This window comes from Bradyrhizobium prioriisuperbiae (genome assembly GCF_032397745.1).
GTDB lineage: Bacteria > Pseudomonadota > Alphaproteobacteria > Rhizobiales > Xanthobacteraceae > Bradyrhizobium_A > Bradyrhizobium_A prioriisuperbiae.
The window spans coordinates 5,107,670-5,164,139 of sequence record NZ_CP135921.1; the positions used below are offsets into that span (position 1 = coordinate 5,107,670).

Here is a 56,470-nt window from a genome sequence, read left to right on the forward strand (position 1 = left end):
AGCAGCGTCGTGGCCACCAGGAGGGAGCGGGGGAGCTTCGGTGTCGTCATGGCCATCCTTCTGATCGGGAGCAACTGCAGTTGGCCTGACGCTAATACGGAGCGTTTGGACGATAAACGGACGCCATATCCGTTGATAACGGAGTAAAACTCTCTAATCTGTCCACATGGACAGTCTCAGCGGCCTCATCGCCTTCGTACGCACGGCGGAAACCCTGAGCTTCGTGGCGGCCGGGCGCTTGCTCGGGGTGTCAGCATCCGCTGTCGGCAAGAACGTGGCCAGGCTCGAGCAAAGCGTTGGTGTCCGGCTGTTCCAGCGCAGCACCCGCCGCGTCAGTCTCACCAACGAGGGGGCGCTGTTTTACGAGCGCTGCCGCCGCGTGCTCGACGAGCTCAGGGATGCGGAGGCCATGCTGTCGCAGTCCGCGCTGGTGCCGCGCGGCAGGCTGCGCGTCAGTCTGCCGACCATCGGCTATCGCTTCCTGATGCCGATCCTGCCGGAATTTTCCGCGCGTTATCCCGAGGTCGAGCTCGATCTCGATTTCGACGACCGCATCCTGGACGTGATCGAGGAGGGGCTCGATGTCGTGGTGCGCAGCGGCGAACTCGCGGACTCCCGGCTGATGTCGCGGCGTCTCGGCGCATTCCGCTTTGTGCTGTGTGCATCGCCGGCCTATCTCGCCGCCCATGGCGAACCGCGGACGCCGGGCGATCTTGCGCAGCACAAATGCCTGCGCTTTCGTTTTCCGACCACCGGCAAATTGCAGGACTGGTCGCTGCGTCATGAGGCCGGTGCGGGCGAACCGCGGATTCCGGTGACGATGGTGTGCAACAACATCGAGGCGCTTCGTGCGGCCGCGATCGGTGGGATGGGCATCGTGCATATGCCGGATTTCCTGGTGCGCGACGCGATCGCGTTGGGCAGCTTGCGCACCGTGCTCGACGGCGACATGATCAATCCCGGCCAGTTCTGGGCCTTGTGGCCGTCAAGCCGGCAGTTGTCGCCCAGACTGCGGGTGTTCGTGGATTTTTTGAGCGAGAGGCTGTTCGTTAGCCAGCTAGTGCATGTAGCCGGTAACACCGTCCCACAGTAGCTTCAGCGCCGTCACCACCAACAGCCCGTAACAGGCCTTGTAGAGCTGTTGCTGGTCCAGCCGCTGGTGCAGCTTCCAGCCGATCCACACCCCGAGCGGGATCGCCGGCACGCACAGCGCCATCAGCATCCAGAGCGGCGTTGTCGGCTTCACCAGCAATAGCCAGGGTACGGCTTTCAGCGCGTTGCCCACGGTGAAGAACAGACTGGTCGTTCCGGCATAAAGCTCCTTGGTCATGCCCAACGGCAGCAGGTACATCGCCAGCGGCGGTCCGCCGGAATGGGCAACCATGGTGGTGACGCCCGAGGCGAGGCCGGCCGCGACCGCCTTGGGCGTGGAGCGGGGCCGCACCACCACCTGTCCGCCGCTGCGCAGCCACAGGGCCGCGAACAACAGCGTAATCAGGGCCATGACAATGGCCACCGCCCGATGATCCAGCAACCGGAGGCCGACATAGCCGAGACCGATGCCGATGACGAGCGTGGGCACCAGCACGGCAAGGTCGGGCCGCGACCAGGTCGAGGGCTTCCAGTAGCGCAGCGCGAACAGGTCCATCCCGATGAACAGCGGCGCCAGCAGCGCGCCGGCGGTCAAGGGATCCATCACCAGCGACAGCAGCGGAATGCCGATAATGGCAAAGCCGCCGCCGAACGCGCCCTTCATGAACGCGATGACGAACACACCAATGAAGGCAACAAGAAGGGTGATGGGCTCGATTGGCACGGGGGGCAGGCTCTGAGAATGAAGCCGCAGGATGCCACAAAAACCCGCGGAGCACAGCGGTTGCCACCCGTGCGGGGGTGCAAAGGGCCTGAGATTCGCGGAGATCGCGCCTTGTTCGGTTCGTCCGGCGTGCGGATCGCCTATGGCTGAGGGCATTTTCGGCGCCACGGGCCGGTCCGAATCGCCAAAAAGGCTATTTTTTCGGGTTTTTTGCTCAACAAAACTGTGCAGATCACGAAAAGGACGGTTTTCATAGCGGATTTGCAATATGGTGATTGCGTCCGAATCACTTTTTCCAAGGAGACACTATGGCCGCCCAACTGACGAAGTCGCAGCTGATCGAACAGATCTCGACCACCACCGAACTGGCTAAGAAGGACGTCAAAGGCGTTCTCGAGACGCTGGCCACGGTCGGCTACAAGGAGCTGAAGAAGAACGGCCTGTTCGTCGTTCCCGGCTTTGCCAAGTTCGTCGTCATCAAGAAGCCCGCCACCAAGGCGCGCAAGGGCACCAACCCGTTCACCGGCGAACCGATGACCTTCAAGGCCAAGCCGGCCCGCAAGATCGTCCGCGCCCGCCCGGTGAAGGCGGCGAAGGAAGCTGTGTAAACGCCCATTCGGCGTTGACCAGGAAAGGCCCCCTTTTGGGGGCCTTTTTTGTTGGGGTGAGTTTTTCGCCGGAGCTGCTCACGGCTCGACGATGGCGAAGACCGGGCTGAAGGTATCGAACAGCGACAGCAATTCGAGCAGCCGGCCGGCATTGCCCGCGAAGGTGATCTCGCCGCTGGCGGCGGCCTGCGGAAACGTCGTCTGCTGCAGCATGATTGCATTCAGTGTCTTGCGGGTCGGTGTGAGGGTGGCATCGGCGTGCGCGACCGGCTTCTTGGCGCGGTGGGCCAGCGCCGAGTTCTCCAGGTTCAGCACGATGGACTGATCGGTGTCGGTGAAAACCCAGTTCAGCACCATTCGCTTGCCGTTCGCCTTCGGCCCGTTGAGGCGCACCGCCAGCAGATCGAAGAACACATCCAGCGGCAGCGCCGCCAGTGCATCTGCGGGCACACCAGTGCGGCCTGCGAGTTTCGGCGGCCCATTGCGCAGTTCATGCGCTGCGAACAGCTAGGAGTTGCGCCATGTGGCGGCCTCCGAGAGGTAACCAAGCTGCTCGCAGGCATCGGCAGCGAGGTTGCGGGCGTCTGCGTTGGACGGATCCGCGGCTCGGGGGTGCGCGCCCGTTCAGCGTCCGTTAATGACGGGGCGCGCCCGATTCAATGACAGAGGTCTGCGTCTAGTGGGACACTATTCGTGTTGCGGCGCAAGGTATTCGAACCTATGAAGTGGCCGAACGGCGCCATCGTGGGCGTCGCGCATGATGCGCCTTATCATGTGTCTTGCCTGGGATATGCTGCGTGCTGATGCTTGCACGGATTGGTCGCCTGATCGACCATCTCGGCTCCAAGGGCGTGCTCTCCACGCTGCGGGCACTGCTGCGCGGCAACGAGTTCTTTCTGGTCCCGCTGGCATTGCTGGTCGGTGTGGTGGCCGGCGCGATTGTCACGCTGATGAGCGAGATCGCCCAGGTTGCGCATGTTCTGATCTTCGGCATTCCGATCGACGTGCGCCTCAGCGCCAACGAGATCGTCAATCCCTGGGCCGCGATGATCGCGCCGGCGGCGGGCGGCCTGCTGCTGGGCCTGATGGAATGGTCGCGCCGGCGCTGGAAGATCTCCAACGCGGTCGATCCGATTGAAGCCAATGCGCTGCGCGGTGGCCGCCTGTCGTTGCGCGACAGCGTCGTGGTCAGCAGTCAGACCCTGATCTCGAACGGCTGCGGCGCGTCGGTCGGGCTGGAAGCAGGCTATACCCAGATCGGGGCAGGGGCGGCATCGCTGCTCGGCCGCTTCTTCAACCTGCGGCGCAACGATTTGCGCCTGATCGTGGGCTGCGGTGCCGCCGGCGCCATCGCCGCCGCTTTCGGCGCGCCGATCACCGGTGCATTCTATGCTTGTGAATTGATCGTCGGCGTCTATTCGGTATCGAGCGCGGCGCCGATCCTCGCGGCGTCGCTGTCGGCGGCCCTTACCGCACGCTGGCTCGGCGGCGCGCCTTATTCCCTCAATGTGCCTCAGGTCGGCGCGGTCACCGGTGAGCAATATCTTGCCATCATCGTGCTGGCGCTGATCGTTGCGGCGGTCGGCATCGTGGTGATGCGAAGCTCGGCGCTGGTGGAGCGGGTCTTCAACCAGCCTTGGTTGCCGGTCTGGCTCAAGACCCCGATCGGCGGACTTTGCATCGGCGGGATGGCCATCTTGACGCCACAGGTGCTGGCGGCGGGACACGGCGCGATGGTGCTTGACCTGCATCGCAGCATGGCGATGGACGTCATTGCCATGATCATCGGCCTGAAGCTGTGCGCCTGCCTGATCTCGCTGGCCTCGGGCTTTCGCGGTGGTTTGTTTTTCGCATCGCTGTTCGTCGGCAGCCTGATCGGCAAGCTCTATGCCATGGTGCTGCAGCTTCCGATGTTCGGCATTCCGCTCGATCCGCTCGCCAGCATGCTCACCGGCATGGCGACACTCGGTGTCGCGATTGTCGGTGGTCCACTCACCATGTCGTTCCTGGTGCTGGAAATGACCCGCAGCGTCGACGTCACTGCCGCGGTGCTGGCGGCCTGCATCGTCACCAGCGTGTGCGTGCGGGCGCTGTTTGGCCATTCTTTCTCGACCTGGCGGCTGCATTTGCGCGGCGAAACCATTCGCAGCGCCAACGATGTCGGGTGGCTTCGCAATCTCACGGTGGAACGCATGATGCGCACCGATGTCGCGTCCATCCCCGCGACCGCAACGATTGCCCAGTGTCGCGGTGAATATCTGCTCGGGTCGCGCCAGGCGGTGATCGCCGTCGATGGCCTGAACAGGTATTGCGGCATCGTGCTGCTGCCGGAGCTTTTCTCCGGCGATCTCGACAGCATTGCCGACGAAATCCAGGTGATCGAGCTGATCAAGTTTCAGGACGTCACGCTGTTTCCGGCCATGAACGTCAAGTCGGCAATGAAGGTGTTCGACGATGCCGGGGCCGAGGTGCTTGCGGTGACGGAGGCCGGCGGCAGTCGCAAGGTGATCGGCTTTCTGACCGAATCCTATGCGCGGCGCCGCTATGCGGAAGAGCTCGACCAGGTGACGCGGGGGCTGCTGGGGCAGGTGTGACCGCTCGACCGGTGTTGCGCTCCGTCAGCGCGGAACGGTTGCATCCCACGTCACCAGCAAATTGAGCAGGCCGCGGAATGCCCAGCCGCCGATCCGCACCGGCTCGTCGTCACGCAATCGCAGATTTTTCAGCCGTGCAAAGATCGTTGGCAACGCTACGTCGGCGAGCATGGACCGTGACGCCCATGCGCCGGCACAGAAATGAGGACCGGCGCCGAATGCGATGCTCCGGGAGGCATCGCGTCGCACGTCGAACTGCTGGCCATTCACGAAGTGCTTTTCATCGCGGTTGGCCGAGCCGAACATGAAGAAGACGCGGTCATCAGGTTCGAAGGCGATGTCGCGGATGGTCCAGGGCTTGGCGATGCGGCGCGGCGACATACCGATTGGCGAGATCCAGCGCGCATATTCCTCGAACACCTGCAGCCACGATACTTCGTCGGCGCGCGCGAGCGTGAGCTGGTCGGGGTGGGTCAGCAGCGCCCACACCGTGCCGGCCACCGCGTCGCGCGGCTCGTTCTGGCCGCCGCTGATGGCGAGTTTGATGTTGGCGCGGATGCTGTCCATCGCCATGCCGGCGGCAAGCGTGACCCCGAGCAGGCTCTGATCCGGGGTCTTGCTCAGTGTCGGCAGCATATCGTCGATCGCGGCGTCGATGCCCGCGGTCGCCGCGTGGCAGCGCGCCTCCACCGCCGGGTCACCGGCATAATTGGCGATACCGTCGATCATCGCCTGCGACCAGGCGTTCATGTCCTCGAAACGCATGTTGGTGAGGCCGGTGATCGACTTCAGGCATTCGGCGGAAAACGGCAGGGCGAAGTCTTTGACAAAATCGACCCGCTTCCCTGGATCGAGCGTATCGATGATGCGGTCCGCATGGGCCTGGAACTGGGCGGTCCAGTGCGCCTTCACGGTTTTCGGCGAAATGGTTGGGAAGATCGCCTTGCGCTCCGCCATGTGCGCGTCGCCGTCCTTGCGCATCATGTTGTGGCCCATCAGCCTGTTCATCAGGCCTTCGGGCTGGTGCGAGCTGAACACGTCGATCTGCTTTTCCGAGACGAAGATGTCGTCGCGGCTGCTGAACAGCGTGCTGCCGAGCTGCGGTACGAACGCGATCGGCGCCTCCCTGCGCAGCCGCGCCAGCGCCGGATAGGGATCGCTCCAGAACGCGGCGAGGTCGATGTCGATGTGAGGTGCGGTGCTCAACGGAAGCCTCGGGGTGCGGATGTCCGATGCTGCTGAGGATAGGCCCGGACGGGCAGGGCGTCTGTCCCTATGGTTTGGGACGGGGTTTGCGTAGGCATAACATCCCCACTCCGTCATTGCCGGGCTTGATGTTTAGCCCGGACAGATCACTGACAGGTGTTCGGAGACATAGCTAACACGTCAAAATGGCTGGATTGGTCCTGTTTGGGAGGCCCTTTCCATGCCCTGGCGCGAGGTGTCGGCGATGGATCAACGACGAGAGTTTGTGCTGCTTGCACAGCAAGAGGGAGTGAACCGGCGAGAACTCTGCCGGCAGTTCGGCATCAGTCCATACATCGGCTACAAATGGCTGGCTCGCTGGCAAACGGGCGATCAAGAGCTGGCCGATCGTTCCCGCCGACCGCATGCGATGCCCAAGCGCAGCGACGCTGCAATCGAGGCGCAGGTACTGGCTGTTCGTGACAAGCATCCGGCCTGGGGAGCACGCAAGATTGCCCATTGCCTGAAGCGGGGTGGGCAGACGGTGCCTGTACCGTCCACGGTGCATCAGATCCTGTGTCGGAACGGCCGGATCAAGCCGAGCGAGCATGCGCCGCCAAACCCGGGCCATCGCTTTGAGAAGGAAGCTCCCAATCTGTTGTGGCAGATGGACTTCAAGGGCGACATCTTGCTCACCAGTGGGAGGGAATGCCATCCGCTGACCGTCGTCGATGATCATTCGCGCTATGCTCTGTGCTTGAAGGCTTGCGCCAACGAGCAGCGTCTGACCGTGCAGGAACATCTGACAGCCACCTTTCGCCGTTATGGCCTGCCAGAGGCCTTCTACACCGACAACGGCTCACCCTGGGGCGACACGTCCGGCGTTCATTGGACCGGACTGAAGGTATGGCTGCTCAAGCTCGGCGTCAGGGTGGTGCATGCCAGACCGCGCCATCCGCAGGCCCGCGGCAAGAACGAACGCTTCCATCGCACCCTGAAGGCGGAGGTGTTTGCCATGCGTCGCTTCCGCACCCTGCCGGAAGTCCAACGAGCCTTCGACGCCTGGCGGATGGTCTATAATCTGGAGCGTCCTCATCAGGGGCTCGGCATGAACGTCCCTGCCGATCGCTTCCGGCCCAGTTCCCGCGCCATGCCGCCTCGACTTCCCGAAGTCCAATACGACAGCGGCGACATCGTTCGTAAGGTCTCGTCGACGCGCAGCTACATCTCCTTCAAGGGGCGGATGTGGAAGGTTCCGCAGGCATTCTTTGGTGAGCGCCTCGCTATCAGGCCGCTGGACCGTGACGGGCACTATGGAATCTTCTTTGCCAGTTGGCAGGTCGCAACGTTTGACTTGACCAATGGCCAACCTGTTAGTGATGTGTCCGAACAGGTGTTAGCTATGTCTCCGGGCTAAACACTTGACCCGGCAATCCAGCTTTCTTCGAAATCACCATGCGAATTCAGCGCTTAAGCTGGATCCGCGGGTCAAGCCCGCGGATGACGCTGAGTTTGGAGAAGCACCTTCCACCAAACACACTCAATTCAACCCATGCACCGGCGTCTGCATCAACAGCTTCAGCACGATGCCGAACAGCTCGTTCTGCGATGAGATCCCGAGCTTCTCATAGGCACGCTTTCGATAGGTCAGCGTCGAGTGGATGCTGATGTCGAGGTCGGCCGAGATCGCTTCCGAACTCAGGCCCGAGAGAATGCGCTGGCAGACTTCTTTCTCCCGGCTTGTCAGGCAACTGAGCGCCTTATGGGTTGCGAACAGCGTGCCCAGGTTCTGACGCGGCGTATCTGGTGCGGCCGGCGCCTGCTCGAAATGGCGGGCCACCACGGCGCTGATCGCCGGCGCGATCCGCTTCAGCCGTTCGATCTGCGCCCGCTCGAAGCGCCCCTGGGCGGTGATCCGATAGAAGTTCACATAGAAGCAGGTGCCCTCGACCCAGATGGCGGTCGCGAACTTGTCGACGATGTCGGAATCCTCGAAAAACAGCTTGCGGTAGCTGTCGTTGTACATGCGCCGGGCGAAGGTCGGCAGCAGGATCGGCGCCGCGCTTGTCCGATGGCTGAAGATGGTGTCGCGGTTCGGGTCGGCCTGGTGGAAATGTCCGGAATAGGCCTGACCGAGATCGCCACCGATCGGGATGTTGCCGACATCGAGCAGGCAGCGCGCAGAGCGTTCGCCGGCGAACGAAAACACCATGCAATGGCCGACGTCGGCGACACGGCGCAGCGTGCTCAGCAGCGTGTCGGCAAATCCCGGCCGGCCGATCGCAAGCACCGCACCGGCGACGTCCTGCTCCCTCGGCACGGCTGCCCTGAAAGCTTCACCCGCGCTCATCGTCTCCTCCAAATTCCTTATTTTCCCGAACTTTACCAGCAAGGCGGCGGCGCCGGAAGCGCCGGGGATGCACTGTCCCCCGGGGAGCAATCCGCTCAATCATGTTGCGATGCAGGAACCGATGCGCCGTCGCTAGCCCTAGGGACAGACGTCCCCCAGCAGGCATCGTAGGTTGGAGGCCGCAGTCCTGGCCATTGTGCCGGCTGATCGGGGGAAAGGCGGCGCTCGGGGTGGATCTCACGATATTCCTGTTCCTGCTGCAAGACGGCATCATCAATGGTGCGGTTTATGCGCTGGTTGCGCTGGCGCTGGTGCTGGTGTTCGCCGTCACGCGGGTGATTCTGATTCCGCAGGGCGAGTTTGTCGCGTTCGCCACCCTGACGGTGGCGGCGCTGGAGAACGGCAAGCTGCCCGGCACAGTGTGGCTGCTGATCGCGCTGGGCGTGCTCGCGGCCGTCTCGGAACTCGTGCAATACCGGCGCGAGATCACGCTGGCGCGGATCGTCCGCATTGCCGCACTCGATCTCGTTGTGCCCGTCCTGCTCGCGCTGCTGGCGAATGTGCTTGCGCCGTTGAAGCTCGGCCCGGTGCTCTCGGGCACACTCACCGTGCTGCTGATCCTGCCGATGGGGCCGATGCTCTACCGCATCGCCTTCGATCCGATCGCGAAATCGGGTGTGCTGGTGCTGCTGATCGCGGCGTTCGGCGTGCATTTCTCGCTGATGGGCCTTGGCCTGGTGTTCTTCGGCCCCGAAGGCGTTGGCACCGCGGCGCTGTCGTCGCAGTCGTTCACCCTGGGATCGCTGGTGATCACCGGGCAGAGCGTGATGGTGCTGCTTGTCACTGTCGTATTGCTGGTCGTGTTCGCGGTGTTCTTCCAATGGTCGCTGTTCGGCAAGGCGCTGCGGGCCTGTGCCTCGAACCGGATCGGCGCGCGGCTCTCAGGCATCCCAACCGCGCTGGCGGGGCAGGTCGCGTTTGCCATCGCGGCCGGTCTTGGCGCGGTGTCCGGCGTGCTGATCGGGCCGCTGATGACGGTCTATTACGACAGCGGTTTCCTGATCGGGCTGAAGGGCTTTGTCGCCGCCATCCTCGGTGGCCTGGTCAGTTATCCGCTTACCGTGCTGGCCGCGCTCGGCGTCGGCTTCTCCGAAGCGCTGTTCTCGTTCTGGGCGAGCTCGTTCAAGGAAGTCCTGGTGTTCGCCCTGATCATCCCGGTGCTGATGTGGCGCTCGCTGACCTCGGCGCCCGGCGGGGGCCACAATTGATGGCGCGCTGGATCAGACAGCATCACCGCTGGATCGAAATCGGGGCCGCACTCGTTGTGCTCACGCTGCCGTTCAGCGGGCTGGTTTCCGATTTCTGGGTGGCGCTGCTGAACGATATCGGCATCGCCAGCCTGGTGGCGCTGGGGCTGGTCATTCTCACCGGGGTCGGCGGCATGACCTCGTTCGGGCAGGCGGCTTTTGTCGGCTTCGGCGCCTACACCAGCGCGGTGCTGACGGTGCATCTCGGTCTCTCGCCCTGGCTGACGCTGCCGATTGCGGTGGCCGTCACCATGGCCTGCGCGCTCTTGATCGGCGCCGTCACGGTGCGGCTGTCGGGACATTACCTGCCGCTCGGCACCATCGCCTGGGGCATCTCGTTTTTCTATCTGTTCGGCAATGTCGAATGGCTGGGCGGCCATGACGGGCTGTCCGGTATCCCGCCACTGCGCATCGGCGCTCACGCGCTGACCGGCGCGAAGGATTATTTTGTCGTCGTCTTTGTCGCGCTGCTGCTGGCCATCGTGGCCACGCGCAACCTGCTACGCGGGCGGATGGGCCGCGCAATCCGCGCATTGCGCGACGATTCGCTGGCGGGTGAAGCGTTCGGCATTCATCCTGCAGCCGTGAAGCTCGCCGTGTTTTTGTATGCGGCGATGCTCGCGGGGCTTGCCGGCTGGCTTTATGCTCACTTCCAGCGCTCGGTGTCGCCGGGGCCGTTTGGCATCACTGCGGGTACCGAATATCTGCTGATGGCGGTGCTCGGCGGCGCCGGCCGGATTTATGGCGCGGTGCTGGGCGCCGCATTGGTGATCCTGCTGCGCGATCAGTTGCAGTCATGGCTGCCGCTGGTCATCGGCAGCACGGGCAATTTCGAGACCATCATTTTCGGCGCGGTGCTGGTGCTGTTGCTGCGCACCGCCAGCGAAGGCCTGTGGACCAGGCTGGCCGGCGCGCAGGCTCCGCCGGATTTCGGCACGCCGTCCGGTGTCGTCACCGCGTCACGCCGCGAACGGCCGGAGCGTGATGCGCCGCTGCTCGAGGTCCGCGACCTGCGCAAGGCGTTCGGTGGCCTGATCGCCGTCAACGATGTGTCATTCGCGGTGCCGGCCGGGCGCATCGTCGGGCTGATCGGCCCGAACGGCGCTGGCAAAAGCACCAGCTTCAACCTGATCACCGGCGTGCTGGTGCCGAGCGCTGGCGAGGTGCTGTTTCGGGGGTATGAGGTTGGCGCACACACGCCGCAGCAGATGGCGCGACTTGGCGTGGGACGTTCGTTCCAGCATGCCGCCGTGGTGCCCGACATGAGCGTGGTCGAGAACGTCATGCTCGGCGCGCATCTGCGTGGCCGCGCGTCGATGCTGCGTGCCGTCCTCGGCCTTGATCGCAAGGAGGAGATCGTCCTGTTCGAAACCGCGTCGCGCCAGTTGGAGCGCACCGGGCTCGCCGAGATTGCGCTGGCGCCGGTCGGTACGCTGTCGCTGGGCCAATTGCGGCTGTTGGAAATCGCCCGCGCGTTGGCGCTCGATCCGCTGGTGCTGCTGCTGGACGAGCCGGTCGCGGGCCTGCGTGTCGGTGAGAAGAAGGCTTTGGCGCGGCTGCTGCGCGAGTTGCGGCAGGAGGGCATCAGCGTGCTGCTGGTCGAGCACGACATGGATTTTGTCATGAGCCTCGCCGACCATCTCGTGGTGCTGGACTTCGGCACCCGGATCGCGGAGGGCGACGCGCCATCGGTGCGCGACAACCCGCGCGTGGTCGAGGCCTATCTCGGAGGCGTCGAATGACGGCGCCGCTGCTCCATGTCGACGATCTCAGGGTGTCCTATGGTCATGTCGAGGTCGTGAACGGTGTCTCGCTCGGCATCGCCAAGGGCGGCCTGGTCACCGTGATCGGCGCCAACGGCGCCGGCAAGACCACGCTGCTCAACGCCCTGATCGGGTTGATCCCGAGCCGGGGCGCGATTGATTTCAACGGCGAGCCGGCTGCGATACTGCCGTTGGAGCAGCGGGTCAAACGCGGCATCGGCCTCGTACCGGAACGCCGCGAGCTGTTCGCCGACATGAGTGTCGAGGACAATTTGCTGCTCGGCGGTTTCCGCCGTTCGCGCGCGGAACGCGCCGAGACGCTGGCCTCGGTGCTGGAGCGGTTTCCGCGGCTGCGCGAACGTCACCGGCAGTTGGCCGGCACGCTCTCCGGCGGCGAGCGGCAGATGCTGGCGATGGGGCGCGCATTGATGGCGCGGCCAAAGCTGCTGATGCTGGATGAACCCAGCCTCGGGCTCGCGCCGCGCATCATCCGCGATGTGTTCGAGATCCTGGTGGGCCTGCGCGAGGCCGGCGTCTCCATTCTGCTGATCGAGCAGAACGCGCGTTCGGCGCTCAGGATCGCTGACTACGCCTATGTGATGGAGCTGGGGCGCATCACTGCGCAGGGGACGCCGGCGCAAATCTCGGAGGATGCCCAACTGGTTGAGAGTTATCTCGGGTTCGGCAAAAACGCTTACTGAACAAAAGAACGCTTATTGAATAAAAACAGGGGAGGAGATCGATGCGTCAATTTCTAGGAACAAGCCTGCTGGCGGCAGCGCTGCTGCTCGCTACTGGTCAGGCCCACGCAGACATCAAGGTCGGGGTCACCGTCAGTGCATCCGGGCCGGGCGCCGCGCTCGGGCAACCGCAGATGAAGGCCGTGGCCGCGCTGCCAAGGGAGATCGGCGGCGAGAAGGTCACCTATATCGCGCTCGATGACGAGTCCGATCCGACCAAGGCGGCGCAGAATGCGCGCAAGCTGGTGCTGGATGAAAAGGTCGACGTGCTGCTGGGCTCGTCGCTGACGCCGGTGTCGCTGCCGCTGCTGGACATCGCCGCCGAGAGCAAGACGCCGCTGCTGGCCATGGCGGCCTCAAACATCCTGGTTCAGCCGGTGGACGACAAACGCAAGTGGGTGTTCAAGGTGGTGCCAAACGACGACATCATGGCCACAGCGATGCTCACTTATATTGCCAAGACCGGTGCCAAAACCATCGCCTTCATCGGCGTGTCCGACGCTTACGGCGAGGGCTACTACAAGGTGTTGGCGGAGCTGGCGCCGAAACTCGGGCTCAGTATCGCCGGCAAGGAGGTCTATGCCCGCAGCGATGCCAGCGTCACTGGGCAGGTGCTGAAGACCCTGGCGTCGAAGCCCGATGCGGTCTTTATCGCCTCAGCCGGCACACCCGCGGTGCTGCCGCAGAAGGCGTTGCGCGAGCGTGGCTACAAGGGACCCATCTACCAGACCCACGGCGTCGCCACCGATGATTTCATCAAGCTCGGCGGCAAGGATGTCGAAGGCGCGATTTTTGCCGGCGAAGCCTATACCGTGGCGGACGATCTCGAAGCCAATGATCCGTTCCGGAAGGTGACCGCGGCTTACATCGAGGCCTATCGCGCCAGCCAGAACCAGCCGCCGGTGATCTTCGGCGCGCATGTGTTCGATTCCATGCAACTGGTGGCGAAGGCGCTGCCGGCGGCGCTGAAGGCCGGCAAGCCCGGCACGGCCGAATTCCGTAGCGCGCTGCGCGACGGCATCGAGCAGACCAAGGATGTCTATCTGAACAACGGCCTCGCCAACATGAGCCCGACCGACCACAACGGTTATGATCAGCGTTCGGCATTCATCATCAAGGTTGAGGGCGGCAAGTTCAGGCTGGTGAAATAAGCGGACGATAACGCGAACCGGTCCATGGCGGCTGCGGCATTGTCACGCCGCGGAATGAGCCGCCGTGGACTTCATTGATGGGGCGGTCTCCGTGCCGAGACGCCACGCCGTGCCACCCGCGATGCCCACCGCGAGCACATAGATCCAGCCCTGGTAGAAATCGAGCAGGTGGGAATTGAACAGCGAACTGACGATGTTCTGCACCACCGCCAGCGCGCCCAGCCAGCCGACGAATCCGGTGTGGCGGAACAGCAGCAGATGAGAGATCCACATCGCGTAGAGGGCGAAACAGCCGATCAGGCCCCATTGCACCGCGATAGCGAGTGTCTGGTTGTGCGGATTGCCGATCACGATTGCGGAGAGCCCGGTCTTGCCCACCGCGTCGCGCTCGAACATGGTTTTGATCGATCCTGTGCCGTGCCCCCAGAGCGGTGAGGATTGAAAGAAGGTGATGGACTTCTGCCAGAACTCCAGCCGGGCCGCGACCGAGACATTGGCATCGACGGCCACCTTGGTTTCATACGCGTCATACTCGCTGAAGATCTTCGAGACCTTCAGCCGCAGATTGGGCGAGGCCACTCCAATTCCGGCGCCGACCAGCGCGCACGCCAGCAATGCGACGAGGAGTTTCCTGCCGCTGAGATAACGCGCGATCAGCATCAGCAGCATCACCGGCAGGTACAAAAACGCGGTGCGCGCCACATTGATGAAGGCGAGATTGATCAGGAACGCAGCCGCGATCGCGATGAAGGCGATCGCCCATGATTTTCGGTTTCGGTTGAAGGCCTCGATCGCGAGGCCGGTAAGCCAGATGGCGCACAGCGCAAAGGCCTGGCTCTGGTCGATGTAGTTCTTCACCGGCACGCCGGGCTGATCGACCTTCATGGTGATGGCGAGTGTCGGCGACACGAACACCAGGAACGAATAGATCATCAGTACGACATTGGAGGCCACGAACGCCGTGAGGATCCATTTGGCGCGGGGCGATTCCCGGTAGTGATAGAACAGCAGCGGAATCAGCAGGAGTTTCGCGAGCTGGTCGGCGCCATGCAGCCGGTCGCGCATCGGAACACCGGTCGCCCAGGCCATGCCGACCACGGCGAGCAGAAACAATGCGATAGGCAGCAGGCAGGCCGGACGGTTCACTGCCGCCCAGAGCGGGCGAGGACGAACGGTCACCAGAAGCGCGGGCACCGCCGTGATCGCCAGACCCGAGGCGAGGGCTGTCGACCACGGCAGAAACAATACCAGCAGCACCACCAGGATGTCGACGGAGAGTTGCCGCGCCCGATGCCCGAGATGCGCGTCGGGCCCGCGCCAGATGTAAGCTGCTTTGACCCAGGTCTTGGTCGCAGCCCACACGTCAGGGGCGGGCGGAGTTTTTGCGGTCAGCATCGTCGGGGGCTCTGGTCGGGAGACGAACGATCGGCGGTCTGCCGGTGCAACACAAGTTACAGCACGGCCATATCACCGCTTACGCAGAAGCGCCAACGCCTCGGCAATTGGATAATGCGCGAAGCTGCACGACGAGGCGGCATCGCGACGAGGTCGGGGGACGGGGGGACGGCGACGAGGTCGCCGATCGGCAGGCGAGAAAGATCAGACCGGAACCATGAATTCGAGGCCGACGATGGATTCGTCGCGCCACACCAGGCGGCAGCGGGTGATCTTTCGCACGTCCTTGGAGAAGGCGACGCTCGGCTTGCCGTTGATCGGGTGGGGTTCGTGGACCTTGATCTCGGCGCGCCCATTGGACAGATCGAGCACCGCGCTGCGCTTGGCCGATCCGCCCTTGAGGGTCATCCACGCGTCATGCGGCGTCGCTTTGCGTTTCTTCGGTGTTTCTTTGAGGGATGGTTTGCGGGCGGGCATGCGGGAGTCTCCAATTGCTGCGGCCTTCTCCTAGCCGACAACACTTTCAGAAAATTTGAGGCAAATGCGGAGATCGGGAGTAAGCAGTTTACGTTTCGCTAACCATGTCTTTGCGGCGTGGCAATGGCGCTGGAGAGTTCTGCACCGCTATGACGTCGTCGGAAAATACGTATCACAGGGAGGCAAGCGCCTACTCGTTGCGGATTAACTCACTGGTTTCGGGGGCGGTTTTCGTTTGACAGGACGCGCTGCCGGGGGCCGCGCGATCGGCTGCATCGTGACGATGACCGGGTTGGGTTTGTGGTCGAGCGCAGCGCCGCTGGCGCCGTCGACAATCATCCCGACGCCGCCGCCGATTAAAATATTTCCGGCGAAGCCGACCGCGCCGTTCGAGGCAATCTCTTTCGACAGGTTGACCACCTGCGGCTCATATCCGTCCTTGTTGAAAGTGATGCTGATCTCGTCGCTGCGTTTGACCTTGATCGAACACGGCGTCACGCACGGCGCCGGATAGCTGGACCCCGAAACGACAGCATCCGCCCCTGATGGCGTTGATGAAATCGCGATCTGCTCTTCCCAGCCTCGCGTCACGGAGGCACAGCCGGCGCATGATATCGCCAGCAGACAAGCTGCTAAAATTCGCATTTTTGAAAACTCCCCAGACCCGGGTCCAATCCAAGCGCAACCGGGGCGCGCGGACAAGGGTATTTACGTCCGGGCAGCGAATTCTGCTGTGTCCCGGGTCCGGACCTGAAGCTCGGGCATGGGACATTTCCGCGGCCTGTCCGGCAGGCTAAACGGGCATAATCTCTAGACAATAAAGCGCACTGGCTTCCGCTCGCTGCCGGGTGGATGATGGGTGGGCGCGAAGAAAAAAGCGTTCTTGGCATCTGGCATGCCAAAGATTAGAATTGTTCTAGGGAACCCGGAAACGAGCGATTCTTAATGAGCAGCAATCACAGCCAGAAGGACCTGCAAAAGGTCCGTCCGTTCGAGCACCCGGGCGAGGGGCGCCGCCGGGCCAAGGCGACCCCGAAGGGGCGTCAGGTCGATCCCGATGCGGGGCATGAGATTGCCGAGCTGCTTGGTGACCGGCCGCGGCGCCGCGATCTGCTGATCGAACACCTGCACCTGATCCAGGACACCTACAAACAGATCTCCGCGGCGCATCTTGCGGCGCTGGCCGATGAGATGAAGCTCGCCTTCTCCGAGGTGTTCGAGACGGCGACATTCTATGCGCACTTCGATGTGGTGAAGGAGGGCGATCGCGCCATTCCGCCGCTCACCATCCGGGTCTGCGATTCACTCACCTGTGCGATGTTCGGCGCCGAGCAGTTGCTGCATGAACTGCAGAACACGGCGGGTCCCGAGGTCCGCGTCGTGCGCGCGCCCTGTGTCGGCCGCTGCGACACCGCGCCGGCGGTCGAGGTCGGCCATAACTTCGTCGACCATGCCACCGTCGACAGCGTGCTTGCGACAGCGAAGCGTGGTGACACCCATGCGCATCTGCCCGCTTATGTCGACTACGATGCCTACATTGCCAATGGCGGTTACAAGTTGCTTGAGCGCCTGCGCTCCGGCGCGCTCAGCCGCGATGACGTGCTGAAAGTGCTCGACGATGCGAGCTTGCGCGGGCTTGGCGGCGCCGGTTTTCCCACCGGGCGCAAATGGCGTGCGGTGCTCGGCGAACCCGGGCCGCGGCTGATGGCCATCAATGGCGACGAGGGAGAGCCCGGCACCTTCAAGGATCGTTATTATCTCGAAACCGATCCGCATCGTTTCATCGAGGGCATGCTGATCGGCGCGCACATGGTCGAGGCGGGCGAGGTCTACATCTATCTGCGCGACGAATATCCGGCGGCGCGTGCCATCCTTGAAACCGAGATCGCGAAAGTTCAAAGTGATTTTGCCGGCGGCCCGGTGCTGCACATGCGTCGCGGCGCCGGCGCCTATATCTGCGGCGAGGAATCCTCGCTGCTGGAAAGCATCGAAGGCAAGCGCGGCCTGCCGCGGCACAAGCCGCCGTATCCCTTCCAGGTCGGGCTGTTCGGCCTGCCGACCCTGATCAACAACATCGAGACGTTGTGGTGGGTCCGCGACATCGTCGAGAAGGGTGGCGCGTGGTGGACATCCCACGGCCGCAACGAGCGCCATGGGCTGCGCAGCTATTCGGTGTCGGGCCGCGTCAAGAATCCAGGCATGAAGCTCGCGCCAGCCGGCGTCACCGTGCGCGAACTGATCGATGAATTCTGCGGCGGCATGGCAGACGGTCATACGTTCCGCGCCTATCTGCCGGGCGGCGCATCCGGCGGCATCCTGCCGGCATCGATGGACGACATTCCGCTCGATTTCGGCACGCTGGAGAAATACGGCTGCTTCATCGGTTCTGCCGCTGTCGTCATCCTGTCCGATCAGGACGACGTGAAGGGCGCGGCACTGAACCTGATGAAGTTCTTCGAGGACGAGAGCTGCGGCCAGTGCACGCCCTGCCGGGCCGGAACCCAGAAGGCGGCGCTGTTGATGGAACAGCGGGTCTGGAACCGCGATCTGCTCAACGAATTGAGCCAGACGATGCGCGATGCCTCGATCTGCGGGCTCGGCCAGGCCGCTTCGAACCCGCTGACATCCGTCATCAAATACTTTCCTGATGAGTTCATGCCCAAGGAAGCTGCGGAATGAGCAAGGCTCCGACAAAAGCTCCGACCATCACCTTCGAGCTCGACGGCCAGCAGGTCGAAGCCACAGCCGGCGAGTCGATCTGGCAGGTCGCCAAGCGGCTGGGCACCGAGATCCCGCATCTCTGTTATTCGCCGGAGCCAGATTACCGCGCCGACGGCAACTGCCGCGCCTGCATGGTCGAAATCGAAGGCGAACGGGTGCTCGCAGCCTCCTGCAAGCGCACGCCAAGCGTCGGCATGAAGGTGAAGTCGGCGAGCAACCGTGCGGTCGCTGCGCAGAAAATGGTGATGGAGCTGCTGGTCGCGGACCAGCCGGCGCGCGCCACCTCGCACGATCCGGACTCGAAGTTCTGGCACTGGGCTGAAAAAGTCGGCGTCGAGGAAAGCCGCTTTCCGGCCGCCGAGCGCTGGTCCAGCGACACCACGCACCCGGCCATGAGCGTCAATCTCGATGCCTGCATCCAGTGCGGTCTGTGCGTGCGCGCCTGCCGCGAGGTGCAGGTCAACGACGTCATCGGCATGGCCTATCGCAGCCATGAATCGAAGATCGTGTTCGACTTCGACGATCCGATGGGAGAGTCCACCTGCGTCGCTTGCGGCGAGTGCGTGCAGGCCTGTCCGACCGGCGCGCTGATGCCCTCAGTGCTGCTCGACGAGCATCAGACCCGTACGGTGTACGCCGACAAGAAGGTCGATTCGCTGTGCCCGTTCTGCGGCGTCGGCTGCCAGGTGACCTATCAGGTCAAGGACGAGAAGGTGATCTATGCGGAGGGGCGCGACGGCCCCGCCAATCACAACCGGCTCTGCGTCAAGGGCCGTTTCGGCTTTGACTACATCCATCATCCGCATCGCCTGACCAAGCCGCTGGTGCGGCTGCCGAACGCGAAGAAGGATGCCAACGACCAGGTCGATCCGGCCAATCCGTTCACTCACTTCCGCGAAGCGTCGTGGGAGGAAGCGCTGGATATCGCCGCCAAGGGTCTCGTCAAGATCCGTGAGGAGAAGGGCGTCAAGGCGCTGGCCGGCTTCGGCTCGGCCAAGGGCTCGAACGAAGAGGCCTATCTGTTCCAGAAGCTGGTGCGCACCGGCTTCGGCTCCAACAATGTCGATCACTGCACGCGTCTCTGCCACGCCTCGTCGGTGGCGGCGCTGATGGAAGGCGTGAATTCCGGCGCGGTGTCGGCGCCGTTCGCCGCCGCCATGGATGCCGAGTTCATCATGGTGATCGGCGCCAATCCCACGATCAACCATCCGGTGGCCGCGACCTATATCAAGAATGCGGCCAAGCGCGGCGCCAAGCTGGTGGTGGCGGATCCGCGCCGGCAGACCCTGTCGCGCCATGCCACCACCCATCTGCAGTTCAAGCCCGGCAGCGACGTGGCGATGCTCAACGCCATGCTGCACACCATCATCACCGAGGGCCTGACGGACGATCAGTATATCGCCGGCTACACCGAAGGCTTTGATGATCTCAAGGAGCGCATCAAGGACTTCCCACCGGAGAAGATGGAAGCGATCTGCGGCATTCCCGCCGAAACGCTGAAGGAAGTGGCGCGGCTTTACGCGACGTCACGGGCCTCCATCATCTTCTGGGGCATGGGCATCAGCCAGCATGTGCACGGTACCGACAACGCGCGCTGTCTCATCGCGCTGGCGCTGACCACGGGGCAGATCGGGCGGCCCGGCACCGGGCTGCATCCGCTGCGCGGCCAGAACAACGTGCAGGGCGCCTCCGACGCCGGCCTTATTCCGATGTTTCTGCCGGACTATCAGCCGGTCGGTCGCACCGATTTGCGCGAGCCGTTCGAGCATCTGTGGAAACAGGAGCTCGATCCGGTACGTGGCCTGACCGTGGTCGAGATCATGAATGCGATTCACGCGGGCCAGATCAACGGCATGTACATCGAGGGTGAAAACCCGGCGATGTCGGACCCCGATCTGCAGCATGCGCGCGGAGCGCTCGCCATGCTCGATCATCTGGTGGTGCAGGATCTGTTCGTCACCGAGACCGCATTCCACGCCGACGTGATCCTGCCGGCCTCGGCCTTCGCCGAGAAGGATGGCACCTTCACCAACACCGATCGCCGGGTGCAGCTTGCGCGCCAGGTGATCAAGCCGCCGGGCGACGCGAAACAGGATCTCTGGATCATCGCGCAGATCGGCCAACGCATGGGGCTCGACTGGAATTACAGCGGCCCGGCCGACGTTTTCACCGAGATGACGCAAGTGATGCCGTCGCTGAAGAACATCACCTGGGAGCGGCTGGTGCGCGAAGGCGCCGTCACCTATCCGGTCGACGATCCCAGCAAGCCCGGCAACGAAATCATCTTCACCACCGGTTTCCCGACCCAAAGCGGCCGCGGCAAGATCGTGCCGGCGCATGTCATCCCGCCGGATGAATTGCCGGATCATGAATACCCGATGGTGCTCTCCACGGGACGTGTGCTCGAACACTGGCACACCGGCTCGATGACCCGGCGTGCCGATGTCCTCGACCAGATCGAGCCGGAGGCGGTGGCCTTCATGACGCCAAAGGACATGCGGCGGATGAAGATCGCTCCGGGCGATTTCGTGCGGCTGGAAACCCGCCGCGGCGCCGTCGAGATCAAGGTGCGCTCCGACCGCGACGTGCCGGAGAACATGGTGTTCATGCCGTTCTGTTATGCGGAGGCGGCAGCGAACCTGCTCACCAATCCGGCGCTCGATCCGTTCGGCAAGATTCCCGAATTCAAGTTCTGCGCGGTGCGTTGCGAGCGGATCGAGATGCGCACGGCTGCGGAGTGACCTAAACCCTCATGGTGAGGAGCGCATCAGCGCGTCTCGAACCATGAGGCCGAGGCCTTGCCAAACAATCATCCTTCGAGACGCCCGCTGCGCGGGCTCCTCAGGATGAGGCAGAATGTTGGGCAACGAGAGGGGGGTGTCTGTCTATCCCAATTCACGGCAGCGACTGGTCCATGTTCGACGCAGGCCGCGCACCGGGCTGGCAATTGACCAGCCGCGCCGGCACGCCGACGGCGGTGCAGCCCGATGGCACCGACATGGTGACCAGCGAGCCCGCGCCGATCTTGGCGAAATCGCCGATTTTCACGGGGCCGAGGATGATGGCGCCGGCCGCCAGCAGCACGCCGTGGCCGATTGTCGGGGCGGCGTTGCGATCGTCGCCGCCGATGGTCACGCCCTGCAGCATCGACACCTCGTCGCCGATCACGACACCTTCGCCGATGGCGACGCCGGTGCCATGGTCGATGAAGGTGCCGGCGCCGATCTGCACCGAGGGATGAATGCTGACATGCAGCGATCGCGAAATACGGCCCTGCAGCTCGCGCGCCAGATCGACGCGCCCTTGTCGCCACAGCCGGTGCGCCACGCGGGACGCCTGCAGCGCGAGATAGCCCTTGAAATGCAGCAGCACATGCAGCGGCCCGGGGCAGGCGGGATCGCGCGCCAGCGGCGCGGCAAGATCGCGCTCGGCGATGTCCGTCAGCGCGGGATCGGCGCGATAGGCCTCCGTAGCCAGCCGACGGATCGCGGCGCGGTCGTCGCTATCGCCGCCCAGTGCCACCGCAATCAGCTGTGCCAGGCTTGTTGCGAGATTGTCGTGATTGAGGATCGCCTCATGCATCCAGGCGGCGAACACCGGCTCGTCGACCGCCACGGCGCTCGCCTCGTGACGAATTGTCGCCCACAACGTCGTGCATTGAACCGGTCTTGGATAGGCCATAGCTGTCTCCACGGTCGGGCGCGAGTCTGGTCGTTCCCTCAGACTAACATATTGGGCGGATTGGCGAACGGATTTCCCGCTTGCGTCCAAGGAATCTGACACGGAAATCCGCCCCCCGTTGCAAGTCCAATGGCATATGGTCCACCATCCGGCATGACTCAAAACCCCGCAATCGCGCTGACCGGGCACGAGACTGCGCTGGCCCTGCTGCTCGAGGGGCTTGCGCCGGTCGCGCCGATTGAATTGGCTGTTACCGACGCCATCGGTTGTATTGCGGCGCCGATGCCGCCGCTGAAGACGGCGCTGCCGGCGCGGAGCATTGCTGTGCTCGACGGCTGGGCCCTGACGTCGATCGACCTCGCGGGGGCCTCATCCTATGCGCCGGTGCCGCTGGCGGTCGCGCCTGCCTGGGTCGAAGCCGGTGACACTCTACCGCAGGGGTGTGACTGTGTGCTGGATGCGAGTGCGGTCGAGCGCGCGGGCCCGCTGTTTCAGGTGCTCGGCGAGGCGATCCCCGGTGCCGGCGTGCGCCGCGCGGGGGAGGATTTCGCCGCCGGCGCCGTGGTCATTGCCGAGGGGCGCCGCATCGGCGTGACCGACGACATGATCGCGCGCAAGCTCGGATTGCAAGACGTCGCTGTCCGTCGCCCGCGCGTTCGCCTGATCGATGTGCCCGCGGCTGGTGGCAATGCGACGACCATTGGCATGATCGCCGCACAAGTGCGGGCCGTTGGCGCGCAGATCGATCGCACCGTGGCCGCCGGCCGCGATACGGCGTCGGTTGCCAAGGCCATCGGCGGGGCCGACTGCGATCTCCTGATCACCATCGGTGGCACCGGTGCCGGCCGTCACGATGCCGCCGTGGCGGCACTCGCGACCGGCGCCCGGCTGCTGCACGGCCTGGCGCTGCAGCCCGGCCGCACCGCGGCGGTGGGCCGGATCGGCGCGATGCCGGTGATTGCGATGCCCGGTGCGCCGGATCAGGCCCTGGCGGTGTGGTGGACCCTGGCGCTGCCGGTACTGGATCGGCTGAGCGGCCGCGCGCCACGACGCCAGATCGTCAAACCACTGGTGCAAAAAATCGCGTCGCAGGTCGGCGTCACGGATGTCGTGCTGGTCAAAGATGTCGACGCCGGCTGGTTGCCGCTGGCGATCGGCGACCTGCCGCTGAGTGCGCTGTCCCAGGCCGATGCATGGCTCACGGTAGCGTCCGCGAGCGAGGGACATGCAACGGGAAGCCCGGTCGGGGTTTATCCCCTGCGGGAGAGTTTGTGAGCATGTCTGGAAATACGACACCACCGTTGTCCGGGCGCAGGGCGCTGGATCAGGATCAGTTTCTGGCCGTGCTGTCGCGCGAGGAGGCGCTGGTACGTTTCGAGGCGGCGCTATTTCCAGCGTCGCATCAGAATCAGCCGGCGAGCGAATTGCGCCCGCTTGCGGCGGCGCTCGGTTTGCCGCTGTCGCAGGACATCGCCGCGCCAATCGACGTGCCGCCGTTCGACCGCTCCAATGTCGATGGCTTTGCCGTGCGCGCAGCGGATACCGCGCCGGCGGGTGAAGCGTCCGTCGTGTCGGCAAAGCTGAATGACGAGACCATCGCCTGCGGCACTGCGCCGGGGCTGCCGGTCACCTCCGGCACCGCGACATCGATCGCGACCGGCGGTCCAGTGCCGCGCGGCGCCGATGCCGTGATCATGGTGGAGCACACCCAGCCCGCGGGCGTCTCCGCCATCGAGATCCGCCGCGCCGCCTCGCCGGGGCAATTCGTCTCCTATGCCGGCTCCGATATTGCGCAGCGCGAGGTGCTGCTGCGTGCCGGCACGCTGATCGGCTCGCGCGAGATCGGCATGCTGGCGGCCTGCGGCATCGCGCAAGTGCCGGTGGTGCGCAAACCACGCGTGGCGGTGCTGTCCACCGGCGACGAATTGGTGCAGCCGGGTGAACCGCTGCGTCCGGCCGCGATCTATGACACCAACGGCGCCATTGTCACCGCGGCGGTGATCGAGAACGGTGGTGATGCGATCTTCCTCGGTGCGTTCCCCGACGACGAGGCCAAGCTGGAGGCCGTGCTGCGCCATGCGCTCGCGACCTCAGACATGGTGATTCTGTCCGGCGGCACCTCCAAAGGCGAGGGCGATGTCTCCCATCGCATCATCGCGCGTCTCGGACAGCCGGGCATCGTTGCCCATGGCGTGGCGCTGAAGCCGGGCAAGCCGCTGTGCCTTGCGGTGTGCGACGGCAAGCCGGTGATCGTGCTGCCGGGATTTCCGACCTCCGCCATGTTCACCTTTCACGACATGATCGTGCCGGTGCTGCGTCGGATGGCCGGCCTGCCGCCGCGCCCCGACGCCCAGGTGACGGCAAGGGTGCCGGTGCGCATCGCCTCCGAACTCGGTCGCACCGAATTTGTTATGGTGTCGCTGGTACAAGGCGACGATGGCCTGATCGCGTATCCCACCGGCAAGGGCTCGGGCGCCATCACCTCGTTTGCCCAGGCTGACGGCTTCCTGAAGATCGATGCGCTGGCCGACCAGATGCCCGCGGAGACGCAGGCGCAGGTGACGCTGTTTACGCCTCATGTCCGCGTGCCGGATCTGGTCATTGTCGGCAGCCACTGCACCGGGCTCGATCTGGTAACGGCGCCGTTGGCGCGCGCAGGCCTGCTGGTGCGCTCGATCGCGGTCGGCAGTCTCGGCGGCTTGTCCGCGGCGCGGCGTGGCGAATGCGATCTCGCGCCGATCCATTTGTTCGATGAAGCGTCCGACAGTTACAACACCGCATATCTGGTGCCGGGCCTCGAACTGGTGCCGGGTTGGCGCCGCATGCAGGGCGTGGTGTTTCGCAAAGGCGACACACGGTTCGAAGGCCGCACGCCGCAGGAGGCGGTCAAAATTGCGCTCGCCGATGTTTCATGCCTGATGGTCAACCGCAACCAGGGCGCCGGCACGCGTATTTTGATCGATCGCCTGCTCGGCGGCGCGCGTCCCGATGGCTACTGGAATCAACCGCGGTCGCACAACGCGGTGGCGGCCGCAGTGGCGCAGCATCGCGCTGACTGGGGCATGACCATTGCGCCGGTGGCGCAGGCCGCGGGCCTCGGCTTCATTGCATTGGCAGAAGAGCATTATGATTTCGCGCTGGTTACGGCGCGCAAGGATCGTGCGTCGGTGCGGGCGTTTCTCGAAGCATTGAGCTCGGAGCAAAGCCGCAACGCGTTGACCGCAGCCGGCTTCACTCCGGCATGAAGCCCATACCATCAGCTCTTGTGACGGGCCGCCAGCCGTTCAGCCTCGGTGAGATCCTCGACCGTATTGGCATTGAAGAACGGATCGATCGGCGCATTGATCCAGTCGACGGTCGCGAGCTTGTAGCGTGCGGTGAAGCGATGGATGGCGCGACAGTCGTCCACCACCAGCGCGCGCCGGAGGTCACCACGCAGCGACACATTCCACAATCCAACGGCATGATGGGTCTGGCCGCCGGAGGCCGCGACCGCGAGCTGGGCGTTCTCCGTGATCCGCGCGCGATGCAGCCGCGCCACCAGATCGCGCGGCAGGAACGGACAGTCGCCGGCCGTGCTCAGCACCCAAGTGATGCCGGGACGGTTCGCCGCCACCCAGTCGAGCCCGGCAAGAATGCCGGCAAGCGGCCCGGCAGAGCCTTCGACGCTGTCGGCGGCCACCGGCAACGTAAACGCCGCGAAGCGCTTGGGATCGCCATTGGCGTTGAGCACCAGTCCGTCGCACTGCGGCTTGAGCCGCTCGATCACGCGATCGAGAATGGTGCGGCCGCCGATGGTGCGCATCGGCTTGTCGCCGCCGCCCATGCGCCGCGCCAGGCCACCTGCGAGAATGACACCGGGTGTGAGGGGGTGATCAGCCATGCTGATTGAGATAACCCAGCCGGGGCGTTTTGCAATCGTATTTCACCGCGCAATGGCGCAAAAGGAGCATGCGCGGTGTGTGGGAAGAAGCAGGTAAGCGTATGAAAGTGATCGGACTGGCGGGCTGGAGCGGAGCGGGCAAGACGACATTGCTGACGCGCCTGATTCCGCATTTTGTGGCGCAGGGCCTGCGGGTTTCGACCATCAAGCACGCACATCACAATTTCGACGTCGACGTGCCGGGCAAGGATTCTTGGCTGCATCGGCAGTCGGGCGCAAGCGAAGTGCTGATCTCCTCCGGCCGTCGCTGGGCGCTGATGCATGAGCTGCGCGGCGACGACGAGCCGCCGCTGGCGCAACTGCTGGGCAAGATGTCGCAGGCGGATCTGGTCATCGTCGAAGGCTTCAAGGCCGTGCCGCATCGCAAGATCGAGGTATTTCGCACGGCCAACGGCAAAAGCTTTCTGTTTCCCGATGATCCGGGAATTGCAGGGATTGCGGCCGACGTCTCCGTCGAGACCACGCTGCCGGTGGTCCATCTCGACGACATCGTTGCTATTGCAACCCTGATCGAGCGATTGGCAATGCCGATCGCGGATGTGCTGGCCGGATTGAGCAGCGAGCGATAAAGTCACCTCATGGCCCAGCTCTCCGATGATTGTTTTGCCTTCGGTGGACCGATGATGTCGGTCGACGAAGCTGTTGCGATCATCACCTCCCGCATAGATCCCGTCACTGACATCGAAACGGTGGCACTGGCTGACGCCGATGGACGCACGCTTGCCGCCGATCTCGTGGCGCCGCTGCCGCTGCCGCCATATACCAATTCCGCCGTCGACGGTTACGCGCTGGCGAGCGGCGATCTACCGGCCACAGCTGAGCGGGTGTTTCCTGTCGCCGGACGGGTGCAGGCTGGTGTTGCCGGCGAAGAGGTCGCGCGTGGTCGCGCAGTGCGCATCTTCACGGGTGCGCCGATGCCTGATGGCGCCGACACCGTGTTCATGCAGGAAGACGTGCGGCTTGATCCACAGGGGCATGTGGTGCTGCCGCCCGGGCTCAAGCCCGGGGCCAATGTGCGTCCTGCCGGGGAAGATATCGCGACGGGGCAGGTGGCCTTGAAGGCGGCCAGGCGGCTGCGTCCGCAGGATGTTGCTGTTATCGCCGCCTTCGGCCTTACCGCCATCGCGGTGCGCCGGCGTGTCCGCGTTGCGCTGTTTTCCACCGGTGACGAGGTGGTCTCGCCGGGAGACACGCGGGGAGCGGCGCAGCTCTACGATTCCAATCGCGTCATGCTGGCGGCGCTGTTGAAACGGCTGGGGTGCGAGGTCAGTGATCTCGGCATTTTGCGCGACGATCGTGTGGTGCTGGCCGATGCGCTGAGGCAAGCGGCAGTCGGACACGATCTGATTCTGACCTCCGGCGGCGTCTCCACCGGTGAGGAGGATCACGTCAAGGCGGGGCTGGAGAGCGTCGGCAAACTCGTGCTCTGGCGCATGGCAATCAAGCCGGGGCGGCCGGTTGCCATGGGCGTGATCGACGGCACAGCGCTGATCGGCCTGCCGGGCAATCCGGTGGCAAGCTTCGTCACCTTCGTCCATGTGGTCCATCCGGCCATTGCAGCTCTCTCAGGCACTGTGTGGCGCAAGCCGGTGCCGATGCCGGTGCGCGCGGCCTTCAGTTACAAGAAAAAAATCGCACGCCGCGAGTATGTGCGGGTGTACCTGCGCCACGGCGACGATGGCGCCCTGGAAGCGGTCAAGTTTCCGCGCGAAGGCGCCGGGCTTCTGTCGTCGCTGGTCGAGACCGATGGCCTCGTCGAGCTCGGCGAAGACGTCACGCGGGTCCAGGCCGGCGACATCATCGGGTTTCTGTCTTACGCAAATTTGATCTGACGGCGCGCGCCGCGATCCCGTCATGAATCCTGCGTAAGCTGCCGGGCCAGCCATCCTCTCAGGTCGCGGCTCGGATGGCATCCCCGCGTACCCGTCAATGGATTCGATATATCTGAGACGATATAACGTCGCCGGGGAATAACCAGAAAATCGAAAAATCGGAAACAAAAGGTTTCACCATGGCTCAAGCTCAACCGATTTCCATCAATCGTCATCCTTATGCCGACGGTGGTCTCAAGAAGATGCTGATCGACGGCAAGTGGCTGGACGCCGCCTCCGGAAAGACCTTCGAGACACGCAATCCCGCCACCGGCGAGCTGCTGGCCACCGTTGCCGAAGGCGACGAGAAGGACATCAATGCCGCGGTCGCAGCGGCGCGCCGCGCTTTCGAAGGTCCCTGGAGCAAGGTCAAGCCGTATGAGCGCCAGAACCTGCTGCTCAAATTCGCCGACCTCGTCGAAAAACATTTCGATGAATTGAGTTCGCTCGACACCCTGGACATGGGCGCCCCGATCAGCCGCACCCGCGGCACCAGGCAGCGCGTGCTGGGCATGCTGCGGTTCTATGCCGGCCAGGCCACCTCGATCCATGGTGAAACCATCGAGAATTCGCTGCCGGGCGAGATCTTCTCCTACACCCTGAAAGAGCCGATCGGTGTGGTCGGCGCCATCATTCCATGGAACGGCCCACTCGGCGCCAGCATCTGGAAAATCGGTCCGGCGCTGGCCACCGGCTGCACCGTTGTGCTGAAGCCGGCAGAAGAAGCGCCGCTGACATCGCTGCGGCTCGGTGAACTGGCGATGGAAGCGGGCGTGCCGCCCGGCGTGGTCAACGTCGTGCCGGGGTATGGCGAGACCGCGGGCGCAGCGCTTGCGGCGCATCCCGATGTCGACAAGGTGGCGTTCACCGGATCGCATTTCACCGGGCAGTCGATCATTCGCGCGTCCCAGGCTGTGTGAAAACCCAGATGTGCTGAACTATGCGAGAGCCAAATTGATTCGGGGCTGGGATGGGGCACGTCAGCGGACAATCGCGCTATCAAACGGCGCTTTTTCCTGAAGTTCTGGATGAGGTTGTTGCGGCCGACGACCCTGTGCGGGTGGTTGATGTCTTTGTGGATACGCTGGATCTTGCGGCGCAAGGGTTCACGAAGGTGATGGCGGAAGAGACGGGCCGGCCGCCCTACGCGCCGGGGGATCTGCTGAAGCTTTATGTTTACGGCTACTTGAACCGCGTCCGGTCGAGCCGACGGCTGGAAGCGGAAGCCTGCCGCAATATCCAGGTGATGTGGCTGCTGAACCGGCTGACGCCCTCGTTCAAGACGATCGCCGACTTCCGCAAGGATCATGCGCGGGCGATTGCCGGAGTGTGCCGGGCTTTCATTGGCTTTTGCCGCGAGCAGGCCTTGTTTGGTGCCGAATTTCTGGCGATCGACGGAACGAAGATTGCGGCGGTGGCCAGCCGCAAGCAGGTGATCACTGCGCAGAAGCTTGAGAAGATGAACGCTGCGATCGAGCGCAAGATTGAGGACTATCTGGCGGAGATGGACGCCGCTGACCGGGAAGAGCCGGCAGTGGCAAAGGCGCCGGCCGACGTGAGAGGAGCGATCGAAGCGCTGAAAGCTCGGCAGGTCGAGCTGCAGGCTCGGGCCCAGCAATTGGCGGCGAGCGGGCTCAAGCAGTTGGTGGTGACGGAGCCTGAGGCCAAACTGATGCGTACCCCGCAGGGGCACAAGGTCGCCTATAACGCACAGATTGCGGTGGACGGGAAACATCATCTGATTGCCGCCTTTGAACTGACCAACGAAGGCAATGACCATCAGCAGCTTCATCCGATGGCGATGCAGGGCAAGCAGGCCCTTGGCGTCGAGGAGCTGACGGTGGTCGCCGATGTCGGCTATTCGAATGGCGAGCACGGGGCTCTGTGCGAGCAAGACGGGATCACGGCTGTCGTGCCGCACGCCGAGACGGTCAATCCTGCGGGTAAGCAATACTTCAGCCGCGAGCGCTTCGCCTATGATGGCGAGACCGACAGTTGGCGCTGTCCGGCCGGAGAGATGTTGACGCGGCGCCGACGTTCGCGTGCCAACCGCAACTATCAATACTGGACCGCGGCTTGCCGCGGCTGCGCGCTGAAGCCGCAATGCACCAGTGGAAAACGCCGGGTCGTTGTGCGCGGCTTCCATGAGGACGCTCGCGAGGCCATGCACCGGCGCGCGGTCGCCGATCCTACATGGATGAAGCTGCGGCGGGAGACCGCCGAACATCCGTTCGGCACGATGAAATGGCTGATGGGTCTCCCCCGGTTCCTGCTGCGCGGACTGAAGAAGGCAAAAGCCGAACTGGCACTTGGCGTGTTGAGCTACAACCTCAAGCGCACGATCAACGCCCTCGGCGTCCTCCCCCTACTGCAGCGATTACGCCCGCTACAGGCTTGAGCCGGCCCTAACCTCTCCAGTTTCCCACCTGCCTCTCCCTGCCGCAGTTCTCACACAGCCTGGTCCGCCGGCAACCTCAAGAGGGTGTCGCTCGAACTTGGCGGCAAGTCGCCGGACATCGTGTTTGCGGATGCGGATATCGATGCCGCCGTTCCCGGGGCTGCGATGGCGGTGTTCGCCAACTCCGGCCAGATCTGCAGCGCCGGCACGCGGCTGTTTGTCGAAGAGCGCATCTATGACGAGTTCGTCGCCAAGGTCGCCGACTTCGGCAAAAGTCTTCGCGTTGGCAACGGCCTTGATCCCGAAACCCAGATCGGGCCCCTGGTGTCCGAGCAGCAGCTTGAGCGCGTCACCGGTTATTTTGATATCGGCCGCAAGGAGGGCGCCAGCGCCCTGGCTGGCGGTGAGCGGTTGACCGAGGGCGGATTGGGCAAGGGCTATTTCGTTCCGCCCACCGTGTTCGCCAACGTCAATGACGACATGCGGATTGCGCAGGAGGAAATCTTCGGGCCGGTTATCTCTGCGATCTCGTTCAAGGATCCGGACGAACTGGTGAAGCGGGCAAACGCGACCAATTTCGGTCTCGGCAGCGGCGTGTGGACCCGCGACGTCAGCAAGGCGCACAAGTTCGCCAAGGCCATTCGCGCCGGTTCGGTGTGGGTCAATTGCTACCAGGCGATGGACCCGGCGGTTCCGTTCGGCGGCTACAAGATGAGCGGCTACGGTCGCGAGTCCGGCATCCAGCATGTCGAGGAGTATCTCAACGTCAAGGCGGTCTGGATCAAGACCGCCTGAGACGGCAATTGCGGCTCGTCGCAAGGGAAGGGTCCCGAATGGGGCCCTTCGTCTTGACGATCCGAGTCAGCAGCCATCAGTTCACGACGACATCAGTCAATGATATCGGGGAGACACACCATGGATTATGTGAAGCTCGGCGCGACCGGCCTTGGCGTCTCGCGCATTTCGTTGGGATGCATGACCTTCGGCGATGCCGGACGCGGCAGCCATAGCTGGACACTGAACGAGGAGGCGAGCCGTCCGCTGATCCGGCAGGCGATCGAGCTCGGCATCAATTTTCTCGACACCGCCAACGTCTATTCCGACGGCACATCGGAAGAAATCGTGGGCCGCGCCATCAAGGATTTCGCGCGGCGCGAGGAGATCGTTCTCGCCACCAAGGTGTTCAACAGCATGCGGCCCGGACCGAACGCCGCAGGCCTGTCGCGCAAGGCGATCTTCGCCGAGATCGACGCCAGCCTGAAGCGGCTGGGCACCGATTATGTCGATCTCTATCAGATCCATCGCTGGGATTATCAGACACCGATCGAGGAAACCATGGAGGCGCTGCACGACGTGGTGAAGGCCGGCAAGGCGCTCTACATCGGCGGATCCTCGATGCACGCTTGGCAGTTCGCCAAGGCGCTCTACACCTCGCGGCTCAATGGCTGGGTCGAGTTCGTCAGCATGCAGAATCATCTCAGCCTGCTCTACCGCGAGGAGGAGCGCGAGATGCTGCCGCTGTGCGCCGATCAGGGCGTCGGCGTCATTCCGTGGAGTCCGCTGGCGCGCGGGCGGCTGACGCGCGACTGGAACGAAACCAGCGAGCGCCAGGAGACCGATGCGTTCGGCAAGAAGCTCTATGAGAAGTCACTGGAGTCCGATCGCCGGATCGTCGAGCAGGTGGCCGCGGTCGCCAAGGCCCGCGGCGTGCCCCGGGCGCAGGTGGCGCTGGCCTGGGTTCTGCAGCAGGATGGCGTCACCGCGCCGATCGTGGGGGCGTCCAAGCCGCATCATCTGACCGATGCGGTGGCAGCCACGGCGCTGAAACTGACCGCCGAGGAGATCGCGGCGCTGGAGGCGCCCTACGAGCCGCACCAGGTCGCGGGATTCTGCTGAGGGGCAGTCAAATACCGTCTTTTGGGGCATCTGCGCGGTGGAATTCGCCGGAAATAGGCGGATTTTGCCCAATCGCGGCTTCCTCTAACCCCTTCTGGGCGCTAGTACCTCATGTTCGAATCGAAAGGACCCTCAATGCCGATGAATAAGACCCAATTGATTGAAGCGATTTCAGAATCGAGCCAGGTGGCGAAGAGTGACGTGAAAGCCGTCATCGAGCACCTGGCGACGGTTGGTTATAAAGAATTGAACGACTCCGGTGAGTTCACCGTTCCCGGCTTCGCAAAACTCTCGGTCGTGAAAAAGCCGGCGACGGAAGCGCGCACGGGCATCAATCCCTTCACCAAGGAACCGATGGAATTCCCGGCCAAGCCGGCCAGCAAGACCGTCAAGGCAAAGCCGCTGAAGGTTGCCAAAGACGCCGTTTAAGAACGCCGTCTGAGCACGCTGTCGAAGCTCGCCGTCTGAGCGCAGCTTTGTGAAGGTCGGAGGGCGGTTTCAAACTTCCCGCCTTCTGGAATACTCTTCAAACCAGCACCGGCAACGGGTGGTCGCAAGCAACATGCGGCCCCTGATTGCCGGCGGTTTGAAAATCCGTCGACTTAAGCGCAGGCCACGAACCGCCACGTACCGGTTCCACATCGCGCTGTATTGCATCGCCAATGTGACAGCAGAAATCTGCGGCGTGGCGATGCCGTCTCCGTCCGTGCACAGTTCGTCTGTTGAGCAAGCGCGCATGCCGGGCCTTTTGCACCGTTGAGCTTTGCATCGGGCTTTCGCGTGAGTTTTTCTCGCATGATGCGCGAGTTTTTGATGGATTGTCCGGTTCCAATTCCAGTTCTAGAGATACGTTCGTATTGGCGCAGAGTGATCTGAACAGGAGGTACCGGCAACATGGCAGGCGACATGAACATTCGGACTGGCCAGTGCCATTGCGGTGCGGTGCGTTTCGAGGCGACGCTCATCGACGGCTTCAATTCGATCCGCCGCTGCACTTGCTCGTACTGCCGAATGCGCGGCGCCGTCGTTGTCATGGCGGAAATGGGTGGGATCGAGATCGTGCAGGGCGAGGATGTGCTGACGAGCTACCGCTTCCATACCGGGTCGGCACAGCACTTCTTTTGTTCTCGCTGCGGAATATACACACATCATCAGCGACGGTCTGACCAGAACCTGTATGCCGTCAACGTGGCTTGCCTGGACGGGGTAAGCCCATTTGATTTCTCCGAGGTACCTGTCATGGATGGCGTCAATCATACGAACGACACCGGCAGGCCAACGCTTCGAGCAGGCACACTCCGTTTCATCCCGGCTGACTGACGATCGCCGTCAGGCGATCACGCCGGGTCGGCGTTCACGCTCTCCAGAAACTCCTTCACCGTGCTGACCATGCCGGTGTCGGTGGCGACATAGCCGGGCAGGCTGGCCACTTCAGCGTGAAATTCGCGGCTCTTCATCACGTCGAGCACCCGCTGCATCGGCGCCGCATCGAGGAAACTGCGGCGGCAAACGAAAAAATAATCCTCGGTCAGCAGCCGCACGAAATCGAGCCCGAATTGCCGGGCCGCCGCCTCGACGCCGAACGCAGCATCCGCCATGCCGCTGGCGACATAGGCCGCGACCGCTGCATGGGTGAATTCGATCTGCTGCGCGCCGTTGATCTTGCTCTCGTCGACGCGGTGGAGGACGAGCAACTGATCGAACAGCAGCCGCGTCCCGGAATCATGATCGCGGTTGACGAAACGCACCCGGTTATTGGCGAGGTCTTTCGGTGAGGTGATCCGCAGCGGGTTGCCGCGCTTCACCATCAAGCCCATCTCGCGGGTGACGAAATTGATGACGCGATCTTCCTTCGGATCGAGCCACTCCCGGCAGGCCCTGACGCTTTGCGCCCGCAGCGGCCCGCGCGGCAGGTGAACGCCGGAGAGATCGCAGGCGCCCTGTGCCAGCGACACCAGCGAATGCTGGTTGCTGACGTAGCGAAGATCGATGGCGAAGCCGGCCTCGCGATCGAGCAGTTCGCGCAGCTTTGAGACCGCGAAGCCGTGGCTGGCGTGAACGCGGATCACCGATGGGCGTTGGTGCAGGAACGGCTTGATCTCGGTGGCGAGTTCCTGGGCCAGGTTTTCCAGCTGCGGACCGAGCCGCGCCTGCATGCGCTGTCCGGCCCACACCAGCTTCTCGCCGAACGCGGTCAGTGTGGTGCCCCGGCCGCGGCTGGTTTCCACCACCGGGACGCCGAAAAACTCCGACCATTGCTCCACCAGGTTCCAGACATGCCGGTAGGAGAGGCCGGCGCGGCTGGCGGCGCTGGTGAGTTTCCCGGTGGTGCGGATGTCGTCGAGGACGCCCAGCATCACCACAGCCGTCTGCGGGCTGCCTTCCTTGTGAAAGCGCCAGACCGGCTCGATCTCGATATGCATGGGCTCCCCGGAGTTATGAATTTTATTTCATATGTTTGGGCCTGTCTCTGCGGCCATAGGCACATCATATCATATTTACACTGGTATATTTAATACACAAGATAGCGAAACAACCGGAGGAAATATGATGTCGATTGCATATGACTATCATAACACGACCACCACCGCCGCGATCCCGCACAAGCAGCTGCTGATCGATGGCCAGCATGTGGAGTCGGTGTCCGGGCGTTCCTTCAAGACGCTCAATCCCGCCACCGAACAGGTGATTGCGACGATCTCGGAAGGCAACGAGGTTGATGTCGATCGCGCCGTCGCCGCCGCCCGCCGCGCCTTCGAGGGCCCCTGGAGCACCATGCGCGCCGCCGAGCGCGGCCACATCCTGTTCAGGCTTGCGGACCTGATGAAGCAGCACGCCGATGAGCTGGCTGAACTGGAAAGCCGCGATGCCGGCAAGCCGATCGCCGCCGTGCTGCGCCAGGATCTGCCCTCGGCCATCGACACCCTCACATACTATGCGGGCTGGGCCGACAAGATTAGCGGCGACGTGGTGTCCACGCGCCCCGACGCGTTGACCTACACGGTGCGCGAACCGGTCGGCGTTGTTGCCGTCATCGTGCCCTGGAATTTCCCGCTGATGATTGGCATGTGGAAACTGGCGCCGGCGCTGGCCTGCGGTTGCACCATCGTGATGAAGCCGGCCGAACTGACCTCGCTCTCCGCGCTGCGTATCGGTGAACTGGCACTGGAGGCCGGCCTGCCGCCCGGCGTGCTCAACATCGTGCCGGGTCCGGGGCGCGTGGTCGGTGATGCGCTGGTCAATCATCCCGACGTGGACAAGGTCACCTTCACCGGCTCGCCCGGTGTCGGCCGCGGAATCCTGCGCGGCGCTGCCGGCAACTTCAAGCGGGTGTCGCTGGAGCTCGGCGGCAAGTCCGCCAACGTGATCTTCGACGATGCCAACCTCGACGCCGCCACCAAGGCCGCCGCCGCAGGCATCTTCTTCAACGCCGGCCAGGTCTGCTCCGCCGGCTCCCGCGTGCTGGCGCAGGAAGCCGTCTATGACGAGGTCGTGGAGCGGCTGACGGCGCGGGCCGAAGCGCTGCGGATCGGCGACACCGCCGACAAGGGCACTGCGCTCGGTCCGGTGATCTCCGAAAAGCAGATGAAGAGCATTCTCGACTATGTCGACATCGGCGAGAAGGAAGGCGCGACCCTGACCACCGGTGGCCGGCGTGTCGGCGATCGCGGCTACTACATCAGCCCGGCGGTGTTCGCCAATGTCGCGCACGAGATGCGGATCTCGCAGGAAGAAATCTTCGGCCCCGTGGTCAGCGTCATCAAATTCAGGGATGAAGCCGATGCGGCGCGGATCGCCAACGGCACCGCCTACAGCCTCGCCGCCGGCGTCTGGAGCCGCGACATCGGCCGCACGCAACGCTTCGTGAAGAAGGCCAACGCCGGCACGGTCTGGATCAACACCTACGGCTACACCGATGTGCGGCTGCCCTGGGGCGGCGCGCGCGATTCCGGCTTCGGCCGCGAACACGGCTCGCAGGCGCTGGAGACCTTCACCGAGCCGAAGTCGGTGTGGATGAACCTGAACGTGTGAGACGTCCACGCTCGACACGTGATTGCAACGCGGGCTCTCCAGCCCGCGTTCTTGCGTTGTGTTGGTTGCGAGCCATAGCGCGATGAGATGAAGTTCGATCGAAGTGATTCGTCATCCTGAGGTGGCCGTGCGCAGCACGGCCCTCGAAGGACGAAGGCCCATATATTAAACACCTTGGCCGTTCATCCTTCGAGGCTCGCTTCGCTTTGCACGCCTCGATGCCGAAACGGCAGCAGCCGAGAGCGCCCGTCTTCCGCGCACGCGGGCAGATGACCTACTGGAAAGCGGCGGCTTCCCGCTGCTCGCGTTCACCGAGCTCCCGCACGAGGTCCTGAAGGAACGATTCCATATAGGCGGGGAGGGTCCGCTCCGAGCGGACATAGACACCGAGATCGGACCAAACCGGGCTTCCCCCATTGTCGAGCGGCAGGAAGACCACGCGTCCCGCCTCCAACAGCCGCTCCAGGCCGATCTGGGTGTGGAACGAGACGCCGACGCCGCGTTCAGCCAGTTCGCGCATGAGGTCGATCGAGTTGGCCTGGATGGCCGGTTCGGTCGCCTGAGGAATTCGTGCGATGAGAGGCTGCAGCAACTGGTGAATGGACAGTTCCGGCAGCGCCAGAATGATCGGGAATGACAGGCACTGCGCCACGGTCACGGTCCGCTGCCGGGCCAGTGCATGGTCGACCGCGACGACGGCACCGAGCCGGAAGCGCTTGACGGCCACCTGGCGCAGATCCGGGCTATGCCGCAGCGCGATTGCCGCGCCGATGTCGGCATCGCCCCGCACCAGCACATCGTGGACTTCGAAGGAGCCCATGGTCCGGGTCATGAAGTTCACGCGTTTCGCCCGTTGCCGATGCGCCATGATCACGCCGGGAAGCAGCGATCCGGCAAGAGCCTCGATGCATGCAATCCGGATCGTGCCGCGCCAGGTACCGGAGAGGGACTGTACGTCCGTCCGGAAGCGATCATGGTCCTGGATGACGGTCATCACATGCCGGGCGAACATTTCGCCGACCGAGGTCAGCTTGAGCCCGCGAACCGTCCGCTCGAACAGCGGGGTCCCGATATCTTCCTCGAGCTTGAGGATCTGCCGGCTGACGGCCGAGGACGCGACGTTCAGGGTGCGGGCCGCGGCCCGAATGGAGCCGGTCCGGCGCACCGCATCGAAATAGTAAATGGCCGGCGCGTGAAATCGCATCGTCTCGACTGCCCCCGTTTGTCCGCTGACAGATATACCTGTTGCCGGATCGGCAGCAACCTGTCCGGAAATCTCTGCTCTTGAGAACGCCGCATTTCCACTAGGTTGGCGCCGTTCCTTCGGGGGTGGGCGGTTTATTCCGGCAGGTCGAGGCGGCGTTCCCGGCCCCGCGGACAGTGGTCTCTGCCGAGGTCTTTCGAGGTTTTTGACGTGAGCGAGAAACAGTCCGGGTCCAGTCCCGCCTTGTCCGACGAGTCGCGCAAGCCTCGACTTTTGAATCGCCGGTTGGCCGCAATCTATGTCGGGGTCACGATGGGCCGCTTCGAGCAGTTGGTCAGGGAGGATATCATCCCCGAGCCGATCGTCATCGATCGCAACCGTCTGTGGGACATCTGCCTGCTCGATCGGGCGATCGATGCGCTTCGGCAGCAGGACGATCTGCCGGTGAATGCTGCAGCGCTGCAGGCTGCGGCGTCGCCGCAGCCTCCGTGCGCGTCCGGACACGGGATGTCTGCCGTTTCGCATCCTCTGCCGGATCAGGCCTGGCTGCAAAACAGGTCCAGCCTGGTTTGCCGGGTGGGCAAATCCCTGCTCTCGCACTATGAAATCAATGTGCTCAGAGAGTTCAAGGTTCGAGGTTGCGACGAAATCAGCATGTTCGGATTCTACAGGACGTTCGAAGCGCTGATGGCCCGCGGCCTGGTGATGGAACTGTCGAGGCGCCAGCCATCGAGCCGTCCGCTCGTCACGTACAGGCTGACCGTGGAAGGTGCGAAAATCGTCGCGGCGATGAGGGGCAATTGACGCTTTCGCTCAGGTCGACCAGGAGGGCAGTGCGACGTTGAACGCGCTGCGTCCCGCATACACCGCATCGCGGCCCAGTTCGCGCTCGATCCGCATCAGCCGGTTGTATTTCGCGGTCCGATCGGAGCGCGACAGCGATCCCGTCTTGATCTGTCCGCAGTTGGTGGCAACGGCGAGATCGGCAACGGTCGTATCCTCCGTCTCGCCGGAGCGGTGCGACATCACCACGGTGTAGCCGGCCTTGTGAGCCCGCGCCACGGTCTCCAGCGATTCCGTTAGCGTCCCGATCTGGTTGACCTTGACCAGGATGGAGTTGGCGATGCCGTCGCGAATGCCTGCGTCGAGCAGGGCGGTGTTGGTGCAGAACACGTCGTCACCGGTGAGCTGGCAGCTCGCCCCGATTTTTTCGGTGACGAGTTTCCAGCCGGCGTGATCGGTTTCCGCCATCGGATCCTCGATCGAGCACACCGGGTACTGACGGACGATATCCATGAGGTAGCGGGTGTGCTGTTCGACCGATCGGATCAGGTTCTCGCCTCTGTAGTGATAGGCGCCGTCTTCGAAGAACTCGGATGATGCGGGATCGATCACGAGGGCGATGTCGCGTCCCGGCGTGTATCCCGCCTTGGCAATGGCCTCCATGATCAGGTTGATCGCCTCATGCGCGTTCCTGATGTTGGGGGCGAAACCGCCTTCGTCGCCGACATTGGTTTGATGGCCGGCACGCTTCAGTTCTGTCTTGAGCGTGTGGAACACCTCCGCGCCCATTCTGACGGACTCCGCGAAACTCGGCGCGCCGACTGGCATGATCATGAATTCCTGGAAATCCAGCGGATTGTCGGCATGGGCGCCGCCATTGATGATGTTCATGCCCGCCGCCGGCAGCCGCCGCGCATTGACACCGCCGAGGTAACGATACAGCGGCAAGCCCACCGATGCGGCCGCGGCCTTCGCCACCGCCAGCGAAACGCCGAGGATCGCATTCGCGCCGAGGCGGCTCTTGTTCGCCGTGCCGTCGAGCGCGATCATCGTCTGGTCGATGCTGTTTTGCGCCAGCGCATCCATGCCGCGCAAGGCGTCGCGGATCTCGGTGTTGACGGCACGGACCGCGCCCAGCACGCCCTTGCCAAGATACCGCTCGCCGCCATCGCGCCGCTCGTGGGCCTCGTGCGCGCCGGTCGAGGCGCCGGACGGGACGGCAGCGCACCCGCAGGCGCCATCATCGAGGATGACCTCGACCTCGATGGTCGGGTTGCCACGGCTGTCGAGGATTTCGCTGCCGAGGATGCTTCTGATTGCGGTCATGTGAGAGTCCTTGATGCGGGCGGGGGGATCGCATTTTGTGATTTTGATGCACAGTTGGCCGTGACGCCCCGGTGAGCGAGATTTCGTTCGCCAGGCCCCTAACGTCGATTTGGTGCACATCTAGGTTGTTGGCGCGAAACCTGATATCGAGTTCGGCTGCCATATCTGTGAATAATACTCACAAAAGAGCTTTGGATGCCCCGCCGCCTGCCGCCGCTCTCCACCCTGAAGGCCTTCGAGGCCACCGCGCGTCTCGGCTCGGTGACCCGCGCGGCTGACGAACTCGGGCGCACCCATGGTGCGATCAGCCGGCAGATCCGGGCGTTGCAAGACCATGCAGGTCTCCCCTTGTTCGAAAAAGCCGGCACCGGCCTGCGCCTGAATCCACAGGGCGAAACGCTGCTGCAGGTGGTTGGCCATGCGCTCGATCAGCTGGAGCAGGGATGGCAGCAGGTGCTGGATGAGGCGCGTGGGCCGAGTGTGCATGTCGCCTGCAGCGCCACCTTCGCGATGCGCTGGCTGGTGCCGCATCTGCCCGGCTTCTACCGCCGGCATCCGCAGGTGCGCGTGCGTTTGTCGATGACATCGGCGCGTGACATCAGGCACCAGGGCGCCGATCTGGTTCTGGCCTGGGACCGCCTGTCGTATCCCGAACGCGATCAGGCGCGCGCCATCCGCATTGCCGATGTGGCGTTTGGTCCGGTGTGCGCATCGCGGTATCCGGCCGCGGTCAAGCGCAAGCGCCTGACATGTCCGGCCCGGATTACCCACGAGCACACCTCGCGGGCCTGGACGGTGTGGCAGGACAACAGCGGCCTTCAGGTGACCCACAAGAAAGAGCTGAGTTTTCCGCACACCCATCTGTGCATCGAAGCCGCGCTGTCCGGCCTCGGCGTGGCGCTGGTCGAACGGCGCATGGTGGTCGACGATCTGGCTGCAGGCAGGCTCGTTGCGCCCTGCGGCTTCATTTCGTTCGCCGATGGTCTTGCGGTGGTGCCGGCGTCCGAACGGGCGTCGTCGCCGGCGGCACGGGCCTTCATGGCATGGATTGCGGACGAGCTGTCGGAGCAGGGGCGTCGGCCCTGAACATCGGATCTATGTCCTTCACATGCGCGTGACGGGCGTTATTTCCGTAACGAAATAACGCCTGATACCGTAGGTGTTGGCGCGGCGTGACAGCCGGCGTTCTTCGGGAGACCATCGTCGCCATGATTCTGTTCCTGCTGGCCTATCTCGGTGGCGTGCTCACCATCGTCAGCCCCTGCATCCTGCCGGTCCTGCCCTTCGTGTTTGCGCGGGCCGATCGTCCCTTCATGCGCAGCGGCCTGCCGATGCTGGTCGGCATGGCGCTGACATTCGCTGTCGTCGCGACGCTTGCCGCTGTTGCCGGCGGCTGGGCGGTGGCTGCCAACCAGTATGGCCGTTTCGCCGCCATCGCGCTGCTCGCGGTGTTCGGCATCACGCTGCTGTTTCCGGAGATCTCCGATCGGCTGAGCCGGCCGCTTGTTGCGCTCGGTGGCCGGCTGTCGCAATCGGCGGATCAGGGCTCTGGCCAAGGCGCGAGTGTCTTGCCGTCGCTGCTTCTTGGTGTCGCGACCGGCCTGTTGTGGGCGCCGTGCGCCGGACCGGTGCTCGGGCTGATCCTGACCGGAGCGGCCCTGCAGGGTGCCAACGTCCAGACCACGCTACTGCTGGCGGCGTATGCCGCGGGCGCGGCCACGTCGCTCGCGCTGGCGTTGCTTGTCGGCGGCCGCGTGTTTGCGGCGATGAAACGCTCGCTGGGTGTCGGCGCGTGGGTTCGCCGCGGTCTCGGCGCGGCCGTGCTTGCTGCTGTGGTGGCGATCGCAATGGGCCTCGATACCGGCTTCCTCACCCAGGTTTCGCTCGCCAGCACCAGCTCTCTCGAACAGAACCTGCTGGACCGGTTTCACTCCGCCAACGCTCAGCGCCCGTCGCCAGTGGCCATGACGGGTAAACCGGCAGTGCCGGGGCAGGCGGAACCCCTGCCGATCGAGGGACAATTGCCTCCGCTCGACGGCGCGGTGCAGTGGCTGAACTCGCCGCCGCTGTCGGCACAGGGGTTGAGAGGCAAGGTGGTCCTGGTCGACTTCTGGACCTACTCCTGCATCAATTGCATCCGCGCGATTCCCTATGTCCGGGCCTGGGCCGAGAAATACAGGGATCAGGGCCTGGTGGTGATCGGCGTGCACGCGCCTGAGTTTGCCTTCGAGAAGAACATCGACAACGTCAAAAAGGCCGTCACCGATCTGAAGCTCACCTATCCGGTGGCCGTCGACAACGACTATGCGATCTGGCGCGCCTTCGACAACATGTACTGGCCGGCGCATTACTTCATCGATGCAAAGGGCAACATCCGGCATCATCATTTCGGCGAAGGCGAGTATGAGGAATCCGAACGGGTGATCCAGCAGCTGCTTGCCGAGGCCGGCCGCGCCGTGCCGTCGACGGGTTTGGTCGCCGTCAAGGCGTCGGGGGCCGAGGCCGCCACCGACCTCAGCGCGGTCGGTTCACCGGAAACCTACATCGGTTACGAGCGCGCGGAAAATTTCGTCTCGCCCGGCGACGTCGTGCGCGACGCCAGCCATCGTTATGAGCCGGGGCAGCCGCAGCTCAATCAATGGAGCCTGTCGGGTGAGTGGACGCGCGGCAGCGAACATGCCTCCCTTGATCAGGCCGGCGGCGGCATCGTCTATCGCTTCCGTGCCCGCGACCTCCATCTGGTGCTCGGCCCCGGCGCAGACGACAAGCCGGTCCGTTTCCGTGTCACCATCGACGGCCGCGCGCCTGGCGCCGATCATGGCGCCGACACCGATGCCGACGGCCAGGGGACGATCACGGGGCAGCGGCTCTATCAGCTGATCCGGCAGCAGGGGCCGATCGGCGAGCGCACCTTCGAGATTCGTTTCCTTGATCCGGGTGCGCAGGCTTTCGCCTTTACATTCGGCTGAAGGCGGTAATCTCGATGGCGCAATTCGAGCGGGGGCCGGTGCATTGCTCCGGTCCTCTCGATATGACAATGTTGCGCCGCGTCGCGCGGGGTAAGGCGTTGTTCGCGTGCGCAAGATCGCCTTTCAGTCTTGCTCTGAAGGCTGTCGGGGGAATGGTATCGGGAAGAACGGTCCGCGACGCGAGGGCCGAGCGAAAGATCCGGAATGCTGCTCAAAATGCCGTCGTCCCGCTGGGCAACCCGCGTTAATTTTAATCTTAAAATAATTTCGGATCTGCGCTACAGTCCATCCGATGTGAGCGTGAATCCCGGGTGGTGAGCATGCTGGAATTGCAACTCAGGGTGTCCATTAAGCTGGAGAGCCGCGCATGAGGCCGGTGCCGCTGCGCCAGGCTGTTCCGACCGGGCCGGACGCAAGTTCCGCGGCCGCGCCCGCGATGATCGAGATCGCCGGCGTTTCGCAGACCTTCGAGACATCCGGCCGCGCAAGCCATCTTGCGCTGTCCGATATCTCGCTGTCGATTGCGGACGGCGCGTTCGTGTCCATTCTCGGGCCGTCCGGCTGCGGCAAATCCACGTTGCTCTATATCGTCGGCGGCTTCGTCAAGCCGAGTCTCGGCACTGTGAAGGTCAAGGACAAGCTGATCACGGGACCGGGTCCGGACCGTGGCCCGGTATTCCAGGAGTTCGCGCTGTTCCCGTGGAAGACCGTGCTCGGCAACGTCACGTATGGCCTGCGCCAGCAGGGCGTGGCCAAGGCGGAGGCCGAGGCGCGGGGCAAGAAGCTGATCGAGATGGTCGGCCTGAAGGGTTATGAAGCGTTCTATCCCAAGGAGCTGTCCGGCGGCATGAAGCAGCGGGTCGCGATCGCGCGCACGCTCGCCTACAATCCCGCTGTTTTGCTGATGGACGAGCCGTTCGGCGCGCTTGATGCCCACACCCGCACCCGGCTGCAGAACGACCTGCTCAACATCTGGGAGCGCGACCGCAAGACGGTGCTGTTCGTCACCCATGCGGTCGACGAGGCGGTGTTCCTCTCCGACAAGGTGATCGTGATGACGCGTTCGCCGGGACGGATTAAAGAGATCGTCGACATCGACCTGCCGCGGCCGCGCCGCCGCGCCGAACTGCTGCTCGACGCGCGTTACCAGAAATACGTGGTCGATATCGAGAAGCTGATCGACGACGGTCCGGAAGACGAGTTGCATTCATGAGCCGTGCGACCGAGACGCGGCGGATCTGGACCGCGCGTCTTGCGCCGCTGGCGGCCTGTGTCGGATTGCTGGTGGTGTGGCAGCTGGGATCGCTGACCCTGCGCACCGACAGCGTTCCGTCGGCCCTTGAGGCGCTTCGCGCCGTCCCCGGCATCCTGACCGACCGCGAGTCGTTGCTCAATATCGCCGATTCGATCCGCCGCATGATGATCGGGCTTGGGCTCGCCGTCATCGTTGCGATCCCGCTGGGGCTGATGATGGGCCGCAGCCGTGCGGTGGCTGCGTTCTTCAATCCGCTGCTGATGGTGATCTATCCGGTGCCGAAGGCGGCGTTGATGCCGATCATCATGCTGTGGCTCGGCGTCGGCGATCTCTCCAAGACTCTGGTGATCTTTCTCGCGGTTACGCTGCCGGTGATCTATCACAGCTTCCAGGGCGCCAGGGCGGTGGAAGAAAAAATGATCTGGTCAGGCGCCGCGATGGGCCTGTCGGCCTTCCAGCGCATGCTGCGCGTGGTGCTGCCGGCGGCGCTGCCGGAAATCCTCACCGGTTGCCGCACGGGTCTCGTGCTGGCGCTGATCACCATGGTCACCAGCGAGATGATCGCGCGCAAGTCGGGGGCGGGGAACATCCTGTTCAACGCGCTCGACATGGGCCAGTACGACACGGTGTTCGCCATGATCATCATCATCGGCGCGCTTGGCATCATTTTCGATGCCGCGTTCGACAAGCTGCGCCGGGCGCTGGTGTCCTGGTCCGAACCGCAGCAAGACATTCCATTGAGTTTCACATGATGTGCTTCACATGAAGAGCCTCGCCATCCCCAGGGAGATCGCGCTCGGGATCGTGCCGATCCTGCTGCTGCTCGGCGTCTGGCAGGCGATCGTGAGCTTTGGTTATGCGCCGCCGGCGCTGCTGCCGCCGCCGACTCTGGTGTTCACCCGGCTGGCGCAACAGCTCGGCGGCAGTGATTTCCTCAGCCAGGGCAGCGCGACATTGCTGCGGCTGTTTGTCGGTTTCTCCATTGCGGTGATTTTTGGGGTCGGCATCGGGCTCGCGGCGGCGGTCAACCGCAGCGTCGGCGCGGTGGTGCGCCCGATCGTGCGGGTGCTGGCGCCGGTGCCCAAAGTGGCGCTCTATCCGGCGTTGCTGTTGCTGCTCGGCTTCGACCATGCCTCGAAGATCGCGCTGGTCGCCGCCGACGCTGTGTTTCCCATCCTGCTGTCGACCTTCTACGGCGCCTCGATGGTCGAGCAGAAACTGATCTGGTCGGCGCTCGCGGCCGGCACGCCGCCGCGCCAGATCCTCTACAAGGTGGTGCTGCCGGCGGCGATGCCGTCGATCCTGACCGGCTGCCGCATCGGCCTCGTGATCTCCTGCATCGTGGTGTTCCTGGCAGAGATGATCTCCTCGACCGATGGCCTCGGCTACCTGCTGGTGCGCTCGGCGCGCAGCTTCCAGACCGTTGACATGTTCGTGCCGCTGATCTCGATCTCGCTGCTGGGCTTGACGCTCAATGGCCTGCTGTACGGCGTGCGCAAGGTGCTGCTGCGTGGCTTTCCCGACGCGTGAGGCGGTTGCATCAAACGTGACCTGAACGTGCGCAAAAAAAGCAGGTTGCCGGGTCATTTGAAGCGTGAAACACTTGCGAACAAGTGCGCATCGTCAATCAAAGCGCGCACAATATTATTCCATGTTGGGGGACTGAGCATGCGTCAGACATTGAAGCGTCAGACAATGAAACGGATTTTGATCGCGGGATGTGCGGCGGCGGCCGTGCTCGGTGCGACCTCGGCGTTCGCGCAGCAGACCATTCGCGTCGGCTGGACCATTCCGGCGGAAGAGTCGAAATACTGGATGATGAAACGTCCGGATCAATTCCCCGATTTGGGCAAGAAGTACAACATCGAGTGGACCCAGTTTCAGGGCACCTCGCCGATGACCCAGGCGCTTGCCGCCGGCGCGCTGGATTGCGCCACCCAGGGCGTGCTGTCGCTCGCCAACGGCACCGTCAATGGCGGCCTCAAGGCGTACATCGTCGCCCAGCATGTCTATGAGAAGCCCGGCGGGTTCTCGGTCTATTGGGCGGTGAAGGACGATTCCCCGATCAAGACCATCGCCGATCTCAAGGGCAAGACGGTCGGCATCTCCGTGCTCGGCGGCGGCACCTATGGCCCGTTCGCCATGCTGCTGAAGAAGAACGGCGTCGACCCGGAGAAGGACATCAAGCTGGTCGAGGTCGGCTTTGCGGTATCGGAAGATGCGCTGCGCCAGGGCCGGGTCGACGCGGTCAACATGAACCAGCCGTTCGCGGCGCGGGCCGAAGCCAAGGGCGGCACTCGCAAGCTGTTCTCGCTGTCGGACGTGATGCCGAACATCGTGCAGATCGCCGAAGCTTGCCGCGCGGATTTCGTCGAGAAGAATCCCGATCTGGTGAAGGCCTATGTGGCCGACATTACCCGCGCCATGAAGATGGCGCTGGCCAATCGCGAGGAAACGCTGAAGGTCGTCAACGAAGTCATGAAGGCGCCGATCCCGGTGCTGGAGACGTATTTGTTGAAAGACAACGACTTCGCCCGCGATCCGGTGGCGGCGCCGAACTTCGAGGCGATCCAGAAGATGCTGGATATCTATGCCGAAACCGGCATGCTGCCGAAGCTGAACGTGGCGCAATTCAAGGGACCGATCACCGCGCCGCAGTAATGGCGCAGGCTTGTAGCCCGGATGAGCGCAGCGATATCCGGGATCCTTGTTGTGCATTTATCCCGGATGTCGCTTCGCTCATCCGGGCTACAGATACCAATCGCGCCACGATCATTTTCCTTTGTCGTTGCCGGGCTTGTCCTCCGCGACTTCGGCTTTGCCGAAGTCGCGGAAACAACCCCGCTTAGAGCGTTTTCGAGCGAAGTGGATACCGGTTCGCGTGAAGAAAACGCGTCAAAACAAAAAGCTAGAGCCTCTGTTGTGATTCAACCAGAACGGAAAAGGCTCTAGGTGGGCAGTGCGTCCCTGATCGGGGTTGCCGGGACAAGCCCGGCAACGACAGAAAAAGCACTGATTCTAATCCTTCTCCGCCGCCTGGGTATCGATCAACAAATCCAGCGCATACTTGATCACCGCACGCTCGTCGTCGGAGAAGCGCTTCAGCAACTCCGCCTCGTGCGCTTTCGCCGCGCGCAGCACCGGCTTCACCAAAGCGCGTCCCTTCGGCGTCAGATGGATCGGCGTACGCCTTCGGTCGTCGTCGCTGCTGCTGCGCTCCACCAGGCCATCCGCCTCCATGCGGTCGAGCACCTTGGTCAGCCGCGGCTGTTTCATCAGCGCCATGGCGGCGAGTTCGCCGACCGGCAGGCCCTCCACATCCATCAGGCAGGCCAGCACCCGCCATTCCGGAACCGAGAGGTTCCAGGTCTTCAGCTTGGCGTGGAATTCGTTGGAGACGATGAAGCTGGCGCGCGCCAGCAGATAAGCGAGATAGGTCCGCGCGAAACTGTTGCTGCGCAGCGCCGGCGTACGGCGCGCGGCCTCGATCCGGCGCAGTACACCGGAGTGAAACAGCAGCGGATCGTGCGAACGCTCCACCAGCCGCACCACTTCGCCGACCAGGATGGTGTGGTCGCCGCCTTCATAACGCGCCCATGTCCGGCATTCGAGGATGGGGGCAAGGTCGGTGAGCAGCGGCGCGCCGGTGATGCCCGGTGCATGTGTGATGCCGGCAAATTTGTCCGGGCCGCGGCCGGCAAAGCGCATCGCCAGCTCCTGGTGGTCGGCACCGAGGAAGTGAATGGCGAAGCCGGACGCGGCCACGAACGCATCATGGCTCGGCGCGGACTTCGCGGCGCTCCACAGCACCAGCGGCGGCTCCAGCGATACCGATGAGAACGAGTTGGCGGTCATGCCGATACGGCGATCGCCATGCGCGGCCGTGACGATGGTGACGCCGGTCGGGAATTGTCCCAGCGCCTGGCGAAACGTCTTGGTGTCCAGCGGCGCGACCGCCGAGGCTGGCGCGACATCGTCCCTGATCGATTTGACAGCCAAGCCCACCTCGCGTCGGGTTGAAACTTGTTGAGTGTGTCGCGCCTCACTGCACCCACTATAGTCATCACCGGACTTGTCCCGGTGATCTCGCTTAGGGGCGCAATGCGTCCCTGATCGGGGTTGTTTCCGCGACTTCGGCAAAGCCGAAGTCGCTGAGGACAAGCCCGGCAACGACAATGATAAGGAGCAGGGAGGCCGTATCCTTTAACTCTAAAAATATTCCTTTTCATATAACACGGATGGTCTTAGGCTCCAACGTCAAATTGGTGGCGGAAGCTTATAAGCTTTGAAAACACCGACACGAGAGGAGGGTGCGATGCTGGCGGACCGGATCGAGGCGAAGTGGATCGACGCCTTCTGCGAGATTTTCGAACGCTGCGCCGTCAAGCCCGGCGACACCGCCGCCATTCTGTCCGAGACCCAGTCGCGCGCCCTCAATGTGCAGTTGGCCGAACTGGCGCTGCTGCGGATGGGCGCCAGGCCGTTCCACATCGTGCTGCCGACCCCGCGCAACAAGCAGGTGGTGCCGATCCGCTCCACCGGCGCCAGCGAAGCCATCCAGCGGCTCGGGCCGGTGGTCACGGCTCTGCAGCAGGCGGGCTTTGTGGTCGACTGCACCATCGAAGGCCTGATGCATGCGCCGGAGACACCGGATATTCTCAAAGCCGGCGCGCGCATTCTCGTCATCTCCAACGAGCACCCGGAAGCGCTGGAGCGCATGGTGCCGGATCTCAATCTCGAGAAGCGCGTCAAGGCCGCCGCGAAGATGCTGCGCGGCACCAAGCGCATGCGCGTGACGTCCGCGGCGGGCAGTGATCTCGACGTCAACATGGAAGGCGCCGCCACCGTCGGCGTCTGGGGCTGGACCGATCGTCCCGGCACGCTGGCGCACTGGCCCGGCGGCATCGTGGTCAGCTTCCCGAAAAGCGGCACCATCAACGGCACGCTGGTGATGGCGCCCGGCGACATCAATCTCACCTTCAAGCGTTATCTCACGTCGCCCATTCACCTGACCCTGAAGGACGACTACATCGTCGACCTCAAAGGCGAGGGCGCGGACGCGGCAATGATGCGCTCCTATCTGGCCGCCTGGGGCGATCGCGAGGCCTATGCGGTGTCGCATGTCGGCTGGGGCATGAACCCCGGCGCGCGCTATGAGGCGCTGACCATGTACGACCAGCGCGACACCAACGGCACCGAGCTGCGCGCGGTCCCCGGCAATTTCCTGTTCTCCACCGGCGCCAACGAATTCGCCGGACGTTACACCGCCGGCCATTTCGATCTGCCGATGATGGGCACCACCATCGCGCTTGACGGCGTTGTCGTGATCAAGGACGGCGTGGTGCAGGACGTGTTCGGGTAACCAGGCTCCCTTCCGCCAGCAATCTTTTCGATCGCCAGGACAAGCCGCGAGATTCGAGGTCTCACCTGATCCTGCGCCGGATCTTGCGACCGTGCGGCTCTGCGAGCCAGCGCGCCGGGATCGCTGGCGCTGATGCAGCGAATATGTTTTGCTGTCGGGCATGACCGAGCCGACCAAAGACCAAGTCGAACAACTTACTCAGGCTTTCGGGCGGTTCACGCGTCGATTCAAGGTTGCCGAAGCGGTTGCCGCTGCCGACAACGCTCTCAACGCGTTGGACGCCCAGACGCTGGTGTTCATCGGCGACAATCCCGGCTGCGGCATGAGCGACGTCGCCCGACATCTCAATGTGGCACTGACAACGATGTCCTCCGCCGTCGACCGACTCGTTCGGAAGGATCTGGTCGAGCGGCGTCGGCCCGACGATGACCGGCGATCGGTGGCGCTGACCGCAACGGCCAAGGGGCGACAGGTCGTGGAAGATCAGATCGCCGGTTATCGGGAAACCTGCCGCACCATGCTGCGCGCGCTCGACCGTCGGGAACAAGCCGAGTTGATCCGGTTGACTGAAAAGATCGCCGAGTCCGAGTCTTGAATAATACGAAAATCGTACTATCCTAATTTCGTATCGGTCCCAGGTTTCGTGGCCATCCGAAAGCGGAGGTGTCGATGGCAATCGTCATCAATGGAGCGGAATATCCGTTGCCCGATGACCCCCGGGTCTCGCTGCTCGATCTGCTGCGGGAGCGGCTCGGTCTGACCGGGACCAAGCTCGGCTGCAATCAAGGCGGTTGCGGGGCGTGCACGGTCATCGTCGATGGCGCACGGGTGCTGTCGTGTCTGACACTGGCGGTTCAGGCTGATGGGCGGGAAGTGCGGACCATCGAAGGCCTTGCGGCGGAGAATGGCGGTCTTCATCCGCTGCAGCAGGCCTTCATCGATCACGAAGGATTCCAGTGCGGCTACTGCACGCCTGGCCAGATCTGCTCGGCCGTCGCGATGGTCGCGGAGTTGCGCCGGGGAGACCCCAGTTACGTGACGGTCGATCTGGCCGAAGGCCTGAAGGAGCCGACGCGGCAGGAACTGCGCGAACGCATGAGCGGCAATCTCTGCCGATGCGGCGCCCACAACGGCATCGTCGATGCGATCGAAGAGATGCTGATCGGAGGAACGGCATGAGGCCCTTTGAATATCGGCTCACGGCAGACCGGACCGAAGCGCTGTCCATCGCCGGCATGGAGCGGGCGCGTTATCTCGGCGGCGGCACCAACCTGGTCGACCTGATGCGGCAGAACATCGAGGCGCCTGCCGTGCTGGTCGACGTGTCTCGTTTGCCGGGCAGCATCGAGACCACGCCGAACGGCGGCCTGTTGATCGGCGCAGCCGTCCGCAACAGCATCGTCGCCGCGCATCCCGTGGTGCGGACGCGTTATCCGGTGTTGTCGCGGGCCCTGCTGGCGGGGGCCTCGGCGCAGATCCGCAACATGGCGACCGTCGGAGGCAACATCCTCCAGAGGACGCGCTGCGCCTATTTCTACGATGCCGCCGGATCTCGCTGCAACAAGCGCGCGCCTGGCGCGGGCTGCGATGCGGTGGATGGTTTCAACCGTTATCACGCCATATTCGGTGCGTCGGAACACTGCATCGCGACGCATCCGTCTGACATGTGCGTGGCGCTCGCCGCGCTCGATGCCATCGTGCATCTCGCCGGCCCGGAAGGCGAACGCCGCGTTCCGCTGCTCGCGTTTCACCGATTGCCCGGCGACCATCCGGAGATCGAGACGGTGCTGCGGCCGGGTGAGCTGATCACCGCGATCGAACTCGCCCCGAGTGCTACTGCTTCGAATTCAAACTACCGCAAAGTCCGCGATCGTTCGAGCTACGCCTTCGCGCTGGTTTCGGTCGCCGCCGGGCTCGATGTGGTTGCGGGAAGGATCGCGGACGTGCGGATCGCTTTGGGCGGCGTCGCGGCGAAGCCGTGGCGCGCGGTGCAGGCCGAGCAGGTTCTGCGTGGCCAGGCACCGACAAAAGAGCGTTTCCTCCAGGCGGCTGAGGCGGAACTCGCAGCCGCGAAAGCTTTCGAGGGCAATGCCTTCAAGATCGAGCTTGCGAAACGGACGATCGCCGCCGTGCTCGGCGAACTCGCGGGAGTGGACGCATGAGCAAGCTTCAGAACGCGATTGTGGGTAGTGTGCGTACCGCGATGGGTTATGTCCCCAGCAGCTGGCTGCCGGGCGCCACACCGGACCCGCTGATCGACAAGCGCGTCTCCCTCGGTACGCAGCAGACCCGGATCGACGGTCCCGAAAAGGTGCGGGGCGCCGCACGATTTGCCGCCGAAGTGCCGATGGAGAGGCTGCTCTATGCGGTTTGCGTCCATTCGACGATCGCGCGCGGCACGATCACCGACCTCGATGTCTCCGCCGCGGAGGCCGCGCCGGGAGTTGCGCTTGTGATGACATATCGCAACGCGCCGAAATTGATGGTGCCGCCGCCGGTCGGCCTGACCAACCTCAAGGCTGCCGGCAACAACCTCCTGCCGGTGATGCAGGACCCGGAGATTCGCTGGAACGGGCAGGCGATCGCGCTCGTGCTCGCCGAAACTCAGGAACAAGCCGAGCACGCCGCGTCGCTGGTGGCCGTGCGTTATGAAACGGCGGCCGCGCGCACGCGGTTCGATCAGGCGAAAGCCGATGCCCGCACGCCCGACTCGCTCATGATCGAGAAGAACCGATTGAAGAAGGGCGACGTGGAGGCCGCGTTCCGGACGGCGGCGCGTACTGTCGATGCGGTCTACCGCACGCCCTGGCACAGTCACAATCCGATCGAGCCTCATGCCTCGACGATCGTCTGGGAAGGTGACCGGCTGATCGTCCACGATGCGACGCAAATGCTGAACGGCACGGCCGGGTCGCTCGCCAAGGTCTTCGGCATCAAGGAATCGCAGGTCTATGTCAGTTCGCCTTTCGTCGGCGGAGGCTTCGGCGGCAAGGGGCTATGGGATCACCAGATTCTGGGCGCGGCGGCGGCCCGGCTCGTCGGCCGACCGGTTCGGATGACGCTGTCGCGCGCCGGCATGCATCGCCTGGTCGGGAGCCGCTCCCAGACCGAGCAGCGCGTCGCGCTCGCCGCGGGCGCGGACGGAAAGCTCAAGGGCCTCCTTCACCACGGCTTCTCGGTGAAACCCCGGCACAGCGCTTGCGACGAGGCCTTCACCTTGACGAGCCGTACGGTCTACGCCTCGGAAAGCTTCGATGTCGTCCAGCACATCGTTGATCTGGATGTGTTGGCCAACACATTCATGCGCGCGCCCGGCGAGGCGGTCGGCACCTTCGCAGTCGAATGCGCCATGGACGAACTCGCGCACGAGCTCGCCATGGATCCCGTCGAACTGCGGCGCCGCAACGCGCCGGATCGGGATCCAGTCTCCGGCGCACCGCATTCCCAGAGCGCCATGATGCAGGCCTACGATCAGGGTGCGGAGCGGTTCGGCTGGAGCCGTCGGTCGGCCGTGCCGCGATCCCGCCGCGAGGGCGAATGGCTCGTCGGTTTGGGCTGCGCGACCGGCTCCTTTCCCTACGCCCGGATGCCCGGCATGACCGCTCGCATCACCATCGACGCAAGCGGTCAAGCGATGGTCTCGAGCGCCGCGCACGAGATGGGCATGGGGACGGCAACCGTGCAGCGGCAGCACGCCGCGGATCGTCTCGGCTTGCCGCTGGAGCGCGTCACCGTCAGGATCGGCGATACCAGTCTGCCCTTCGGCAGCTTTGCCGGAGGGTCTTCGCAGACCGCGTCGCTTGGCGCGGCGATCAATGCAGCCAGCGCGAAGCTGGCCACTGAGCTGCTGCGCCTGGCCGGCAACGACACGCCTCTTGCGGGCCTGAGGTCGGGCGAGGTCGAACTCGCCGATGGTGGCCTGCGGAAGATCGGCGAACCGTCCCGCCACGAAAGCTTCGTTTCGATCCTCAAGCGCGCGGCGCGCAACGAGGTCAGCGCGCTCGGCGAAAGCGGTGCGCCCCTCGAAATGCTCAAATTCTCGATGCACAGTAGATCGGCGATCTTTTGCGAACTTCGCGTCAGCGACGTAACTGGCGAGGTCCGCGTGGATCGCCTTGTCGGGAGTTTCGATTGCGGTCGCATTCTCAATCCCAAAACCGCTTCGAGCCAATTCCGCGGCGGAATGATCATGGGAATTGGCATGGCGCTGACCGAGGAGACGCTGTTCGACGAGCGCACCGGGCGGATCGTAAGCGCCTCGATCACGGACTATCATGTCCCGGTGCACCTCGACGTGCCGGAGATCGAGGTTCTGTGGACCGACATTCCGGATCCCCGAACCCCGATGGGCGCACGCGGAATTGGCGAGATTGGCATCACCGGCGTTGCGGCCGCGATCGCCAATGCGGTGTTCAACGCCACCGGAAAGCGGGTCCGCGACCTGCCGCTGACGCCGGACAAGCTTCTGCTCGCCTGAGCGTTCGTACGCCTGTCGCTTAGGGCGTTTTCCAGCGAAGTGGATATCGGTTCGCGTCAACATTTTTGGCTTTACATATACCGATATCGGCATATGTTGGCGCCATGGCACGAGCAGCGACGACATCGGACGTTTTCAATGCGATCGCCGAGCCGCAGCGCCGGGAGATCCTGGCACTGCTGCGGGCGGGTGAGCGGCCGGTGACCGACTTGGCCGAGCAACTGGGGATGACTCAGCCGGGGGCGTCCAAACATCTGCGGGTGCTCCGGGAAGTCGGGCTGGTGCGGGATCGCAAGGCCGGCAAGCAGCGCCTGTACGGCCTTGATGCTCGCAAGCTGCGCGCGGTCCACGAATGGACAGGCGGGTTCGAGAAATTCTGGAACGAGAGATTCGACCGGCTGGACGCGTATGTGCAGGGCCTCAAGCAGGCAAGGAAGGGGAAGTGATCGATGGCAGCGACAGGACGCGATGCGCCGATGCAGTCAGGGACAGCCGACCGCGAGATCGTGATCTCGCGGGTCATCGATGCCCCGCGGGATCTGGTGTTCGAGGTGTTCACCGAAGTCCGGCACCTGTCGCAGTGGTGGGGACCGGAGGGCTTCACCACCACCACCCGGGCGTTCGAGTTCCGCGTCGGCGGGGAGTGGGTCTTTGTGATGCACGGACCGGAGGGGACGGACTACCAGGAGTGGATCTCCTGGACCGAGATCGTCCCGCCGGAGCGGATCGCGCTGCTTCACGGTGAGTCCCGCGGCGACCCGAACGCCTTCGAGTCGGTCTTGACGTTCGCACCCGATGGTGTGGCGACCCGGATCGAGATGCGCACGGTATTCCCCACCAAGGAATTGCGCGACGAGGTGGTCGAGAAGTACCGCGCGATCGAGGGCGGCCAGCAGACCCTGAGCAAGCTCGCGGCCTATGTCGCCGGGATCGCTCAAAGGGGGGCCGAGAGCTGATGGCCGGAAAGGTGTTCTTCAGCGTGTCGGTGTCGCTGGACGGTTTCATTGCGCCTGCGTCCCTTGATGACTTGATGGGGCCGCAGTGGATGGAACTGCACCAGTGGATTTTCCCGCAGCGGTTCTTTCGGGAGAACCTCAAGCTCGGCGAGGGCGGCGAGGAGGGGCGCGACAACGACATTTTGCGGGAGACGTTCGCGCGCACCGGTGCGAGCGTGATGGGCAAGCGCATGTTCGACGCCGGCGAGCGGGCATGGCCGGAGGAGGCGCCGTTCCACACGTCGGTGTTCGTCGTGACGCACGAGAAGCGGGCTCCCTGGGAACGGCCGGGCGGGACCACCTTCCACTTCGTCAACGACGGCATCGAAGCCGCGCTCGACCGGGCCCGCGAGGCTGCCGGCAACTGCGACGTCCGCATCGCGGGTGGCGGCGCAACGATTCTGGCGTACGTGAACGCCAGCCTGATCGACGAGTTCTCGATCGCGCTCTCACCCGTGCTGTTCGGCTCCGGAATCCGCCTGTTCGAGGGCGTGGACGCGGGACGTGTGGCTCTGGAGCCGATCCGCGCGGAGCCGACGCAGCGGGTGACTCATCTGACATACGTGGTCCGGAGGCGATAAAAGAGCAACAAAAAGGTTGCGCTTCGTCCAGGCAATCTTTATATCAATGTGCAATCAGGAGGTTGCGCATGAGTGAGACCGATCGCATTGAAAAATCCATCGAACTGAAGGCCCCGGTGTCGCGCGTCTGGCGCGCGCTGACCAATCACGAGGAATTCGGCGCCTGGTTCCGCGTCAAGCTCGACGGGCCATTCGTGCTGGGGCAGGTGTCCACTGGCCACATCACCTATCCTGGATATGAACACCTCAAATGGACCGCCGTCGTGAAAACGATGGAGCCGGAGCGGCTGTTCTCGTTCACCTGGCATCCATATGCGGTCGATCCGGACAAGGATTACTCGCAGGAGACGCCGACGCTGGTCACCTTCACGCTGGAGAGAATCCCGAGTGGGACATTGCTGCGCGTGGTCGAATCTGGCTTCGACAAGATTCCGGCCGGCCGCCGCGCCGAGGCGTTCCGCATGAACGACGGCGGTTGGGCCGAGCAGATCAAGAACATCGCGGAGTATCTGGCACGTGACGCGTAGCGCAGCGGCGCTCAAGACCAGTGCCTCGGTATTCGCGGCGCTGGGCGACGAAACGCGGCTGTCGGTGCTGGGCCGGCTCAGCACCGGCACGCCGCAGTCGATCTCGCGCCTGACCGAAGGCACCCGGCTGTCGCGCCAGGCGGTGACCAAGCATCTGCGCGTGCTGGAAACGGTGGGCGTGGTGCGCAGCATCCGCGCCGGGCGCGAAAACCTGTTTGCGCTCGAGCCGAAGCCGCTCGATGAGGCGCGCAAGTACCTCGACGAGGTGTCGCGGCAGTGGGATGATGCGCTGGGACGGCTGAAGGCGTTTGTGGAGGATTAGGACTTGCGCCCGGCTCATCACCTATTGCGGCGGCCCGAAGCTGGATACGCGGGTCAAGCCCGCGTATGACGATGGTGGGGGACGAAGCGCATCGTCATATAATGCGTCGTTGCCGGGCTCGACCCGATAGGCGCTAAGAATCATCATTCGTGCGCCGAAGCGATACGCTTCAATTCGCAGCGCCCATGGGGCCTGAACCGGCATGCAAACTAATTGGTCGGTGCTGTAAATTCCGGCGCTGCCATCTCTCCAACACGCCGGCAGGCGACATAATGATCGCTGTCGACCACTTGGAGATGCGGCAACACCTCGCGGCATTGATCTACGACGAACGGACAGCGCTGCGCGAAACGGCAGCCCGGTGGCGGATCGACCGGGGACGGCGGATCACCCCTGACGAGGTAGCGCTGTTTCAGCGCGTCGCGTAGCGGCCCCGGCGGGGCCGCGGCCGCAACCAGTGACCACGTATAGGGATGGCGGGGCGCGGTAAACAGCGTGGATGCGGGCGCCTGCTCGACGATTTTGCCGAGATACATCACCGCGATCTCGTCGCAGAACTGCTGGATCACGCCGAGATCGTGGGAAATGAAGATGTAGGTGAGCCCGCGCTCGCGCTGCAGCTTCTTTAAGAGATTGAGGATCTGCGCCTGGATCGCGACGTCGAGCGCCGAGACCGCCTCGTCGCAGACGATAAGGTCTGGCTCCGGCGCGAGCGCGCGGGCGATGCACAGCCGCTGGCGC

General features: G+C 63.9%; 51 protein-coding genes and 3 pseudogenes (2 of these 54 cut by a window edge). 38 read left to right on the forward strand and 16 right to left on the reverse strand.

Going from position 1 to position 56,470, the window contains the following annotated elements:
- On the reverse strand, positions 1 to 50 hold the 5' portion of the coding sequence (locus RS897_RS24185; RefSeq protein ID WP_315831248.1) for an SMP-30/gluconolactonase/LRE family protein. Its footprint begins 1,000 nt before the window's first position; only the first 50 of its 1,050 coding nucleotides appear in the window; it begins with the start codon at positions 48 to 50; its stop codon lies off the left edge, out of view.
- Positions 51 to 166: 116 nt separating this feature from the next.
- Here RS897_RS24185 and RS897_RS24190 point away from each other — a divergent pair, with 116 nt between their 5' ends.
- Complete coding sequence (locus RS897_RS24190) at positions 167 to 1,093, forward strand: LysR family transcriptional regulator (protein WP_315831249.1); 927 nt, start codon at positions 167 to 169, stop codon at positions 1,091 to 1,093.
- On the opposite strand, the gene RS897_RS24195 is transcribed toward RS897_RS24190, so the two are convergent.
- Complete coding sequence (locus RS897_RS24195; RefSeq protein WP_315831250.1) at positions 1,058 to 1,816, reverse strand: sulfite exporter TauE/SafE family protein; 759 nt, start codon at positions 1,814 to 1,816, stop codon at positions 1,058 to 1,060. The two genes, RS897_RS24190 and RS897_RS24195, sit on opposite strands and share 36 nt — an antisense overlap.
- Positions 1,817 to 2,124: 308 nt before the next feature.
- On the opposite strand from RS897_RS24195, the gene RS897_RS24200 reads away from it, so the two are divergent.
- Positions 2,125 to 2,424, forward strand: coding sequence for an HU family DNA-binding protein (locus RS897_RS24200; RefSeq protein WP_315831251.1), 300 nt, complete (start codon positions 2,125 to 2,127; stop codon positions 2,422 to 2,424).
- Between the two features lie 78 nt (positions 2,425 to 2,502).
- Here the strand turns inward: RS897_RS24200 and RS897_RS24205 are convergent, their stop codons facing one another.
- On the reverse strand, positions 2,503 to 2,874 hold the full coding sequence (locus RS897_RS24205; RefSeq protein WP_315831252.1) for an alkyl sulfatase C-terminal domain-containing protein: 372 nt from the start codon (positions 2,872 to 2,874) through the stop codon (positions 2,503 to 2,505).
- A 57-nt stretch (positions 2,875 to 2,931) separates the two neighbouring features.
- Positions 2,932 to 3,018: pseudogene (locus RS897_RS42315) on the reverse strand (alkyl sulfatase dimerization domain-containing protein); the annotation flags it as partial.
- 209 nt (positions 3,019 to 3,227) lie between these two features.
- On the opposite strand from RS897_RS42315, the gene RS897_RS24210 reads away from it, so the two are divergent.
- The gene (locus tag RS897_RS24210) at positions 3,228 to 5,018 is read left to right on the forward strand and encodes a chloride channel protein (RefSeq protein WP_315838725.1); all 1,791 of its coding nucleotides are present in this window, start codon (positions 3,228 to 3,230) and stop codon (positions 5,016 to 5,018) included.
- 24 nt (positions 5,019 to 5,042) lie between these two features.
- Here RS897_RS24210 and RS897_RS24215 read toward each other — a convergent pair whose 3' ends face one another.
- Entirely contained in the window at positions 5,043 to 6,224 is a 1,182-nt protein-coding gene (locus RS897_RS24215; RefSeq protein WP_315831253.1) for a cytochrome P450, read from the reverse strand.
- 220 nt (positions 6,225 to 6,444) lie between these two features.
- Between RS897_RS24215 and RS897_RS24220 the strand changes: the two genes are divergently transcribed.
- Positions 6,445 to 7,620: an IS481 family transposase gene (locus RS897_RS24220; protein ID WP_315831254.1), complete on the forward strand. Its 1,176-nt coding sequence runs from the start codon at positions 6,445 to 6,447 to the stop codon at positions 7,618 to 7,620.
- A gap of 123 nt (positions 7,621 to 7,743) precedes the next feature.
- Here RS897_RS24220 and RS897_RS24225 read toward each other — a convergent pair whose 3' ends face one another.
- A complete protein-coding gene (locus RS897_RS24225) occupies positions 7,744 to 8,553 on the reverse strand; it encodes a helix-turn-helix transcriptional regulator (RefSeq protein ID WP_315831255.1) in 810 nt (269 codons plus the stop codon).
- Between the two features lie 230 nt (positions 8,554 to 8,783).
- On the opposite strand from RS897_RS24225, the gene RS897_RS24230 reads away from it, so the two are divergent.
- Genes RS897_RS24230 through RS897_RS24245 form a run of 4 tightly spaced genes read left to right on the forward strand, consistent with a single transcriptional unit; the run spans position 8,784 to position 13,514 of the window.
- On the forward strand, positions 8,784 to 9,821 hold the full coding sequence (locus RS897_RS24230; RefSeq protein ID WP_315831256.1) for a branched-chain amino acid ABC transporter permease: 1,038 nt from the start codon (positions 8,784 to 8,786) through the stop codon (positions 9,819 to 9,821).
- Entirely contained in the window at positions 9,821 to 11,602 is a 1,782-nt protein-coding gene (locus RS897_RS24235; RefSeq protein WP_315831257.1) for a branched-chain amino acid ABC transporter ATP-binding protein/permease, read from the forward strand. Before RS897_RS24230 ends, RS897_RS24235 begins: the two co-directional genes overlap by 1 nt.
- Entirely contained in the window at positions 11,599 to 12,324 is a 726-nt protein-coding gene (locus RS897_RS24240) for an ABC transporter ATP-binding protein (RefSeq protein ID WP_315831258.1), read from the forward strand. The genes RS897_RS24235 and RS897_RS24240 overlap by 4 nt, the downstream gene beginning before the upstream one ends.
- Before the next feature lie 41 nt (positions 12,325 to 12,365).
- The gene (locus RS897_RS24245; protein ID WP_315831259.1) at positions 12,366 to 13,514 is read left to right on the forward strand and encodes an ABC transporter substrate-binding protein; all 1,149 of its coding nucleotides are present in this window, start codon (positions 12,366 to 12,368) and stop codon (positions 13,512 to 13,514) included.
- Positions 13,515 to 13,556: 42 nt separating this feature from the next.
- Here the strand turns inward: RS897_RS24245 and RS897_RS24250 are convergent, their stop codons facing one another.
- The 3 genes from RS897_RS24250 to RS897_RS24260 form a co-directional block, all read right to left on the reverse strand.
- Positions 13,557 to 14,909 (reverse strand): O-antigen ligase family protein, encoded by a 1,353-nt coding sequence (locus RS897_RS24250; protein WP_315831260.1) that lies wholly within the window; start codon positions 14,907 to 14,909, stop codon positions 13,557 to 13,559.
- A 204-nt stretch (positions 14,910 to 15,113) separates the two neighbouring features.
- A complete protein-coding gene (locus tag RS897_RS24255) occupies positions 15,114 to 15,386 on the reverse strand; it encodes a PilZ domain-containing protein (protein WP_315831261.1) in 273 nt (90 codons plus the stop codon).
- 204 nt (positions 15,387 to 15,590) lie between these two features.
- Entirely contained in the window at positions 15,591 to 16,088 is a 498-nt protein-coding gene (locus RS897_RS24260) for a peptidase associated/transthyretin-like domain-containing protein (protein ID WP_407654290.1), read from the reverse strand.
- A 243-nt stretch (positions 16,089 to 16,331) separates the two neighbouring features.
- Between RS897_RS24260 and RS897_RS24265 the strand changes: the two genes are divergently transcribed.
- Both RS897_RS24265 and fdhF read left to right on the forward strand, forming a co-directional pair.
- Positions 16,332 to 18,065, forward strand: coding sequence for an NADH-ubiquinone oxidoreductase-F iron-sulfur binding region domain-containing protein (locus tag RS897_RS24265; protein WP_315831262.1), 1,734 nt, complete (start codon positions 16,332 to 16,334; stop codon positions 18,063 to 18,065).
- Positions 18,062 to 20,848 (forward strand): formate dehydrogenase subunit alpha, encoded by a 2,787-nt coding sequence (gene fdhF / locus RS897_RS24270; RefSeq protein ID WP_315831263.1) that lies wholly within the window; start codon positions 18,062 to 18,064, stop codon positions 20,846 to 20,848. Before RS897_RS24265 ends, fdhF begins: the two co-directional genes overlap by 4 nt.
- A 154-nt stretch (positions 20,849 to 21,002) precedes the next feature.
- Here the strand turns inward: fdhF and RS897_RS24275 are convergent, their stop codons facing one another.
- Positions 21,003 to 21,788, reverse strand: coding sequence for a serine acetyltransferase domain-containing protein (locus tag RS897_RS24275; RefSeq protein WP_315831264.1), 786 nt, complete (start codon positions 21,786 to 21,788; stop codon positions 21,003 to 21,005).
- A 153-nt stretch (positions 21,789 to 21,941) separates the two neighbouring features.
- On the opposite strand from RS897_RS24275, the gene RS897_RS24280 reads away from it, so the two are divergent.
- Together RS897_RS24280 and RS897_RS24285 are read left to right on the forward strand one after the other, a co-directional pair.
- Positions 21,942 to 23,063 carry a molybdopterin-binding protein gene (locus tag RS897_RS24280; RefSeq protein ID WP_315831265.1) on the forward strand — a complete coding sequence of 374 codons (1,122 nt, stop codon included), beginning with the start codon at positions 21,942 to 21,944 and terminating at the stop codon, positions 23,061 to 23,063.
- A 2-nt stretch (positions 23,064 to 23,065) separates the two neighbouring features.
- Positions 23,066 to 25,033: a molybdopterin biosynthesis protein gene (locus tag RS897_RS24285; RefSeq protein WP_315831266.1), complete on the forward strand. Its 1,968-nt coding sequence runs from the start codon at positions 23,066 to 23,068 to the stop codon at positions 25,031 to 25,033.
- A gap of 11 nt (positions 25,034 to 25,044) precedes the next feature.
- On the opposite strand, the gene mobA is transcribed toward RS897_RS24285, so the two are convergent.
- Complete coding sequence (gene mobA / locus RS897_RS24290; RefSeq protein ID WP_315831267.1) at positions 25,045 to 25,671, reverse strand: molybdenum cofactor guanylyltransferase MobA; 627 nt, start codon at positions 25,669 to 25,671, stop codon at positions 25,045 to 25,047.
- 68 nt (positions 25,672 to 25,739) lie between these two features.
- Between mobA and mobB the strand changes: the two genes are divergently transcribed.
- From mobB to RS897_RS24330, 8 genes and pseudogenes are all read left to right on the forward strand, one after another.
- Entirely contained in the window at positions 25,740 to 26,300 is a 561-nt protein-coding gene (gene mobB, locus RS897_RS24295; RefSeq protein ID WP_315831268.1) for a molybdopterin-guanine dinucleotide biosynthesis protein B, read from the forward strand.
- A gap of 9 nt (positions 26,301 to 26,309) precedes the next feature.
- Positions 26,310 to 27,563 (forward strand): molybdopterin molybdotransferase MoeA, encoded by a 1,254-nt coding sequence (locus tag RS897_RS24300; RefSeq protein WP_315831269.1) that lies wholly within the window; start codon positions 26,310 to 26,312, stop codon positions 27,561 to 27,563.
- Positions 27,564 to 27,742: 179 nt separating this feature from the next.
- Positions 27,743 to 28,510 (forward strand): annotated as a pseudogene (locus RS897_RS24305) (aldehyde dehydrogenase family protein); the annotation flags it as partial.
- Positions 28,511 to 28,572: 62 nt separating this feature from the next.
- Entirely contained in the window at positions 28,573 to 30,000 is a 1,428-nt protein-coding gene (locus RS897_RS24310; RefSeq protein WP_315831270.1) for an IS1182 family transposase, read from the forward strand.
- Between the two features lie 63 nt (positions 30,001 to 30,063).
- Positions 30,064 to 30,795: pseudogene (locus RS897_RS24315) on the forward strand (aldehyde dehydrogenase family protein); the annotation flags it as partial.
- Positions 30,796 to 30,915: 120 nt separating this feature from the next.
- Positions 30,916 to 31,896 (forward strand): aldo/keto reductase, encoded by a 981-nt coding sequence (locus RS897_RS24320; RefSeq protein ID WP_315831271.1) that lies wholly within the window; start codon positions 30,916 to 30,918, stop codon positions 31,894 to 31,896.
- A 141-nt stretch (positions 31,897 to 32,037) separates the two neighbouring features.
- Complete coding sequence (locus RS897_RS24325; RefSeq protein WP_315838727.1) at positions 32,038 to 32,325, forward strand: HU family DNA-binding protein; 288 nt, start codon at positions 32,038 to 32,040, stop codon at positions 32,323 to 32,325.
- A gap of 465 nt (positions 32,326 to 32,790) precedes the next feature.
- On the forward strand, positions 32,791 to 33,216 hold the full coding sequence (locus RS897_RS24330) for a GFA family protein (RefSeq protein ID WP_315831272.1): 426 nt from the start codon (positions 32,791 to 32,793) through the stop codon (positions 33,214 to 33,216).
- Between the two features lie 17 nt (positions 33,217 to 33,233).
- On the opposite strand, the gene RS897_RS24335 is transcribed toward RS897_RS24330, so the two are convergent.
- Positions 33,234 to 34,319 carry a substrate-binding domain-containing protein gene (locus tag RS897_RS24335; protein WP_315831273.1) on the reverse strand — a complete coding sequence of 362 codons (1,086 nt, stop codon included), beginning with the start codon at positions 34,317 to 34,319 and terminating at the stop codon, positions 33,234 to 33,236.
- A gap of 127 nt (positions 34,320 to 34,446) precedes the next feature.
- Here RS897_RS24335 and RS897_RS24340 point away from each other — a divergent pair, with 127 nt between their 5' ends.
- A complete protein-coding gene (locus tag RS897_RS24340; protein WP_315838728.1) occupies positions 34,447 to 35,928 on the forward strand; it encodes an aldehyde dehydrogenase family protein in 1,482 nt (493 codons plus the stop codon).
- A gap of 274 nt (positions 35,929 to 36,202) precedes the next feature.
- Here the strand turns inward: RS897_RS24340 and RS897_RS24345 are convergent, their stop codons facing one another.
- Positions 36,203 to 37,132 (reverse strand): LysR family transcriptional regulator, encoded by a 930-nt coding sequence (locus tag RS897_RS24345; RefSeq protein WP_315831274.1) that lies wholly within the window; start codon positions 37,130 to 37,132, stop codon positions 36,203 to 36,205.
- Between the two features lie 210 nt (positions 37,133 to 37,342).
- Here RS897_RS24345 and RS897_RS24350 point away from each other — a divergent pair, with 210 nt between their 5' ends.
- Entirely contained in the window at positions 37,343 to 37,936 is a 594-nt protein-coding gene (locus RS897_RS24350; protein ID WP_315831275.1) for a hypothetical protein, read from the forward strand.
- A gap of 9 nt (positions 37,937 to 37,945) precedes the next feature.
- On the opposite strand, the gene eno is transcribed toward RS897_RS24350, so the two are convergent.
- Positions 37,946 to 39,241 (reverse strand): phosphopyruvate hydratase, encoded by a 1,296-nt coding sequence (gene eno / locus RS897_RS24355; protein WP_315831276.1) that lies wholly within the window; start codon positions 39,239 to 39,241, stop codon positions 37,946 to 37,948.
- A 195-nt stretch (positions 39,242 to 39,436) separates the two neighbouring features.
- On the opposite strand from eno, the gene RS897_RS24360 reads away from it, so the two are divergent.
- The 6 genes from RS897_RS24360 (at position 39,437) to RS897_RS24385 (ending at position 46,126) form a co-directional block, all read left to right on the forward strand.
- Positions 39,437 to 40,327, forward strand: a complete 891-nt coding sequence (locus RS897_RS24360; protein WP_315831277.1) for a LysR substrate-binding domain-containing protein — start codon at positions 39,437 to 39,439, stop codon at positions 40,325 to 40,327.
- A 122-nt stretch (positions 40,328 to 40,449) separates the two neighbouring features.
- Entirely contained in the window at positions 40,450 to 42,210 is a 1,761-nt protein-coding gene (locus RS897_RS24365; protein WP_315838729.1) for a cytochrome c biogenesis protein DipZ, read from the forward strand.
- A gap of 367 nt (positions 42,211 to 42,577) precedes the next feature.
- Positions 42,578 to 43,423, forward strand: coding sequence for an ABC transporter ATP-binding protein (locus RS897_RS24370; RefSeq protein ID WP_407654291.1), 846 nt, complete (start codon positions 42,578 to 42,580; stop codon positions 43,421 to 43,423).
- A complete protein-coding gene (locus tag RS897_RS24375) occupies positions 43,420 to 44,217 on the forward strand; it encodes an ABC transporter permease (protein WP_315831278.1) in 798 nt (265 codons plus the stop codon). The genes RS897_RS24370 and RS897_RS24375 overlap by 4 nt, the downstream gene beginning before the upstream one ends.
- 10 nt (positions 44,218 to 44,227) lie before the next feature.
- On the forward strand, positions 44,228 to 44,995 hold the full coding sequence (locus RS897_RS24380; protein ID WP_315831279.1) for an ABC transporter permease: 768 nt from the start codon (positions 44,228 to 44,230) through the stop codon (positions 44,993 to 44,995).
- 165 nt (positions 44,996 to 45,160) lie between these two features.
- Positions 45,161 to 46,126 carry an ABC transporter substrate-binding protein gene (locus tag RS897_RS24385; protein ID WP_315831280.1) on the forward strand — a complete coding sequence of 322 codons (966 nt, stop codon included), beginning with the start codon at positions 45,161 to 45,163 and terminating at the stop codon, positions 46,124 to 46,126.
- Positions 46,127 to 46,483: 357 nt separating this feature from the next.
- On the opposite strand, the gene RS897_RS24390 is transcribed toward RS897_RS24385, so the two are convergent.
- Positions 46,484 to 47,464, reverse strand: coding sequence for a flavin reductase (locus RS897_RS24390; RefSeq protein WP_315831281.1), 981 nt, complete (start codon positions 47,462 to 47,464; stop codon positions 46,484 to 46,486).
- Between the two features lie 316 nt (positions 47,465 to 47,780).
- Between RS897_RS24390 and RS897_RS24395 the strand changes: the two genes are divergently transcribed.
- The 10 genes from RS897_RS24395 (at position 47,781) to RS897_RS24440 (ending at position 55,729) form a co-directional block, all read left to right on the forward strand.
- Positions 47,781 to 48,827 carry a 2,5-dihydroxypyridine 5,6-dioxygenase NicX family protein gene (locus tag RS897_RS24395; protein ID WP_315831282.1) on the forward strand — a complete coding sequence of 349 codons (1,047 nt, stop codon included), beginning with the start codon at positions 47,781 to 47,783 and terminating at the stop codon, positions 48,825 to 48,827.
- Between the two features lie 160 nt (positions 48,828 to 48,987).
- The gene (locus RS897_RS24400; protein ID WP_315831283.1) at positions 48,988 to 49,422 is read left to right on the forward strand and encodes a MarR family winged helix-turn-helix transcriptional regulator; all 435 of its coding nucleotides are present in this window, start codon (positions 48,988 to 48,990) and stop codon (positions 49,420 to 49,422) included.
- Positions 49,423 to 49,496: 74 nt separating this feature from the next.
- Positions 49,497 to 50,006: a (2Fe-2S)-binding protein gene (locus RS897_RS24405; RefSeq protein WP_315831284.1), complete on the forward strand. Its 510-nt coding sequence runs from the start codon at positions 49,497 to 49,499 to the stop codon at positions 50,004 to 50,006.
- Positions 50,003 to 50,989 (forward strand): FAD binding domain-containing protein, encoded by a 987-nt coding sequence (locus RS897_RS24410; protein ID WP_315831285.1) that lies wholly within the window; start codon positions 50,003 to 50,005, stop codon positions 50,987 to 50,989. Before RS897_RS24405 ends, RS897_RS24410 begins: the two co-directional genes overlap by 4 nt.
- A 41-nt stretch (positions 50,990 to 51,030) precedes the next feature.
- Positions 51,031 to 53,304: a xanthine dehydrogenase family protein molybdopterin-binding subunit gene (locus tag RS897_RS24415; RefSeq protein ID WP_407654563.1), complete on the forward strand. Its 2,274-nt coding sequence runs from the start codon at positions 51,031 to 51,033 to the stop codon at positions 53,302 to 53,304.
- A 104-nt stretch (positions 53,305 to 53,408) separates the two neighbouring features.
- Positions 53,409 to 53,750, forward strand: coding sequence for an ArsR/SmtB family transcription factor (locus RS897_RS24420; protein WP_315831287.1), 342 nt, complete (start codon positions 53,409 to 53,411; stop codon positions 53,748 to 53,750).
- Positions 53,751 to 53,753: 3 nt separating this feature from the next.
- On the forward strand, positions 53,754 to 54,260 hold the full coding sequence (locus tag RS897_RS24425) for an SRPBCC family protein (protein ID WP_315831288.1): 507 nt from the start codon (positions 53,754 to 53,756) through the stop codon (positions 54,258 to 54,260).
- Positions 54,260 to 54,880 carry a dihydrofolate reductase family protein gene (locus RS897_RS24430; RefSeq protein WP_315831289.1) on the forward strand — a complete coding sequence of 207 codons (621 nt, stop codon included), beginning with the start codon at positions 54,260 to 54,262 and terminating at the stop codon, positions 54,878 to 54,880. The genes RS897_RS24425 and RS897_RS24430 overlap by 1 nt, the downstream gene beginning before the upstream one ends.
- A gap of 68 nt (positions 54,881 to 54,948) precedes the next feature.
- Positions 54,949 to 55,407, forward strand: coding sequence for an SRPBCC family protein (locus RS897_RS24435; RefSeq protein WP_315831290.1), 459 nt, complete (start codon positions 54,949 to 54,951; stop codon positions 55,405 to 55,407).
- Positions 55,397 to 55,729 carry an ArsR/SmtB family transcription factor gene (locus RS897_RS24440; RefSeq protein ID WP_315831291.1) on the forward strand — a complete coding sequence of 111 codons (333 nt, stop codon included), beginning with the start codon at positions 55,397 to 55,399 and terminating at the stop codon, positions 55,727 to 55,729. The genes RS897_RS24435 and RS897_RS24440 overlap by 11 nt, the downstream gene beginning before the upstream one ends.
- 209 nt (positions 55,730 to 55,938) lie before the next feature.
- On the opposite strand, the gene RS897_RS24445 is transcribed toward RS897_RS24440, so the two are convergent.
- Positions 55,939 to 56,470: the 3' portion of an ABC transporter ATP-binding protein gene (locus tag RS897_RS24445; RefSeq protein WP_315831292.1), read on the reverse strand. It continues 512 nt past the right edge of the window; 532 of the gene's 1,044 nt are visible here — the last part of the coding sequence; the start codon falls outside the window, past its right edge — the gene reads right to left on this strand; its stop codon occupies positions 55,939 to 55,941.

Excerpts from the sequence above, each read along its gene's own strand:
- RS897_RS24420 (WP_315831287.1), top strand. The coding sequence starts at position 53,409 with ATGGCACGAGCAGCGACGACATCGGACGTTTTCAATGCGATCGCCGAG.
- RS897_RS24410 (WP_315831285.1), top strand. The coding sequence starts at position 50,003 with ATGAGGCCCTTTGAATATCGGCTCACGGCAGACCGGACCGAAGCGCTG.
- RS897_RS24345 (WP_315831274.1), bottom strand. The coding sequence starts at position 37,132 with ATGCGATTTCACGCGCCGGCCATTTACTATTTCGATGCGGTGCGCCGG.
- RS897_RS24240 (WP_315831258.1), top strand. The coding sequence starts at position 11,599 with ATGACGGCGCCGCTGCTCCATGTCGACGATCTCAGGGTGTCCTATGGT.
- RS897_RS24245 (WP_315831259.1), top strand. The coding sequence starts at position 12,366 with ATGCGTCAATTTCTAGGAACAAGCCTGCTGGCGGCAGCGCTGCTGCTC.
- RS897_RS24210 (WP_315838725.1), top strand. The coding sequence starts at position 3,228 with ATGCTTGCACGGATTGGTCGCCTGATCGACCATCTCGGCTCCAAGGGC.
- RS897_RS24330 (WP_315831272.1), top strand. The coding sequence starts at position 32,791 with ATGGCAGGCGACATGAACATTCGGACTGGCCAGTGCCATTGCGGTGCG.
- RS897_RS24310 (WP_315831270.1), top strand. The coding sequence starts at position 28,573 with ATGGGGCACGTCAGCGGACAATCGCGCTATCAAACGGCGCTTTTTCCT.
- RS897_RS24265 (WP_315831262.1), top strand. The coding sequence starts at position 16,332 with ATGAGCAGCAATCACAGCCAGAAGGACCTGCAAAAGGTCCGTCCGTTC.
- RS897_RS24360 (WP_315831277.1), top strand. The coding sequence starts at position 39,437 with ATGCCCCGCCGCCTGCCGCCGCTCTCCACCCTGAAGGCCTTCGAGGCC.
- RS897_RS24200 (WP_315831251.1), top strand. The coding sequence starts at position 2,125 with ATGGCCGCCCAACTGACGAAGTCGCAGCTGATCGAACAGATCTCGACC.
- RS897_RS24415 (WP_407654563.1), top strand. The coding sequence starts at position 51,031 with ATGGGTTATGTCCCCAGCAGCTGGCTGCCGGGCGCCACACCGGACCCG.
- RS897_RS24325 (WP_315838727.1), top strand. The coding sequence starts at position 32,038 with ATGAATAAGACCCAATTGATTGAAGCGATTTCAGAATCGAGCCAGGTG.
- fdhF (WP_315831263.1), top strand. The coding sequence starts at position 18,062 with ATGAGCAAGGCTCCGACAAAAGCTCCGACCATCACCTTCGAGCTCGAC.
- RS897_RS24380 (WP_315831279.1), top strand. The coding sequence starts at position 44,228 with ATGAAGAGCCTCGCCATCCCCAGGGAGATCGCGCTCGGGATCGTGCCG.
- RS897_RS24225 (WP_315831255.1), bottom strand. The coding sequence starts at position 8,553 with ATGAGCGCGGGTGAAGCTTTCAGGGCAGCCGTGCCGAGGGAGCAGGAC.
- RS897_RS24370 (WP_407654291.1), top strand. The coding sequence starts at position 42,578 with ATGAGGCCGGTGCCGCTGCGCCAGGCTGTTCCGACCGGGCCGGACGCA.
- RS897_RS24340 (WP_315838728.1), top strand. The coding sequence starts at position 34,447 with ATGTCGATTGCATATGACTATCATAACACGACCACCACCGCCGCGATC.
- RS897_RS24235 (WP_315831257.1), top strand. The coding sequence starts at position 9,821 with ATGGCGCGCTGGATCAGACAGCATCACCGCTGGATCGAAATCGGGGCC.
- RS897_RS24365 (WP_315838729.1), top strand. The coding sequence starts at position 40,450 with ATGATTCTGTTCCTGCTGGCCTATCTCGGTGGCGTGCTCACCATCGTC.
- RS897_RS24320 (WP_315831271.1), top strand. The coding sequence starts at position 30,916 with ATGGATTATGTGAAGCTCGGCGCGACCGGCCTTGGCGTCTCGCGCATT.
- RS897_RS24255 (WP_315831261.1), bottom strand. The coding sequence starts at position 15,386 with ATGCCCGCCCGCAAACCATCCCTCAAAGAAACACCGAAGAAACGCAAA.
- RS897_RS24335 (WP_315831273.1), bottom strand. The coding sequence starts at position 34,319 with ATGCATATCGAGATCGAGCCGGTCTGGCGCTTTCACAAGGAAGGCAGC.
- RS897_RS24385 (WP_315831280.1), top strand. The coding sequence starts at position 45,161 with ATGAAACGGATTTTGATCGCGGGATGTGCGGCGGCGGCCGTGCTCGGT.
- RS897_RS24435 (WP_315831290.1), top strand. The coding sequence starts at position 54,949 with ATGAGTGAGACCGATCGCATTGAAAAATCCATCGAACTGAAGGCCCCG.
- RS897_RS24280 (WP_315831265.1), top strand. The coding sequence starts at position 21,942 with ATGACTCAAAACCCCGCAATCGCGCTGACCGGGCACGAGACTGCGCTG.
- RS897_RS24300 (WP_315831269.1), top strand. The coding sequence starts at position 26,310 with ATGGCCCAGCTCTCCGATGATTGTTTTGCCTTCGGTGGACCGATGATG.
- RS897_RS24375 (WP_315831278.1), top strand. The coding sequence starts at position 43,420 with ATGAGCCGTGCGACCGAGACGCGGCGGATCTGGACCGCGCGTCTTGCG.
- RS897_RS24395 (WP_315831282.1), top strand. The coding sequence starts at position 47,781 with ATGCTGGCGGACCGGATCGAGGCGAAGTGGATCGACGCCTTCTGCGAG.
- RS897_RS24425 (WP_315831288.1), top strand. The coding sequence starts at position 53,754 with ATGGCAGCGACAGGACGCGATGCGCCGATGCAGTCAGGGACAGCCGAC.
- eno (WP_315831276.1), bottom strand. The coding sequence starts at position 39,241 with ATGACCGCAATCAGAAGCATCCTCGGCAGCGAAATCCTCGACAGCCGT.
- RS897_RS24190 (WP_315831249.1), top strand. The coding sequence starts at position 167 with ATGGACAGTCTCAGCGGCCTCATCGCCTTCGTACGCACGGCGGAAACC.
- RS897_RS24220 (WP_315831254.1), top strand. The coding sequence starts at position 6,445 with ATGCCCTGGCGCGAGGTGTCGGCGATGGATCAACGACGAGAGTTTGTG.
- RS897_RS24430 (WP_315831289.1), top strand. The coding sequence starts at position 54,260 with ATGGCCGGAAAGGTGTTCTTCAGCGTGTCGGTGTCGCTGGACGGTTTC.
- RS897_RS24250 (WP_315831260.1), bottom strand. The coding sequence starts at position 14,909 with ATGCTGACCGCAAAAACTCCGCCCGCCCCTGACGTGTGGGCTGCGACC.
- RS897_RS24405 (WP_315831284.1), top strand. The coding sequence starts at position 49,497 with ATGGCAATCGTCATCAATGGAGCGGAATATCCGTTGCCCGATGACCCC.
- mobB (WP_315831268.1), top strand. The coding sequence starts at position 25,740 with ATGCGCGGTGTGTGGGAAGAAGCAGGTAAGCGTATGAAAGTGATCGGA.
- RS897_RS24400 (WP_315831283.1), top strand. The coding sequence starts at position 48,988 with ATGACCGAGCCGACCAAAGACCAAGTCGAACAACTTACTCAGGCTTTC.
- RS897_RS24285 (WP_315831266.1), top strand. The coding sequence starts at position 23,066 with ATGTCTGGAAATACGACACCACCGTTGTCCGGGCGCAGGGCGCTGGAT.
- mobA (WP_315831267.1), bottom strand. The coding sequence starts at position 25,671 with ATGGCTGATCACCCCCTCACACCCGGTGTCATTCTCGCAGGTGGCCTG.
- RS897_RS24275 (WP_315831264.1), bottom strand. The coding sequence starts at position 21,788 with ATGGCCTATCCAAGACCGGTTCAATGCACGACGTTGTGGGCGACAATT.